Genomic DNA, 57,671 nt, shown 5'->3' on the forward strand with positions numbered 1-57,671 from the left:
GGCGCCGCGTCAATGCGCTGCGCCGCGAAGGCCTGCTGCCGCAATGGAATCTCGCGTACTGGGTTGCGATCGCGGTGGCCGCGCTCGGCGCGTTCGCGCTCGGTTCACTGGTGCTGGATTGATGGGGGAAAGCGGTCGCGACCTGGCGTTCCGGTTATCGGAAGACACTGCGGAATGAGCGCTCCGCTCCCGACGACGCCGCTGCTCTAACGCGCGCGCCGTCGGCCCGTTTAGCTCATCGCCTGCACCTGCGATTCCGCGAGCGCGAGCATCCGCGCGAGCGAATCGGCCTGCGTCCGCGGCGCGTCGATCACGAACAGCGACTCGCGCAGCGCACGTTCGAGATCGAAGCGCCCTTCGAGCCACGCGCGCAACGCCGCCTCCGATGTGATCAGGATATTGCTGCGCTGCGCGTCATCGGTGGCGCTGAGGTCGGGCATCTCCGGCACGATATCCGGGTCGAAGCCCTCGGTCGTGGCGTGAAAGAACCCCCACGTATCGTTCTCGATCAGCAGCACATAGAAGTCCGGCAGCGCCAGCAGCGCCGCCTCGCCGTGCGCGCCTTCGACGCGCGCCTGTAGCAGATTCAGCGCGTCGATGGCCGAGAGGCGCATGCGGGCCGCCGAGAGCGCGCCCCCAGCGGTATCGATGGGCTCGATCAGCCCGGCGTCGATCGCCTGGCGGGCCGCGACGGCGATCGTCAGCGCCAGCGGATGCCCGACGCTGAAATCGAGCTTGAAATTACAGATCGCGCACATGGCATCCCCTCAAGGCGTCACGATGTTGAACCAGAAGTCGAACGTGTCGAGCCACGACACGAATTCGCCCAGTTTCTGGCTGTTGCCGTCGATCTTCGCGTTACCGGCCATCACGAGCTTCTGCATGTTGGTCTTGCCCATCATGATGTCGTTGAGGTCGGCGCGCGTCATCGTGACAGTCGCATCCGCCGACTTCAGGCTCTTGTTCCCGGTGTAATGCAACGCGCTGTTTTCCACGCCGAGCACGTAGTTCTCTTTCGTATCGGTCAGCACGAGATTGAACGACGCAGTCTTGCCCGCTGCACGGTCGCCGTTGAGACGGATGCCCAGATAGTCGAGGAACATGTCGAGCGGCATCGCCTGGATCGTGTCCGGGCTTTGCGGCTGCGGCGCCGGAAGCTGCTGGATGCCGCCGCGCAACTCCTGCGCGCCCGTCAGGTAGAAGTTGCGCCACGACGCCGATTCCGCCTGATAGCCCAGTTGCTCGTAAGCGTCGGCGAGCAGTTGTTTCGCCGAGGTGTTCTGCGGCTCCGCGAACACCACATGATTGACGACTTCCGCGACCCACCGGTAATCGCCCTTGCTGTAATAGCCGTGCGCCTTGCTCAGCACAGCGGCAGAACCGCCCATGAATTCCACATAGCGCTTACCCGCTTCGGTCGGCGGCAGACGATGCAGATTCGCGGGCACGCCGTCGAAGAAACCGAGCCGCAGGTTGTACTGCGCGACGGCATCGTGATAGACCGTGCCGTAATAGCCGCGGCAATACCAGTGTTTCGCGAGACTCTCGGGCAAACGGATCTTCTCGCCGATCTCCAGCGGCGTCATCCCCTGGTTCGCCATGCGCAGCACCTGATCGTGCAGATAGCGATACATGTCGCGCTGCGCACCGAGAAACGCGACCACGCGATCGTTGCCCCACGTCGGCCAGTAGTGCGAAGCGAATACGACCTGCATATCGTCGCCGAACATGTCGAGCGACGATTGCAGATACTTCGACCAGAGCAGCGCGTCGCGCACTTTCGCGCCGCGCAGCGTGTAGAGATTGTGCAGCGTGTGCGTGGCGTCTTCTGCCGCGCAAAACGCCTTGAACTTCGGCAGATAGAACATGAATTCAGAAGGCGCTTCCGACTCGGGCGCCATCAGCACGACCAGTTCCACGCCGTCGAGCGTGAGCTTCTGGCCGGTCTTTTCGGCGAACATCGTCGGCACGGCGAGCGTGATCGTGCCCACCGACGTGGTCTTGCCGAGCCCGCCGTCCACGATGCCCGTGGGACTACGCGGCAGCAGCGAGCCGTACATGTAGCTCGCGCGCCGCCCCATCGCGTTACCGGCGATGATGTTCTCGCCCACCGCCGCTTCGGTGAAACCGGTTGGCGCGACGATCTGCACCTTGCCCGACTTCAGGTCGTCGTCGCTGACGAGACCGCGCACACCGCCGTAGTGATCGACGTGACTGTGCGTGTAGATGACATGCGTGATCGGATGATCGCCAAGATGCGGAATGACGAGTTGCTTCCAGACGGTCGAGGCCACCTCGGTGGTGATGAACGGATCGACGACGATATAGCCGCGGTCGCCGCGAATAATGCTCATGACCGAGAGATCGTAGCCGCGCACCTGCCAGATGCCATCGACGACCTTGAACAAGCCGTGATTCATGTTGAGCTTGGCGTTGCGCCAGAGGCTCGGATTGACGGTGGGCGGCGCGTTGTTTTCCGGGCCGCCCTGCACGAAGGCGAACTGTTGCAGATCCCACGAATGCGTGCCGCCGGGTCCCGGAATCACGACGGGCTCGGGCAGCGTTGCGACAAGCCCGCGCTTCGCATCCTCGAAATCCTGCGCATCGCCGAACTGCAGAAACTCGGCGAATTGCTTGTTGACGGCGAGCGTGGCGGCCGTGGCGGGCTTGGCCGCGCCGGTGGTCGGCGTCGCCGCGTGCGCGACCTGAGTCAGCGTTTCTCCAACCACACCGGACAGCCCGGTTGCCACGCTCGTGACCGCGACGTTCTTGAGGAATGCCCTGCGACCGCCTGACTTCGCTTCGTCGTCCGAATGCGACATGACCACCTCCGGTTATTCAAGGAAATGGCGGACGCACAGCGCCCGCCATCGTTGCTCGATAACTTCTCCGAGGTTTTTCGCACAATCGACCGGCTGAGACTATTGGTAGTTGGGGCAACCAGATTGCCCCAAGGGGCGATGTTGGGAGGCGGCTTATTGCGATCCGTACGGACGCTTACCGATGCGTTTCCATTCTTGAAGCGCAATCGCGCGATTCAATGGCCCAGCAAATGGGAAAGCTGGGGCGCGATAAGGCCATTGGCGTAGTCGGATATGTGATCGGAATAGCTGTAAAGGAAACTGCCATTCACCGTCATCGGACAGGTGTCGTGCCGGATATCGCACAGAAGCGGCGTCGGGTCGTACACGAGCAGATCCGGATTGCGCTTCTGCAACTGCGCGACGAGCGCGCGGTAGGCCCGCGTCGCCTGGAGGTGCGCGTGATAGCTGATCGCGCACCGGTCGTTGGCGCTCACGTCATCGTCGATATGCAGGAAACTGCGGACCGGTTCCCATGCAGCGGGCCTGCGATCCATGCATTGATGAGGCTCGGCCAGCGTCGGCGTATCGATAACGAAAGCGACCCGCTTGCCCGCGCGCATCAACACCTTGACCAGGTTATCGACGCCCGCAAGCGCATCGGACGGCTCCGTTCGTGGTGCGTGCTGATCGGGCGACGGCGGCGCCAGCAGATCCCGCGCCGCCATCGTCAGCACCACCGTCCCGATCTCGCTGTTGTTCACGAGCATGCGCAGCGCTGTGGCAGTCGCCTCCGTGCACCGCGCCTGGCCAATGCCCGCAGTCGGCACGCCTTCGGCGGAGACCGTGGGCGCGCAGCCCGCGCGCGCGATCAGTAACCAGCTCTCGCCGGGCTGCGAATGACGCACGAGCCCCCAGTAGGCCGCGTCCGCTTTACTGTCGCCCCACATGGCGTAGCGCGGCGTCGCGCGTTTGTCGGTCGAGCAGAAGTCGAAGAGTTTCTGATCCTTCGCGCCGACACCACACACGCGGTCGACATATTGACGGCCCGCGCCGAGCGTCGCACTAGCCGGATCAGCAGAGGCGCTGTAGCCCTTCCCCTTCAGGCGGAATTCAAGCCCGTCGCGCGCGTAGGTCATCGCCCCGAGGTAGCCCGCAATCAACAGGAGAACGGCGGGCGCCGCGACGGAAATCCATCGCGAGCGAGCACGTTGAAAGGGCCGCTCGACCAGTTGCAGGGTGAGCCACGCGAGCGCGACACTGGCCAGCAGTATTTCCACTCGCGCGGCCGGAACAAGCTCACTGCCCGCGACGATCACGCCAAACGACAGGAGCGGCCAATGCCAGAGATAAAGCGGGTAGCTGATCTTCCCAATCCCTATCGACACCGGATTGGACAGTATCCACCGGTTGCCCGCAGCCTCGACGCCGGCTGCGATGCACATACACGCGCCGCTCGTCGGCAGGAGTGCCCACCAGCCCGGGAAATTGAGTCGGGAATCGAGTGCGAAGAACGAAACCACACAGGTCGTCAGCCCGAGTATCGAGAGAAGGTTTCGCATCCGCTGGCTGAGGCCGCTCAGTGCGTTGTCGCCCTCGCCGGACTGCGACCAGCGTGCGAGCGCCGCGCCGCAAAGCAGCTCCCAGAAGCGCGAAAACGGCAGGAAGAACGCTGCGGAAGGATGCGCATTCACGAGCCACACGTTCGCCATGAAGGAAAGCACCGCACAGATGACGACGATGGCCCGCGTCCATCCGCGCCGAAAACCGACTGCGAGAAAGAGCGGCCAGAGGATATAGAACTGCTCCTCCACGCCGAGCGACCAGAGATGCAGCAGCGGTTTCGTGGCCGCCGACTGGTCGAAATAGCCTGCTTCGCTCCACAGCGTCCAGTTCGACACAAACGCGATGCCTGCGACGATGTGTTTGCCGAGTTGCTTGAACTCATCGGCGTAAAGGCAAAACCAGCCCATCAGAAAGGTGCTGAACAACACCGTCATCAAAGCCGGGAAAATTCTGCGGATTCGCTTCGCGTAAAAGTTGACGATGCTGAATTGGCCGCGCGTTAATTCCGACGAGATGATTCCGGTGATCAGATACCCGGAGATCACGAAAAACACATCCACGCCCGCAAATCCGCCGGGGAAAATACCGGGGAATGCGTGATACAACACGACGCCCAGAATCGCCATGGCTCGAAGGCCGTCGACATCGGGCCTGTAAGTCAACGCGCTGGTCCGCGCCGCTATTTTTTGCGACGTCTCAATTTCAAATACGACTGCGTTCAATATCGTTCCCCGACTACAGATACGGCCTGCGTCTCTTGTGCAAGGCGCGCGGCTTCCCGAGGCCGCTTACGGCGGCTCAAGTTCTTCTCGATCATCACGGTGTCATTCTGTCCGCGCGTAAGCAGGAATTCGCGCGGATACTTTTCTCGCTACCGCCCCTCCGTTTCGAATTGGCAGCCTGCGCATGAAGATAACGGCAATAAAATTTAAATATTTAATTCATTTTGTAGAAAGTCGCGATCTTCATCCGCGAATGCGATGGGACATCGCCCCATTCAGGCCGATTCAGCCCGATTCAGGACTCTGCACGGCGATGGAAAACGACGCTCCTCCCGCTCATCGTCTACGGGCCGCAATCACCATGCGAGGCGCACCCGCGTAGTCCGCTACGCCGCGCCCGCCTTCTCGCCCAGATACCCCGCAAACCCCTCTACGATCGCGTTCGTCTCGCCCGCGCGCACGAGCCTGAGCACCTGCGATTCGTAAGGATTACTCGCTAATGGACGAAACACCGCACGCGCGCCGCCCATCTTCCCCAACGCGGCGGGCACGAGCGCGATGCCCATGCCAAACTCGACCATCGTCACCACGGTCTGCCAGAGCCGCGCCTCGTGGCGGATCTGCGGACTGAAGCCCGCCTCCACGCAGGTCGCGATGATCTGATCGTGATAATGCGGCGACACCGAACGCGGAAACAGAATGAACGGCTCGCGCGCAAGCGAAGCCAGTTCGATCCGCCGCCGCTTCTCAAACCGGTGCCCCACGGGCAGGCAGCACAGAAACGGCTCGGAAAACAGCGTCTGCGACTGCACCTCGGCCGGAAAACGTCCCCAGTGCGCGAAACCCAGATCGATCTGCAAACGCTGCAACGCGTGCACCTGTTCGATGGTGTTCATCTCGCGCAGCACGACTTCGACGCCGGGATGATCGGCCTCGAAACGCCGGACCGCCTCGGGCAAGCCGCGATACAGCATCGAATTCACGAAGCCGATGCGCAGCCGACCCGCGAGGCCGTGCGCGGAACGCTCGGCGATGCGGCGCACTTCGTCGGCCTGTTCGAGCAGGCGGCGCGCCTCTTCGAGCAGCACGAAGCCCGCGTTCGTCAGCGCGACCGCCTTGTTGCTGCGTTCGAGCAGCTGCACGCCCAGTTGCTCCTCGAACTTGCGGATGTCGAAGCTCAGCGCGGGCTGCGAAATAAAGAGCCGCCGCGCCGCGCGCCCGAAATGCAGTTCTTCGGCCACGGCCACGAAATAGCGCAGTTGCTTGAGTTCCATCGCGGTGTCTCCTCCGCTTGTCTGTCCGTTGTTCGATCCGTCGATCGATAGATAGCGCTTATCGTACAGGACATCGTTTGTATTGGACGGTTATCGTCGGCGCTCCTATTCTTGGACGCACTACGGCGCCCCGAGCGCCCGTCCGAAGAAACGACAGGAGACACCGATGAGCGAATCCCCCGCCGCGCAAGGCAGCGGCGCGTCCAACATTCCCGACAGCCGCGGCATCAACTTCTTCCGCAGCGATCCCGGTCTGGCCCCGCTCCTGCGCGCGTATCTCGGCGACACGGCCTTCACGGACATCGAAGCGCAGCTCGTCGCGCTCGGCCAGCGCGCCTCCGACGAACTCGACGCGCTCGCACTCTCCGCCGATCACCATCCGCCCACGCTGCAACATCGCACGCGGCGCGGCGAAGCGATCCAGCACATCGACAAACACCCCGACTACGTCGCGCTCGAACGTGTCGCGTATGCCGAACTCGGTCTCGCCGCGATGAGCCATCGCGAGCACGCGCCCGCGCCGCTCGTGAAATACGCGCTCACGTATCTGTTCGTGCAGGCGGAGTTCGGCCTCTGCTGTCCCGTGAGCATGACCGATTCGCTCACGCGCACGCTGCGCAAGTTCGGCACGCCCGATCTGATCGCGCGCTATCTGCCGATGCTCGCCTCGCAGGACTTCGACACGCTGTTTCAGGGCGCGATGTTCATGACCGAGCAGGCCGCCGGTTCCGACGTCGCGCGCATCGCTACGCGCGCCGCACGCGAAACCGGCGCGGACGGCACGGAAACCTGGCGTCTCTATGGCGACAAATGGTTCTGCTCGAACGCCGACGCCGATCTCGCGATGGTGCTCGCGCGCGTCGACGGCGCGCCGGCCGGCATCAAGGGACTCGCGCTGTTCCTGCTGCCGAAGACGCTGCCCGACGGCACGCGCAACACGTATCGCATCGTGCGACTCAAGGACAAGCTCGGCAGCCGGTCGATGGCGAGCGGCGAGATCGTGCTCGAAGGCGCGCAGGCGTATTTGATCGGCGAAGTCGGACGCGGCTTTCATCAGATGGCCGACATGATCAACATGTCGCGGCTGTCGAACGGCGTGCGCGCCGCCGGTCTCATGCGCCGCGCGCTCAATGAGGCGCTGCACATCGCGCGCCATCGCGAAGCGTTCGGCCGCAAGCTCATCGACATGCCGCTGATGCAGCGTCAACTACTCAAGATGATGCTGCCCGCCGAGCAGGCGCGCACGCTGTTCATGCGCATCGCCACGCTGCTGCCGCGCGCCGACCGTAGTGACCGTGGCGACCGTGGTGACGAACTCGCCGCGAAATGCGTGCGCATCCTCACGCCGATGATCAAGTTCCGCGCCTGCCGCGACGCGCGCCGCGTGACCGGCGACGCGATGGAAGTGCGCGGCGGCGTGGGCTATATCGAGGAATGGAGCGACGCGCGTCTCGTGCGCGACGCGCATCTGGGCTCGATCTGGGAAGGCACGAGCAACATCGTGGCGCTCGATGTTGCCCGCGCGGCGAAGCGCGAAGGCGCGCTCGATGCGCTGGGCCGCTACCTGCGTGCCGAACTCGCCGAAGCGGGACTTCCCGATGCGAGCGCGGCGCTGCTGCGCGCGGCCTTCGAACGCGCGAGCGCGGCGCTGGAAAGCGTCGCCGAATGCGGCCGCGACGAGTCGGTGCGCCAGGCCGCGAGCGCGCTCTATCACGCGACCACGGCAGCGTTCATGGCGTGCGAAGCCGCCCAGGTGTCACGCGCGGGCACAGAAGATTACCGTCGGCTCGCGCTCGCGCATCTGATCGTGCGCCACAAGCTGCTGCCGCGCGATCCGCTCGCGCTCGACGACCGCGACGCACACGCCACGCAACTGCGCGCGCTCGTCGACGAAACGCCGCTGCCGCTCGCGGATGCCATGCAACTGCTGCCCGCGCAGTGAGGCGATATCATCATGACAATTAATACGGTATCCGAATCAATCCAGGTAAACGGCGCACTGCACGGTCTGCGCGTGATCGACCTGAGCCGCGTGCTGGGCGGCCCGTACTGCACCCAGGCGCTCGCCGACCACGGCGCCGAGGTTATCAAGCTCGAACCGCCCGACGGCGACGAAACGCGCGGCTGGGGCCCGCCTTTCGTCGGCGACACGGCCTCGTACTACGTGGGCGTGAATCGCAACAAGCAAGGCATCGCCGTCGATCTGTCCTGCGACGAAGGCCGCGCGATTCTCTGGCAACTGCTCGAAGGCGCCGACGTGCTGGTCGAGAACTTCAAGCCCGGCACGCTCGCGCGTTGGGGCATGGATTACGCGCGCGATCTTCAGCCGCGTTTTCCGCGCCTGATTCACTGCGCGATCTCGGGCTTCGGCCCCGACGGTCCGCTCGGCGGCCTGCCCGGCTACGACGCCGTGATCCAGGCAATGGCCGGGCTCATGAGCGTGAACGGCGAAAGCGACGGCCCGGCGCTGCGCATCGGACTGCCGATCGTCGACATGGTCACCGGCCTGAACGCACTCGCGGGCATTCTGCTCGCGCTCGCAGAACGCGAAAAGAGCGGCCACGGCCAGTCGGTCGATATCGCGCTGTACGACTGCGGCGTGTCGCTGCTGCATCCGCATCTGCCGAACTGGTTCGGCAACGGCCGCACGCCGCAACGCAGCGGCAACGCGCATCCGAACATCGCGCCTTACGACAGCTACGCCACCGCCAGCGCGCCGATTTTTCTCGCCGTGGGCAACGACCGCCAGTTCGCGAAACTGTGCGCGCATCTGGGCCTGCCCGAACTCGCCGACGACCCGCGTTTCGCCGACAACCGCAGCCGCTGCGCGCATCGCTCCGAGTTGAAGGCGGCGCTCGAAGCGCGGCTCGCGCTGCACGATTGCGCGCCGCTCGCGCGCGATCTGATTCAGGCGGGCGTGCCGTGCGGGCCGGTGCAGACCGTCGATGCGGTGGCGGCGCATCCGCATACGCTGCATCGCCAGATGCTCGTGGAAATGCCCGGCTATCGCGGCACCGGTGCGCCCGTGAAGCTCTCGCGCACGCCCGCGACCTATCGCACGCCGCCGCCCGCGCTCGGCGGCGACACGCGCGCGGTGCTCGACGCGCTCGGCATCGACGTGGACACGCAGCGCAAGCTGTTCGAGGCGGGCGTAGTGAAAGGCTCATAACGCGCTCAAATCAAGCGCAAGCCGAAACGGATCAAGACCGGCCCAAGCCGGCTCACCCCGACTATTGAAACTGGAGAGAGACATGACGAGCATCCCCGCGCGGCAGCCCGCGCGCGCTTCGCTGGCCGCCTTCGTCGGCACCACGATCGAGTGGTACGACTTTTATATCTACGCCACCGCCGCCGCGCTCATCTTCGGCAAGCTGTTCTTCCCGGCGCACGATCCGTTCTACAGCACGCTCGCCTCGTTCGGCACCTTCGCCGTGGGCTTTTTCGCGCGGCCCTTCGGCGGCCTCGTGTTCGGGCATCTGGGCGACCGCATCGGCCGCAAGAAGGCGCTCGTCGCCACGCTCTCGATCATGGGCGTCGGCACCGTGGGCATCGGTTTTCTGCCGACGTATGAAAGCGCGGGCGCGCTCGCGCCTGCCTTGCTGATCGCGCTGCGCATCGCGCAAGGCATCGCCATCGGCGGCGAATGGGGCGGCGCGGTGCTGATGGCGGGCGAACATGCGCCGAAAGACAAGCGCACGTTTCTCGCGTCGTTCGCGCAACTCGGCAGTCCCGCGGGCCTGATTCTCGCGCTGCTGGCGTTTCGCAGCGTCGCGCATCTCGATCACGCGGCGCTGTTCGCGTGGGGCTGGCGTCTGCCGTTTCTCGCGAGCGCGGTGCTGCTCGTGGTGGGCTTGCTGATCCGCTCGGGCGTGAGCGAATCGCCTGAATTCGAGGCGCTGAAAAAGCAGGCGCGCACTGCCGCCATGCCGATCGTCGAAGTGCTGCGCGACAGCTGGCGCGGCGTGCTGCTGTGTCTCGGCGCGAACGTGATCGGCGTGGCGGGCGCGTGGTTCGTCAACACCTTCATGCTCAACTACACGACGCAGACGCTCGGCCTCGACCGCACGCTGATTCTCGACTGCCTGTTCGTGGTCGCGTTCATCCAGTTCTTCACGCAGCTCGCTTCGGCGTGGTTCGCGCAGCGCGTGGGCGCGGGGCGCTTTCTCACACGCGCCGCCGCGCTCGCGATGCTCTCGCCTTATCCGATGTTCGTGCTCGTTTCCACCGGCAAGCCGCTGGCGATCGTGATCGGCATTGCGATTGCGGTGATGTGCATGTCGAGTTCGTATGCGGTGATGGCGGGCTTCATGACGAACGCGTTTCCGGTGCGCACGCGCTATTCGGCCATTTCGATTTCATATCAGTGCTGCGCGGCGCTCGCGGGCGGGCTCACGCCGCTCGTCGGCACCTTGCTCGCGCACGACTATCCGGGCCAGTGGTGGCCGCTCGCGCTGTTTTATAGCGCGCTCGCGGCCGTGTCGCTCGTGTGCATCGCGATGCTGCAACGGCGGCAGTCGTCGGCCGCGCCCGCCGATGTGGCGATCGCGCTGCCGGAGTGAGCATCTGAAGCACGTGCCGCTACGGCCTCAAACCGCGAGCGGCACCGCCGAAATCGCGTTCATCAGACGCGCGAGCGCGGCCTGCCAGGCCTCGCTGTGCCGACCGCCCTTCACAAGCGCATGCAGCATGTCGCGCTGGAGCGTGTCGCGTTCCGCGCCCGCCGGGAGGATATCGCCGAAGCTGATGAGCGCGTCGGCGAGCGCCGTGCGGGCCGCGGCGTCGTCCGTGTCGAGCAGGCCGCGCGCGGCCTCGGGCAGCGTCGCGAGAATGAACGCGCGCTCCTCCCAGACCACGAAGCGCGCGAGCCGCGTGAGCACGCTTTCGCCGGCCGGCGCGAGCGGTGCGCGCGCCGCGCGCTCGATCCAGTCGAGCAACGGATCGGCGGGCATCGGCCGGGCGATTTCGTAGCCCTGCGCGCCATCCACGCCGAGTATCGCGAGCGCCTTGAGCAGATCGGCGGAATCGACGCCTTCGGCCAGCACGAGCTTGCCGAGCGAATGGCCGAGACGCGTGATCTGATACACCACGCGCAGCGCGTCGAGCGCCGTGCCGCCCGCGATATGCGCGATTTCGCGGTCGATCTTGATCCAGTCGAAGGGCAATTCGCGCAGCCGCGCGAGCCCGCTATGGCCCGAGCCCAGATCGTCCTGGGCGAGCAGCACGCCGAGCGCGCGGAACTTCGCGAGAATCGCGCGCTGTCCCTGGCTCAGCGAAATCGATTCGTTCTCCAGAACTTCCAGCGTGAGACGCTCGCTGGGGCACGCGTGCGTCTCCAGCGCCTCGCGGGCCGCATCGAAATAGCGCAGATCGTTGAGCGCGGCAGGCGGCAGATTGACCGAAATTTCCAGATCCTGACCGGCCGCGAGCCAGCGCGCGCGATCGTCGAGTGCCTGGCCGAGACCGCGCGTGAACAGCGCGAGCAAATCGTCGGACGACAAGGCGAACAGGAATTCGTCGGGCGTCAGCAGACGCTCGCCGTCGCGCAGGCGCGCGAGCGCTTCGACCTTGCTCACCTGGCCGTTGGCGAGATTGAGCAGCGGCTGGTAATACATTTCGAGCGCGCCGGTGCGCACGAGCGCGGCCCAATGCTGACGCACGCTGACCGGCACCGCGCCGCCATGCAGCCCGTCCTGGGTCTGCAAACGCGAGGCGACGCAGCCGAGCAGCGTCTGCAACAGTTCGATGAAGGCCACCTGGTCCGGTCCGACGAAACCGCCCGGATACGCGCTGAACAGCATGACGATGGCGATCGGCGCATGGCCCGGCGCGGCGATCGGAATCGCCACCGACGAACGCAGGCCCTCGCGCGCGGCCACGTCGCGCCAGCGCTCGACATGCGTATCGGTCTGGTAGTTGACGACGCGCTCGGCCTTGCCGCTGCGCCAGGCGCGCCCGACGGCGCCCTGTCCGTCCGGGTGATCGGCGCGCACGCTGATCTCATGGCCGTGCGCGGTCAGCACGGCGACCAGGCCGCCCTCGCCGCTGCCGCCCGCGCCCGCTTCGAAATGGAAAATGCCCGCTTCGTCGGGCCGCCCGATCGCGCAGGCGGCCACCTCGTCGTGACCGCCGAGCGCGCCCACGAGCTGATCGATGAAATGCGTGTAGCTGCCCGCCTCCCAGACGATGCGCGTGATGCGCTGAAGCACGTCCTGCTGCGAGTCCTCGACGGACTGGTAGGCCTTGAGCTGCCAGGCGGTGTCGCTGTTGAGGCGGCGCGCGTAGAGCGACAGCGCCTGGCTGCCGACATCACGGCCAATCAGCTTGTCGAGCTGATCCTGGAGGATGCCGCGGCTGCGCACGAGCTCCTCCTTGTCGAGCCCGACGATCGCATGAACGCGGCCGATGCGCATCGCCATCGCGGCGTGCTCCTTCGAGCTGAGGCCGGGATCGGCGAGCGCGAGCAGATTCTGGATCTGCCGGTCCTTGAGGTGCGCGAGTTCTTCCGCCGACAGCATTTCGAGGATGCGCCGGGACTTGGGCAGACGCGCCAGCTCCTCGTAGAAGCGGTTCACCACGAGGGCGGCCGATTTCCGCAACGCCTCGATCAAAGTTTGCATGCGCCCTTCTGCCTGTTGGGTCCCTGCCGGGAAGTCGGCCCTCCGCGCGGCGCGCAAAGCGGCGAGCGAAAACCCTCGCTCCAGGCTGAATCATACGGCATGCATCGCCGTCCGGCCGTGGCCTGGCGTACATAGTGCGTGGCCCGGACGCCGCGCGGGTGGCGGTTGGTGGCGCGAGTTTGGCGGGACGGGGCGTGAATTACGGCGTTGCGAGCGGCATGAGAAGTGGCATCACAGCCTGCATGACGACCGGCATGACGAGCGGCTGACAAGCGGCGCTACGAGCAACGTCGAACACGCCATGGCGCGCACAAAAGCCGCGCGCCATGCCGTGTCCCGCCCGCGCGCGCCTACTTGCCGAAGGTCATGTTCAACCCGGCGAAGATCTGCCACTTCGGCACGCCCGCGCCCGAATGCGCGACCGAATATTGCGGCTCGACGAACACGTTGTAGATCGTGCCGCCCGCCTTCCACGCCTTGCCGCCGCCGAGACCCACGGGAATGTAGTACGCGCCGTGCTGGAGGTCGAACGTCCAGATGCCCGTCGAGCGGATATACCAGCCGTCCGGCAGATTGAAAATGCCGAAAGGCTGCGCCGTGAGCGACTGCACCGTGGGCCGGCTGCTTTGCCCCGCGAACGAATGCTGCCACTGCACCAGCGCGCCGAGCAGCCGCGCGCGCGACGCGTTCACGACCACCGCCGCGAGCCCGGCCTGCCACTTGCCGGTGCCGAGCGAGGGATCGGTGGCCGTGGGCGCGGTCACGAGCGGGCCGATGCCGATCTGCGTCGCGCCCTGGCTCACGAGGAAGATGTCGAACAGGTTGAGGTCGCCGAGACCGGTGTTGTAGCCGCCAGTCGGATCGGGCCGCGTGCTGATGGGCGCGGTCAGCCGCAGGATCTGCGGCACCGGCACGAGTCCGTTCGGCCCGAGCGGCAGCGTGCCGCGCAGCAGCAGATCGTTCGTCACCGCGCTCGATCCGTAGAGCGACGGCGCGAACATGTTCTGCACGTTGAACGACGCCGCGAGATTGAGCGGATTGTTGCTCTTGTTGGCGTTGTCGGCGGCGGAGTTGGCCTGGCTTTGGGCCACGGCCTGCATCGAGACGAGCGCGCCCGCCAGCGCGATCGTCGAAACCAGCGCGGCCTTACACCGCCGCGCCTCGGGTAACGTGCTGCGTTTCATCTGTCGTCCCCCAGAGTCCTGCGCCGCGTCCGTTGCGCGGCGCTTCGAGTCGCTCCCTGCCGTCTCCTGTGCGTTGCGCGATGCGAGCTTCAGCCCGCCGCCGCGATGTCGGGCAGCTTCCAGCTACGGTCGAACCACGGCTGCAGCGGCCCGTACAGGCGGAAAATCGTGAACCACGCCTTGCCCGGAATCGTCTGCACCCAGTTCGATTCGTGGCCTGCGGGCGCGCTCGGCCCGAAGTACACGTCGACCGAACCATCGGCGTTCTTCTGCAACGCCTTCTCGCTCGACAGGCTCGGGAACGGCTGGTCGGTTTGCAGCATCGAGCGCGTCTGCGTGTCGTAGACCACCACCGACCAGAAGTCCTTCACCGGCACGTTGGCGGGCACATGCAGCACGTACGGCTTCGCGCCGTCGAACGGCTTGCCGCTCGCATCGAGATTCGCCGCCGCGTACTGCGAGCCGATGCCCGGCATCGCCACGGCCATTGCGGGCGTGTCGATCGTGGCGGCGTAGAAGAACATCGTGCGGGCGTCGAAGTTGCGCGCGCCCTGGTCGAGCCATTCGTAGCTGCCGCCGATGAACGGCGTATTCCAGTGGCCGTCCGGGTAGATGAGCGCCGCGGGATTGCGGTTGGCGAAGTCGATCGAGCGCGCCGTGGCGTTGCCGACCGCCACGGCGTCGGTGAGGATCGCCTTCGTGCGCGCGTCGGGCGCCCACGGCTTGCCCTTGACCATGCCGATCGACGCGAACAGGCCGGTCATGTCGGGGCCATACGCGCCCGCGGGCTCCTCCTGCACGATCTGGTTGATCTCGTCGTAGAACGCGATATTGTTCGCGTGGACCGTATTCATCACCTTGCCCGACAGGTCGATGAAGCGCGTGGCCGGCGGCGCGGAGGCCTGCGCCAGCGGATACACGCGCAGCCCGGCCTTCAGGCTCGCGACGCCCGGCTTCGGGTCGCCGTTCTTCATGAACGCGCGGCCGAACAGCAGATTGCCGAAGGTCGGCGACTTGATGACGATATAGCCGCTCGCGGGCAGCGCGCCCGTGTAGCCCGGCGGCACGAACAGATATTTGCCGCCGCGTCCCTTGTCCGGTCCCGCGTTGCCCATGTCGGTCACGTAGCGGAACCAGAAGTCGTCCACGACGCCGAGAATGTTCGGCGGCGTTTCCACGACCATCGGCCCGTCCTTCAGGTCCATCCAGTTCCAGAAGTAGACGGTCTCCGAATTGGGCGTGAGAAAGATCGACTTCGAATCCATCAGCGATTCGAACACGCCGACGGTGCTGCCGGTCGCGCCCGCGTCGCGCAGGCCCTGGCGGATCGCCGCCATCGACGCGCCCGGAATGCCGTTGAGGAACGCCTCCACGCCGCGCATGAAGAGCAGGTTGTCGTAGACCTTGTCGGCGGTTGGCGGCGTGGGCACGCCGTCGAAATAATCGAGGCGGCCGATGCGCGTGTCGACCGACGCGGGCGTGGTGATCTGCGGCGGCGTGGGCGTGGTCATCCTGTACGTCGCGGGCGAGGACGTGCCCGCGCAGGCCGAGAGCGCGAGGACGGCCAGAAGGGCCGCGCCCATGCCGGACGCGAGCGACCTGGACACGTTGGGGAAGTCGTCAAACATAAGCTCTCCGAACTTTATGCAAGCGAGGTGCAGCGATGCGGGAACGCAGGATGAACGAAGCGGCGGCGTTTGCGGACGCCGCCTGCGCGCCGTTCAGGACAGCGGCGTGATGTCGTCCGGCTTCCAGCTCTTGTCGAAGAACGGCTTGAGCGGGCCGTAGAAGCGCAGCAGCGTGAACCAGCCCTTGCCCGGCACCGTGCGGATCCAGTTCTTCTCGTGGCCCCTGGGCGCGTCCGGGCCGAAGTAGATGTCGATGGAGCCGTCGTCGTTCTTCGCCGGGCCGGTGTACTGGCTGACCGTCGGGAATGGCTGGCCGTTGTCGAGCATCGAGCGCGTCTGCGCGTCGTACACCACCACCGACCAGAAGTTCTTCACCGGAATGTTCGCGGGCAGATGCAGGCGATAGCTTTTCGCGCCGTCGAGATACTGGCCGTTCGCGTCGCGCGGCGTCATCGCGTATTGCGAGCCCGCGCCGACCACCTGCGCGACCATCGCGGGCGACATGCCGATCGCTTCATACGCGAAGCCCGCACGCCGGTCGGTGTTCAGATAGCCCTGCGAGTCCCACGTGGCGCTGCGGCCCACGAACGCCCATTCCCAGTGGCGGTCGGGATACATGAGCCGTTCCGGGTCGCTCGAGGCGAAGGTGTTCTGACGCGCGATCGCGCCGCCGAGCTTGCCAGCGTTGTCGAGCAGCGCGCGGCGCGCAGCGTCGGGCGCGAACGGCTTGCCCTGCTCGATGCCGATCGACGCCATCTGGAAGCGGTCGATAGTCGGCACGACGTCTTTCGGCTCGCTCGCGATGAGGGTGGCGAGGTCGTCGAAATACTGGAAGTTGTCGGAGAACAGCGTGTCGATCGGATGCGTCGAGCCGTCGATGAAGGTCGTGGCGGGCGGATGCGCGGCCTGCGCCAGCGGATAGACGCGCGTCTGCTTCATGAGCGCCACGGCGGGCGCGGTCTTGCCTTCGACCATGAAGCCGCGCAGCCCGAGCACCACGCGATACGTGCGCGAGCGCTTGACAATATAGCCCGGCGGCACCTTGCCCGTGTAGCCGGGCGGCAGGATCAGGAATTTACCGCCTTGGCCCTTGTCGTCGCCGGTCGGGCCGATGCCGGCCACTTCGCTCTGCCACAGATCGGATGCGCCGCCGAGCAGATGTGGCGGCGCTTCCACGACCACCGGGCCGTCGCGCTTGAGGTCGATTGCGGCGAGCGCATAGACGGTTTCCGTATTGCCCGTGAGCAGCAGCGTGCGCGCGTTCATCAGACTTTCCCAGATCACGATCTGGTTCGGCGTGGCGGCGCCTGCCTCGTTCGTGCCTTTCCAGACGCGATACCACGACACCGCGGGCATCTGCGCGAGATAGACCTCGACGGCGCGGTTCAGCGCGAGCGTGTCGTCGAGCTTGCGGCCCGCGTCGGCGGTGGGATAGCCACCGACGAAATCGAACGAACCGGCTGGCGTGGCGAGCGTGCCGGTGCCGGCCCAGCCGTGCGCATCGGTGGCGGCGCCGGGCGACGATTGTGCGAAGGCGCCGGCGCTCAGCGCAAGCGCCGAAGCGCCGGCAAGCACGGCGCGCATCAGGCATTTTTTAGACGGGACGGCTAACGCAAGCGGACGGTTTTTCATCGTTATGTCTCGTTCCAGGGGCGTTGCGGTGGACAGGCATCACGCGATGCATTAGCGACGCGATGCGGAGGCAGTATGACGGAAAACGCGAGAAGCTATGTCGGAGTATGTCGCCCGAACTGGCGGATGACCATGCGCTCAGTCAAGCGCGCCACAGCCGGACTGGGTGCGCACGCGACCTTATGCGGCACACATGGATCGGCATGCGCGGCGTGGCTGAACCGGTGAACGAAATGCGCGAAGAAAACGCGCGGGGACGCGCGCCGTCAGAGCGGCGTAACAAGCGCTTCGCCCGCAAAGTGGCGCGTGGCGTTGTCGATGAAATTGCGCACGGTGGCCGCGCGCACGTCGGGCGACGTGCCGGCCGTGTGCGGCGTGAGCACGATGTTGTCGAGCGCGACGAGCGCCTGCGGCGGCTCGGGCTCGCCTTCGTAGACGTCGAGGCCCGCGCCCGCGAGACGGCGTTCGCGCAGGGCGTCGGCGAGCGCCGCCGTATCGACCACGCTGCCGCGCGAGACGTTGACGAGAAAGCCTTGCGGACCGAGCGCGTCGAGCACGGCGCGGTCGATCAGATGTTCGGTCGACGCGCCGCCCGGCGTCGCGACCACGAGGCAGTCGCTCCATTGCGCAAGCGCGAGCGTCGACTCGAAATACCGCGCGCTCACGCCCTCGCGCGGCGAGCGATTGTGATAACCGACCGGCATGTCGAAACCCGCCGCGCGCTTCGCGATCTTCGCGCCGATATGCCCATAACCGAGGATGCCGAGCTTGCGTCCCGTGAGCGTGGGCCGCATCGGCAGCGCGTCGCGCCAGACGCCCGCGCGGCAGGCGGCATCGAATTGCGGAATCGCGCGCAGCGCGGCGAGCAGCAGCGCCATCGCGTGGTCGGCGACGCAATCGGCGTTCACGCCCGCGCCATTGCTCAACGCGATGCCCCGAGCGCGCGCGTGATCGAGCGCGAGGTTCTCGTAACCCGCGCCCAGCGCCGCCGCGAATTCGAGCGCGGGCATCGCGTCGATCTCGTCGGCCGTGAGACCGGTCGTGCCGTTCGTGAGCACCGCACGCACCGTCGCGCCCTCGCGCGCCACGGCCTGCGCGCGTTGCGGCGCGTCGGGCGCGTACAGCACCTCGAAGTGCGCGGCGAGCGCGGCGCGGTCGGTGTCGGTGAGCGGGATCAGCACGAGCAGGCGCGGCTTCGAGACGGCGTTCATATCGGCCTTAGGGTTCTTTACGTCGGTTTCGTTACGCTACGTTTTTTCGTTCGACACACTCAAATGATTCGATATCCGAATCAATCGGCGACTTCAAGCGCGCTATCAAAGCGCCGACACATACCGCTGCACCACCTCCACACGCGGCGCGACCGCTTCGGCCGCCACGCGCGCGCGGCGCATCTCGTCGGCGGGCGTGCAGCCGAACAGGCGCTTGAATTCGCGGCTGAACTGCGAGGCGCTTTCGTAACCCACGCGCACGGCCGCCGCGCTCACGTTCATGCCGTCGTGCGTGATCAGCAGACGCGCGTGATGCAGGCGCGTGGTCTTCACGTACTGCATCGGCGAGGTGGACGTGACCGCCTTGAAATGCGCATGAAACACCGCGAGGCTCATGCCCGCTTCGGCGGCGAGCGTCACCACGTCGAGGTCGCCGCGATAGTCGGTGTGAATGCGGCGCAGCGCCTTGGCGATGCGGCCGAAATGCTGCTGATGCGTGAGCGCCGCGCGAATCGCATCGCCCTGCTCGCCCGTGAGCACGCGATAGCAGATCTCGCGCACGATCGACGGCCCGAGAATGCGCGCGTCCGCGGGCTGCGCGAGCGCTTCGAGCAGGCGCAGCACGGCGTTCGAGAGCGGCGCGTCGAGCGGCGTGGCGTAGATGCCCGAGGGCTCGGAGACGGCGCTGCCGCGCGTGTCGTTGAGCGCCATCAGCAGCTCGGCGACCAGCGTCAGATCGACGCGCACCGAGATCGCGAGAATCGGCTTCTCGGGCGAGGCCTCGGTCTCGCATTCGAACGGCAGCGGCACCGAGAGCACGAGATATTGCTGCGCGTCGTAGATGAACACCTGATCGCCGAGAAAGCCGCGCTTGCGGCCCTGGCAAACGATGAAGATGCTCGGCTCGTACATGACCGGCTTGCGCGGATGGCCCTCGCTGCCGCGAAACAGGCGCACGCCGTCGAGCTGCGTCTCATGCGCGCCGTCGCGCTGCGTGAGCTGCATCATCAGCTCGACCACGCGGCGCTGCGTGGCGTCGTCGGCATGCACCACGGGCGCGGCGCTGGCGCGCGAGACCAGCGGCGTCGAAATAAGCGGCGCGAGCGCCGCGCCGTCTGCGTCGACGGCCTCGATGTGTGCTGTTTTCATGACAGTTGCGCCCCTAAATTCATCGGGACGGAAAGAGAATCAGGCTTGCCAATCTATCACCGAATGCGCGCGCGCGTGGTTCGCCAGGAGAATCAGGCAAGTCTTCGATAGATTCAGGTATTCCCTGGGTGGGGCGCGATCCTTACGATGGGAACCCTGCCGCAACACCCCCGAACGCGACGCTACGAGCGTTGCGTTTCGGCGTTTGCGCCTGCCTAGCCACTCAGCCTCAGGAGTCACCTCACTATGTACAAGACTTACGGATACGCCGCTCAGGACGCCGGTTCGCCGCTCGCCCCGTTCGAATTCCAGCGCCGCGACCTGCGCGAACTCGACGTGCGCATCGACGTGCTGTACTGCGGCGTGTGCCACTCCGACCTGCACCAGGCGCGCAACGAATGGCGCAACACGATGTTCCCGGTGGTGCCGGGCCACGAGATCGTGGGCCGCGTCGCCGAAGTAGGTCCGGGCGTCACGAAGTTCAAGACCGGCCAGCTCGTGGGCGTGGGCTGTCTCGTCGATTCGTGCCGCACCTGCGCGAGCTGCGGCGAAGGCCTCGAACAGTATTGCGAAAACGGTTTTGTCGGCACCTATAACGGCAACGACCGCGTGAGCGGCGACGTCACCTACGGCGGCTACTCGACGCAGCTCGTCGTCGACGAAGCCTTCGTGCTGCGCGTGCCGGAGAACCTCGACGCCGCCGCCGCCGCGCCGCTGCTGTGCGCGGGCATCACGACCTACTCGCCGCTGCGCACGTGGGGCGCCGGTCCCGGCAAGAAGGTCGGCATCGTCGGCCTCGGCGGTCTCGGCCACATGGGCGTGAAGCTCGCGCATGCGATGGGCGCGCACGTGGTGCTGTTCACCACGTCGCCTTCGAAGATCGAAGACGGCAAGCGCCTCGGCGCCGACGAAGTCGTGATCTCGAAGGACCCGGAGCAGATGAAGGCGCACCTGAACAGCTTCGACCTGATCGTGAACACGGTCGCCGCGCCGCACGACCTGAATCCGTTCATCGAACTGCTCAAGCGCGACGGCACGCTCACGCTGGTGGGCGCGCCCGAGCACGATCACCCGTCGCCGCAAGTGTTCAACCTGATCTTCAAGCGCCGCCGTCTCGCGGGCTCGCTGATCGGCGGCATCGCTGAAACCCAGGAAATGCTGGACTTCTGCGGTCAGCACGGCATCACGTCCGATATCGAAATGATCAACATGCAGGACATCAACGACGCCTACGAGCGCATGCTCAAGAGCGACGTGAAGTACCGCTTCGTGATCGACCTCGATTCGCTGCGCAAGTAAGTCATCCGCGCAAAGACGTAACGCCTTGCCCCGCCGGGCCGTCCGTTCGGACGGCCCGTCCAGCCCTTCCGCATCGAGGCCCCCGCGCCTCACGCCGTACCCCGCATTCGAGCCGGCGCAGCCGTACGCAGTTCGTGACATTGTCGCGCGCCGCCATTTAACCGTGATCGTCCTGCAACCGCCGCGCGCCTGATCCGCGAGACGCCGGCGCCGCGAAGCGTCGTTCGAGCCGTCTTTATTCGCTCGTGCGCGCCGCGCGGCTCACCCTTTTGCAGCAGCCACGCGGAATTCGCTCTAGCCGTACCCGACTGACTTATCAGGAGCTCGCCGTGATCGACCGCATCCAGGCGATGCGCACGTTCGTCCGCATCGTCGATACCAACAGCTTCACCAAAGCCGCGCAGTCGCTCGACATGCCGCGCGCCAGCGCCACCACGCTGATGCAAAGCCTCGAAGCGCTGCTCGGCACGCAATTGCTCGTGCGCACCACGCGCCGACTTTCCTTGACGCCCGAAGGCGCCGCCTACTACGAGCGCGCCTCGCAGATCCTCGCCGACATCGACGAGGCCGAAGCGAGCGTGCGCCAGCAGCCCGGCGCGATCGGCGGCCGCCTGCGCGTGGAAATGCCGGGGCTGATCGCCAACGCGATCGTGCTGCCCGCGCTCGACGATTTCCACGCGCGCTATCCGCAGATCGACCTCGTGATCGGCGTGAGTCTGCGCAATGTCGACCTCGTCGGCGAAGGCGTGGATTGCAGCATCCAGCTCGGCGAACTGCCCGATTCGAGTCTCGCCGCGCGCCGCCTCGGTCTGCTCGAACATGTCACCTGCGCGAGTCCGGCCTATCTCGCGCGGCGCGGCGCGCCCGCCACGCTCGACGACCTCCCGCAGCATCCGGTCGTGAACTTTCTGTCGCCGCAGACCGGGCGTCCGTACGAGTTCGATTTCGAAGTCGACGGCAGCCCGACCAAGGTGAAGGTGGACGGCTTCGTGCATGTTTCCGACGAATTCGCCTATCTCACCTGCGGTTTGCAGGGCTACGGGCTGATCCAGCCGCCGCTGCTCGCGGCGCAGCCGTATCTCGACAACGGCACGCTCGTGGAGGTGCTGCCGCAATGGAAGCCGCTGCCGACGCCGGTTTCGGTTGCGTTCGTGAAGTCGCGCCAGCTTTCGCTGCGCGTGCGCGTGTTCGTCGACTGGCTCGCGGAGCTGTTCGAGGACGCGGGCGCGCTCAACCGCGATCTGTCGCGCGTGCGGCAGTTGCTGGAGGGACTGCAGCCGGCCTGAAGCCGCTCAAGCGGCTTCAAGCCGGCTGCCAGGGAGGCGAGTCAGCGCCATGCCGCGCCGGGCTTGAAAACGCGCGACGGTGGCGTAAGGCAGCCACGCATCGGCCTGATACGGCGCGACGCCCGACGGATTGTGGAACCAGACGCCGTCGTCGTCGCGGCCGTGCACGAGAATCAGATGGCCGCCCTGCTGGGCGTTGTCGCGCTCGGGATAGCGGATTTCAGGGCTCACCGAGACGATCGCGAGCGTGTCCGGTCCGAGCCGCGCGGCGCTCGCCTCGATACCCTCGTCGGTCATCACCTCGACGCGCACGCCATAGGCCGATTCGGCCCAGTCGGCGAACGGACGGTAGATGAGGCCGTCCACGCCGCCGTCCTCGCGCATGCGGTAGCAGCCGTGGCGCAGCGCGTCGTCGAGCATCGCCGCGCGCGGCGCGTGGGCGATGCCCCAGTAATCGAGCGCCGATTCGAAACAGGTCAGCCCGCACAGGCGCTTGGCCCAGAAGCGGTAGTCGCCCGGCTGCGCGAAGCCGCTCGCGCGCCAGCCCGGGTCGTCGCAGGGATCGGCGTCGTCCTCGACGATGCGCGCCACCCATTCCGGGCTGCCCCACTGGCTGTAATACGGCACGCCATGATGGCGCAGCACGGCGCCACGCCGCGCTTCGAGCTTCGCGCCGGACGGCTCGTCGCGCAGCGCGTCCGTATGGGCTTCGCGTTCCGCACCTTCATTCGCCGCGCCATTCACGCCGGCGTTTACACGTCTTTCGTTCATAGTGGCTCGCTGTAGTGGCCCGCTGTAATGGCCCGCTGCGGTGGTTCGTTGTAGTGACGCGTTCCAGTGGCCCGGAAACGTGCTTGTCGTGCCCCGATCGGCCCGACCGGGCGCGCACACGGACGCAGCCAGGCCACGCACGCAGCCCCGCCCGCCGATTTCGCGTAAAACGGCCATTGTCGCAGACGCTCCCGCGCGTGCATGTGACCTCGCACTTACGTCATCCCTGCTGTGGCCAACATTTGTATACAAAAACCATGAGCCATTTGTTAAATGATGCGTTTAGAATATTGTGCGCCCGCGTGGCGGCTCGACGAGATTCCGGCCGCCATGCCCGGGGCGCACAATAGCTGGCTTCCAAGACTAGCCCCAAGCCCCTTCGATCCTCCCCTTTTTTATCGCCGTATGTCGAACGTTGCACACTCAACCGATTCGGCCACGGTCGCGGAGCGCGTACGCGAGCTGATGAGCCGTCACGGCATCGGCAAACGTCAGCAAACGACCGAGCTGTGCCGGATTCTTGACCTGAGCTTTTCGCAGGGGCACCGCAAGCTGCGCGGCAACAGCCCGTGGACGCTCGCGCAGATCAAGAAAGTGGCCGAAGCATTCGGCGAGCCGGCGGGCCAGCTGTTCGGCGGCCAGCTGCTCGATCCGGGCATGGTCGGCGCGAGCGCCCAGGAAGCGCTGCTGTGCGTGAGCGCGGCGGAATTGCCCTGCACGGCCTGGATCGGCGCGCCCGTGGAGCCGGGCGGCCGCCCGGACTTCGTCGCCTACGAGAAGCAGGGGCAATGGCGCGTGGTGCGCCCCGACGGCGCGCTGTATCAGAACGCGCGCGAAGTGCACAAGATCGAGATCTATCCGCGCCGCGCCGAGGCGGACAAGCCGCTGATCGCCGTCGTCGACGACGATCAGGCCTCCGCCGACAACCTGCGCGACTATCTGGAGCACAGCGGCTACACGGCCCACGCGCTCTACGGCCTCGCGGCGTTCGGCGAAGCGCTCGAGCAGCACGTGTTCGACGGCGTAGTGATCGACTGGCTGTTCGGCAGTCAGACCGCCGCCGACGCGATCCGCCAGGTGCGCGCCTCCGAAAATCCCGAAGCGCCGATCTTCGTGCTGACCGGCGAACTGCTGACCGGCAAGGCGAGCGAATCGGAGATCAGCCAGGTGGTGCGCCATTACAACGTGGCCTGCTACGAAAAGCCGGCGCGCATGGCGATTCTGGTCGCCGACCTCGGCAAGCGCCTGAACCGTTCCTGAGCGCGGCCCGGCTCAACGCCTTCGCGGCTAACTTTGGATCTGCGCCTCGCGCGGCGCGCTGAGCGCGCGCTGTAGCGCCGCGCGCAGGACTTCGTAGTGCAGCGGCTTGGCCAGCGCCTCGAAAAAGCGGCTTTCGCCCTCGGCGGCCAGGCTCGCCAGCGCGGCGACGTCGGCGCTCACGGCGATCACGCGCGGCGCCGCCGTCAGCCCCACGCTCCTGCGCGCCTCCAGACCGGCGAGAAACGCGTAGCCGTCGCGGCCCGGCATGTGCAGATCGAGCAGCACCACGTCGCAGTGCGATTCGCCGAGCAGCGCAAGCGCGCTGTCGGTGTCGCTGGCCGAGCGCGCCGCGTAGCCCATGTGCGCCACCATCTCGCAGAGCGACTCGCGCACCAGCGGGTTGTCGTCCACCACCATCACCTGCGGCGGCGCCCACAGCGCCTGCATCGGCTGCGTCTCGGGACCGGCCACGGGCGGCTCGATCGCGGCGACCGGAATCGTCACCGTGAAGGTCGTGCCCTCGCCCACGCGGCTGTCGGTATCGATACGCCCGCCGAACAGCTCGACCAGCCCGCGCACGATCGCGAGCCCCATCCCCGCGCCTTCGTAGCGCCGCGAGCGCGACGTGTCGAGCTGCGTGAACTCCTTGAAGATCAGCGGAATCTGCGCCGCCGCCACGCCCGGCCCGGTGTCGCTGACGATGATCGACAGCGTCTGCGCGGGCGCCGTGGTGGCGCGCGGCAGCACGCCCGGCGCCGGCCCGCTGAGCGCGAACTCGATGCTCACCGAACCGCGCTCGGTATAGCGGATCGCGTTGGTGACGAGGTTGTTGGCGATCTGGCGGATGCGGTGCGGATCGGCCAGCACGCCGCGCGGCGCGCCGCGCCACGCGTGCGCGAAGCTCAGCCCGCGGGCGTGTGCAGCCTGTTCGTTTTCGTCGACGATCGATTGCAGCAGGTCGCGCGGATCGAACTCTTCCGGGCGCAGTTCGAGCTTGCCCGCGCCGAGCCGCGCGTAGTCGGTGAGGTCCTTCATCTGCGCTTCGAGCTGGCGCGCGGCGGTTTCGAGCCGCCCGATCACCTTGCGGTCTGCCTCCGAATGCGAGTTGAAGCCGAGCAGTTCGATCGACGAGACGATCGCGTGCAGCGGCGTGCGCAACTCGTGGCTGATCATGCCGAGGAACGCGTCCTTCGCCATGCTCGCCTCGCGCGCGGCGCGGGTCGCCTGATGCTCGGCTTCGAGCGCGGCGTGCTGCTGCCGGATCAGGCGCGTGCGCCGGTAGCCGTTCATCACGAGCAGCGCGGCGGCCGCCGCCGACAGCACGAGCAGCACGAGGCCCGCCGCGAACAGCTCGCGGCGCTTGGCGATGAAGTCGCGGCGGATCGCCTCGCGCTCGGTCACGTCGGCGAAACGGCGGTTCAGCGCGAGATCGGTGACGGCGCTCCAGCGCGCGTCGAGCGCCTCCAGCATCGGCACGGCGCGCTCGGGATGCTCGGGCAGCGTGGCGATTTCGCTGTCGAAGGTCGAGATGGTCGCGTCGATCGCGTTGAGATCGTCCTCCTGACGCTTCATCAGCCCCGGCGTGGCCGCGAGCGAGCGCGTCGAGCCCTTCATCACGTTGAGCTTCGATTGCAGGACTTCGTAGCGCAGCCGCACCTTGTCGATATCGCGGTCGATGCCGTCGGCGTAGATCAGCAACTGGCTTTCGAAACGCGAAAAGGCGAGCTGCATCTGCGCGGCGTCCCAGTAGAGGCCGTCGTAGTTGCCGGTGAGACGCTGCACGACTTGCGGATTGAGCAGGTTCGCGTAGAGCAGATAGCCGACCGCCGCCACGGGCGGCGCGAGCGCGACGACCCAGATCAGCACGTGCAGCAGGCGGCGCAGCGGGCGTTGCATGGCGGAACTTAGGACTTGATGGTCATCGAGACGATCTGCCAGGCGAACTTGGCGTCGCCGGCCGCGCCGTCGAGTTCGAGCGGGAACTGGTCGCGCGGATAGATCAGGAACAGCGGGCCGAAGTCGCTCACTTTCAGGCGCTTGCCGTTCATCGCGTAGGCCAGCACCACGCCGTAGCGGCTCGCGTCGGCGACCGGCACGACGCAGGTGTAGTCGTCGATGGTGTGGATTTCGATCTGGCTGCCGTAAGCGCCGACGGTCTTGAGCACGTCGGCGAGCAGCGGGCCCGTGAAGGTCGAGCGCGGCGTCCAGGTCGTGGCCGTGGAGATCGCGTGCACGGGCAGCGCGAGCAACTGCTGCTCGCTGAAGTGATAGGCCGTGTGCGCCGCGTTGTTGGTGACGCGCACCTGGCCGTTCACGTCGAGCGCGAGACCGCCGCCGGATGCGGCGAACGCGGGCCGCAGCGGCAGTGCGGCGGCCGCCAGCGTGGCCGCGAGCCCGGTGGCGAAGCGGCGGCGCGCGCGGTTCGCGGGCCGCGCGGATTCCGGCGCGGCTTGCGGGCCGTCCTCGAAGTCGCTCGGCAACTCGTCTTGCACCGCATCGTGCCGGGACTTCAGCCGGTCATCGGGATACTGCATCTGCTCGGGCCCCCTGGCGCATCGAATCGTCATCTGGTCGTGTGGTGCGCTGGCGCGCGCCGCCGGTCTGCATGGGCCGGCAAGCATAGGCATAATATCGTCAAACATTGACCCGACAATAGTCGGCTTGTTCGGATCGCCCGCCCGCTTTTGCGCCTGCTTTTATGGCTTTACGCGCGCGAGCGCCCCCGTAACGGATCGCAACGTCGCCGAACTGGCCGCAGCGGCCCGCAACGGTTCGCAACAGGCCGCCTCACCTGCCGCTTCAAGCGCCGCTTCGCTCACATGAACAAACCCGTCGTTCCGCTCACCTACGAACAGCTCGACCAGTGGGTCGAATCGCTGCAACCGCTTCTGGTCGAGGAAAATTTCGCCTGTGTCGTGGGCATCCTGCGCGGCGGCGCGCCGCTCGCGCTGATGGTTTCGCACGCAACCGGCGCGGGCGTCGCGTTCCTGCGCTACACGCGCGAGACGCGCGAAGTGCGCTGGGATTCCACGCTGCCGATGCCCGAGCCGGGCTCGAAGGTGCTCGTCTGCGAGGACATCGCCGGACGCGGCCATACGCTCGTCGACTGCATCGCGTTCCTGCGCGAGCACGGCTTGCAGGTGCGCACGCTCACGGGCGCCTACGACGACCTCTCGCGCCTGCGCCCCGACTATTCGATCGACGCGAGCGGCTATTTCGCGCTGTTTCCGTGGGAACGCCAGGCCTACACCGACCGCTATCGCGCCGACTGGGTCCGCGAGGGCGCGAGCGAAGGCTCGCGCATGGCCGACGACCACGAATACGCGGTCTACGCGATCGATCTCGACGGCATCCTGCTGCCCGACATTCCGCTCGCGCGCTACGACGAGGATCTCGACGGCGCGCTCGCCGAACGCGACGCGCTGGTGCCATTCGAGCGCATTCCCGACATCGACCTCAAGCACGCGCGCGCGATCATCACGGGTCGGCCGGAACTCGACCGCGAGCGCACCCAGGCGTGGCTCGACCGCCACGGCTTCGGCCACCTGGAGCTGGTGATGCGCGCGCCCGGCGAGCACGACGAGTCGGCGCAAGGCGCGGCCACGCACAAGGCGGCGGCGGCCGTGCGCTGCGGCGTCACGCACTTCATCGAGAGCGATCCGGTGCAGGCGATCTTCATCGCCCAGCGCGCGCCGCTGCTGCGCGTGATCTGGTGGAACGCCCAGGCGCGCAGCGGCACGCTGATCGGCGCGTCGGCGTGGGGTTGAGCGAGGGTCAGCCTTCCTTGCCCGCCCTGAGCGCGGGCGCGACCGGCTCGTGGCCGAGCAGACGCGCCGCGTGCGGCGACGCCACCACGATCAGCTTCATGGTCGCGCGCGTCGCGCCCACGAACAGCTTGCGCACCGCGCGTTCGTCGAGCGCGTCGAAATCGACGTCGGTGAGAATCACGCACGGCGCCGACTGCCCCTTGAAGCGATAGATCGAATCGAGCAGCAGGTCGCCGTCGCGATACTGCGGCACGCCGAACAGATCGTACTCGCCCGTGAAGCTGCGCAGCCGATGCGGCCCCAGATGATCGAGCGCCGTGAAATGCGAGTGCTCGCGCCCGCGGAACGACAGCACGACGATGTCCTGCTTGCGAAAGCCGAGCGCCAGCGCCTGCGTGACCGCGCGCCGCGTCGCCGCGACCACGGTCGATTCGCCGCCGCCCTCGCCCTCCTGTTCGTCCCACGCGAACACCGTCACCTCCGATCCCCCGAACGGACTGGCCGCCGAGAGCCCGGCGAGCGCGGGCACCGTTGCGCCCGCCACGTCGCGCAGGAACGCGAGGATGTCGCGCGGACTGCGATAGTTCGTGGTCTCGCGCAGCACCGTCCAGCCCGGCAGCGCGACCGGCTCGCGCACGTAGAGATTCTGCAGCGGATCTTCGAGCCACCACCACGCCGCGCCGGGCCGCAGCAGCCGCGCGAGCGCCTCGACCCACGCCTGCTGAAAATCCTGCCCTTCGTCGACGATCACGACGTCGAACTGCCAGCGCGCGTCGATCGGCGTCTGCGCGAAGCGCTGCTCCAGCGCCTCGAACACGTTCGCGCCTTCGAAATCGGGCACGTGGCCGCCGTCGCGCGCGACCCAGTCGCAAAGCTGGTGATAGTTCGCCACCTTCACCTCGGGCGGCGCGACTTTCGCAATGTGATCCGCGAGCGGCCGGTTGAAGCACACATAAAGCGTGCGCTGGCCGCGCGCGAGCGCGTCCTGCATCACCTGCAGCGCGAGCTGCGTCTTGCCCGAGCCCGCCGTGCCGATCACGCGCAGCCGGAACGGCGCGAACTCCAGCCGCCGCGCCCAGGTGGCGAGCCCGCCCGCCAGCCGCGTGACGAGCGTGCCCGCCGCGCCGACGAGCGCGCTCGCGTCGGGCGTGAGCGCGAGTTCGTCGGCGAGAAAATGATGGACCTTGGCGGCGCTCGGCAGACGCGGTTCGTCGGCGGGCAGCGCCTCGCGGATGATCGCCGCGAGTTGCGCCTTGCGCGTGGCATCGACGATGCGCGCGGGATTCACGCCCGCGATCGCCGGATCGCGCACCACGTGATCGGGGCAATAAAAGAGTTCTTCGAGGTGATACGTGCCCGCGCCGAAGGCCGCCGTGAAGCGCCGGTGCAGCCCTTCCATGGTGCGCGCGAGCGCGACCGCGACGTTGCGCTCGGTCTGCATGTACGCTTTCACGAGCCCGTCTTTCGTCTCGCGCAGAAAGCCGGTTTTCTGCTCGACGATCATCACGCGCCCCGACGGGCTGACGATCGCGAAATCGGCTTCGCCGAACACCGAAAAACCCTCGGCGAGGCGCGTCCAGTGCACGCCGTGATAGACGGTGTAGCCCGCCGGCAGGCCGCGTTCGAGAAGCGCGAGCGTCTCGCGTTCGCGCGCGGCGGCGCCAGTGGCTTCGAGATGCTGCCAGTCGTCGGGGACAATCCGGGCCATATGCGATTCTCGTCACGTTGTGCAGCGGCTATTCTACGTAATGCGCTACGTCATGCGCGACGCCACGCGGCCCGCTCGCCGCGCGGCCGGATTCGCGTCGCGCGCGACGTTTTTCACGCTGCAATTCACGCTACAAAAGGAGAGTGATCCAGATGATCAAGATCTGGGGACGCGCCAATTCGGTGAACGTCCAGAAAGTCCTGTGGTGCTGCGACGAACTCGTGCTGCCGTTCGAGCGCGTCGAGGCGGGCGGCAAGTTCGGCCGTCTCGACGAGCCCGCCTATCTGGCGATGAATCCGAACGGCAAGGTGCCGACGCTCGTCGACGGCCATTTCGTGCTGTGGGAATCGAACGCGATCCTGCGCTATCTGGCGATGGAATACGGCCCGTCGAGCCTGCTCTACCCGACCGAGCCGAAAGTGCGCGCCGGCATCGAGCGCTGGCTCGACTGGTCGATCGGCACGCTCGCGCCCGCCGAACGGCCGCTGTTCCTCGCGCTCGTGCGCACGCCCGCCGAGAAGCGCGACGCCGCGCAGATCGCCGCCGACCTGGAGAACGTGGCCGCGCAGTGGACGCTGCTCGACCGCCATCTGCAAGGCCGCTTCTTCCTGGAGAACGACCGCTTCTCGCTCGCCGACATCGTGCTCGGGTCGTTCGCGCGGCGCTGGTTCGGTCTCGAAGGCATCGAGCGGCCCGCGCTGCCGAACCTCGAACGCTGGTATCAGCGGCTCGCGCAGCGTCAGGGCTTCCGCAAGTACATCGACTTGCCGCTGACCTGATGGCCGCGCCGCGCGTGGGTCCGGCGCCAGGCCGGGCGCGCGCGCGGCGCGCCCCGTATAATCGCAGCATGAAGACAGCAAAACCGTCCCCGGAAAGCGCGGCGCCTCACACGCACGAGGCCCACGAGGCCCATGCGCCGCACGATCACGCGCATGCCCACGCAGATGACCACGCCCACGCGGCGCACGCTCATCGTCATGCCCCGGACGGCGCATCGCTCGACACCGCGCTCGAAATGGCCGAAGCCTATTGCCGCGAGCGCGGCGAAAAGCTCACGCCGATCCGCCGCAAGGTGCTCGAACTGCTGCTCGCCTCGGGCCGCGCGACCAAGGCCTATTCGCTGCTCGACGAAATGCGCCAGATCCATCCGGGATCGGCGCCGCCCACGGTGTATCGGGCGCTCGACTTTCTGCTGTCGGCGGGCCTGATTCACCGCATCGAATCGATCAACGCGTTCGCCGTCTGCCACGACCTCACGCAATGCCAGCACGGCATCCTCGTGGTCTGCCAGCAATGCGGCAACGTCACCGAACTGCACGAGCCCAAGCTGCGCCAGGCACTCGTCGCGCAGATCGAGGCAGCGGGCTACCGGCTTTCGGGCGACGGCATCGAACTCAAGGGCGTCTGCGCGCAATGCCAGGCCGCCGAGGCGTCCACGTCGTCGACGGAAACCGCCGCGCATTCCTGAGCGCATTCCTTGGCGCGAGCCGGGGCTTCACGCCGGTGCCGTCACGCATCGGCGCATTCACGCATAGAGGGTTCGAACGCAAGGGCCGCCGCGGGCTGAACCGCCGCGCCTGGCGCGCACGCGGCCGCTCGCGGCGCGTGGGCCGCGTGGCATGTCGCGTGCGAGCGGCGCGCCCGGTCCTCGTCGGCCCGGGCCGCCGCACGATACGCTCAGAAGGACGAATGGCGCGCGTCGATCGCGTCGCTGAGCAACGCGACCAGCGCTTCCGGCTTGGCCGGCTTGGTCATGAAGTGCTGGAAGCCTTCGCCGATGCTGCGCAAACGCCAGCTTTCGTCGGTGTGGCCCGTGAGCGCCACCGCGACGGCCGGCGCGTGATCGCCGCGTATCTCGTGGTCGCGCAGACGCTGAATCAGGTAAAAGCCGTCCATCGCGGGCAAATCGAGATCGCAGACCACTGCGTCGGGAAGCAGCCTGATCGCCGCTTCGACACCGGTTTCGGCGTCCTCCACCGCAACGACGCGGGCTCCTTCGGCCTCCAGCAGCGAGGCGAGCGAGTCCCGGCTTTGCGGGTCGTCTTCGACCAGCACGATGGTCGTCTGGTCGAGTTTGTGTACTGCGTTCATTGTCTTTGCTTGAATGCCGTTCTGTCTGTTTCGCGAAGTGCGCCAGCGGGCGGCCGGCGCGCCTCGCGTTGCGGGCACTGCGCCCCGGAGAGATCCCGAGGCCGCCCATATAGAGCAATATTGATGCCGCGGGTTCACTGCGCCGCGCACAATAGACCCTTGCGAGGTCACGCAGATGACAAGCGCGCCGCGCCGCCTTGCAGGCGCTTACGGCGGGCTTTGCGCGGGCTCGCCAGCGCGCGTAGAGGCGGCGCATGTCCGCGCGTCTGCACGCTCATCGGCGCTCGCTTCTGCCCTCGCAGCGCCCTCATTCCGACGATTCCTGTGCGGCTTTTCCCCTGCCCGGTGCAGCCTTCGCGCCCGATTTCCCGGTCTTCGCGAACGCCTCCAGCGCCCGCGCGCGCGCCACATCATGTTCGACCACGGGCAGCGGATAGTCGGTGCCCAGGCGCACGCCCGCCGCTTCGAGCTGGGCCGCGCTGGCCTTCCAGGGCTGATGGATCGCGTTGTCGGGCAACTTCGCCAGTTCGGGCACCCACTGCCGCACATACGCGCCGCGCGGATCGAACTTCTGGCCCTGCAGCACCGGATTGAAGATGCGGAAATACGGCGCCGCATCCATGCCCGAACCGGCCACCCACTGCCAGTTGGCGGGATTGCTGGCCGAATCGGCATCGACGAGCGTGTCCCAGAACCACTGCTCGCCCTCGCGCCAGTCGAGCAGCAGATGCTTGGCGACGAACGACGCCACCACCATGCGCACGCGATTGTGCATCCAGCCCGTGTGCCACAGCTCGCGCATCCCGGCATCGACGAGCGGATAGCCGGTCAGGCCGCGCTGCCACGCGCGCAGGGCCCTGGCGTCGCGGCGCCACGGCATCGCGTCGAAATGCGTGCGCAGATTGCGCTCGGCGAGATCGGGCCAGTGAAAGCGCTGGTAGTAACAGAACTCCCGCCAGCCCAGTTCGCTCGCGAACTTTTCGGCGCTTTCGGCGCGGCGCGCGGGCGATCCCGTCTTCGAACCCTTTTTCACGCCATGCTCGGCGGCCTTGAGCGCTGCGAACGCCTGGCGCGGCGAGATCGCGCCCACGCGCAGATACGGCGACAAACGGCTCGTGGCCGCGTGGGACGGCGCGTCGCGCTCCTCCGCGTAGGCCTCGAAATCGGTGCCGAGGAACGCGTTCAGACGCTCGATCGCGGCCTCCTCGCCGGCGGGCCACGCCTCGCGCATGCCGCCCGCCCAGTCGGGCTTGCGCGGCGCGAGAGCGAGATCGTCGAGTTTCGATGCGCGCTGGGTAAGACGTGCCGGTAGCGATTGAAAATTCAGCCGATCCGGCTCGGGCGCGGGCGGCGGCGGATCGCCGATGCGGCGGCACGCGCGCCAGTAAGCCGTGAACACCTGGAACGGTTCGCCGGACTGATTGAGCACCGTCCACGGTTCGGCGAGCAGCGCGCCGTTGAAGCTTTCGGCGATCAGGCCGCGCTCGCGCAGACGCGCCTTGAGCGCCGCATCCGATTCGCGCTCGTGGGCGCCGTAGCGGCGGTTCCAGAACACGCCCGTTGCGCCGCTCGCCTCGACGAAGTCTTCGAGCGTGTCGGCCTCGGCGCCTTGCAGGATCACGAGCCGCCCGCCGCGCTCGCGCAGCGAAGCGTCGAGCGCGTGCAGCGACACGTGCAGCCACCAGCGCAGCGCGCCGCCGGGCGCGCGTTCGCCCGCGGCATCGGGATCGTGGATATAGAGGCAGATCAGCGGCTGGCCGGTCTCGGCGGCGGCGGCGAGCGCGGGCTGGTCGGCGAGACGCAGATCGTCGCGAAACCAGGCGATGACGGGCGCGGGGGTGGATTTTTTAGCGGTCAACCGGACCTCGAACGTGTGACGTGCCGCGCCGTCCGGCCGCTTTGCGCACCTGCGTGCGATGTGTTTGGGCCAGGCGGCGCTCGGGTGCCGCAGCGTACCACGCGCGGCGGCGCGCCAAGCGGGCCAAATGTGCGCTGAACATGCGCTGAACGCGCGCCGGACCTGCAATGCGCGCGATCGAAGCCGCGAGGCTAGCGAACTAAGCAGGCCGTATGCCTCGGGTGATGAGCGCAACGGCGTGGCGCGCGATTTCCTCGGCGCCGATGCGGTGCGGCACGGGCGCGTTGCGCCAGACCGGCGCGGTGGCGAGCGGCAGCAGCGTGAGCCCGAGCAGCGACTGGAACAGCAGCGACGGCTCCAGATCGGCGTTGAGCTTGCCCTCGCGCTGCCAGCGCTCGATCGCCGCGTGCGCCGCGCGCTGGTTGTCGTGGCCGAAGCGCTCGTGCATGCGCTGGCGCAGCAGCCCGCCCTCGCTGATCACCTCGCGCACCCACAGCGGCGCGAACCACGGATGCGCCTGCCCCACCTCGACGAAACGCCGCGTCAGTTCGGTGAGCGCGGCGAGCGGATCGTCGGGATGCTGCTCGAACGAGCCGCCGAGCGCGGTGCGCAGCGGCACGAAACGCTCGTCGATCAGCACGTCGATCAGCTGATCGCGCGTCTTGAAGTAGTAGTGCACCATCGCGGGCGTGACGCCCGCCTCGCGCGCGATGGCGGCGAGCGTGGTGTCGAGGATGCCCTGGCGCGCGAACAGCGCGAGCGCCGCGACGATCAGGCGCTCGCGCTGCCCGGCGCCGCCCGCGCCGCCGCTCGGACGGCCCGGCCGCTTCGCGCCCGTCAGTCCCTTCGTCTCCTTCGCGCCTTTTGGCGGCGCCGCTTCCGGCGCAGTGTCAACCGCAGTGTCAACAGTAGTCATGGTGATTCGAAAAATCGGGCCCACGCGAACAATACACGAGCGCGCCGATCGTCTTAAGAGCAGGACGCGAAACCATCGGTAACGCAGCGGTTACGAATCCGGCTTTGACCGGGCTTCAGAATTGCCCTAATATTAATCTTCAAGTTAATTAATTTCAAGATCGATCCCGATCATGAAAACCGCGATGAAGGACGCGAGACCTCCCATGGACTCCACTGCGCAACACCTCGCCGCCGGGCCGGCCGACCAGACCGGCGGCCATCCGCCGATCCGGCTGCTGTTTCCCGCGCTGCTGCTCGTCATGCTGCTCGCGGCGCTCGACCAGACCATCGTGTCGACGGCGCTGCCCACCATCGTCGGCGAACTGGGCGGGCTCGACCGGCTGTCGTGGGTGGTCACGGCCTACCTGCTGACGTCCACGATCGTCGTGCCGCTGTACGGCAAATTCGGCGACCTGTTCGGCCGCAAGCTCGTCTTGCAGATCGCTATCGTCATCTTTCTGGCGGGGTCGGCGCTCTGCGGCATGGCGCAGAACATGCCGCAGCTGATCGCCTTGCGCGCGTTGCAGGGGATCGGCGGCGGCGGCCTGATGGTCGTGACGATGGCCGCGATCGGCGACGTCATCCCGCCCGCGCAACGCGGCAAATATCAGGGCATGTTCGGCGGCGTGTTCGGCCTCGCCACCGTGATCGGCCCGCTGCTCGGCGGCTTTCTCGTCGAGCATCTGTCGTGGCGCTGGATTTTCTACATCAACCTGCCGCTGGGCGCCGTGGCGCTCGCCGTGATCGGCGCCGTGTTCAAGCCGCGCGTCGCGCAGGTCAAGCACGTGATCGACTACATGGGCGCGGGCTGGCTGGCCGCCGCGCTCACCTGCCTGATCCTCTTCACGAGCGAAGGCGGCTCGCTGCTGCCGTGGAATTCGCCGCAGTTGTGGCTCACGCTGGCGCTCGGCGTGGTGGCGGTCGCGGGGTTCATCCACGAGGAAAAGCACGCCGCCGAACCGATCATGCCGCTCGAACTGTTTCGCGAGCGCACCTTCGTGCTGTCGAGCCTGATCGGCTTTATCGTGGGCGTGTCGCTGTTCGGCTCGGTCACGTTCCTGCCGCTGTATCTGCAGGTCGTGAAGGGCTCGACGCCGTCCGAGGCCGGCATGCAGATGCTGCCGATGATGGGCGGCGTGCTCGTGATGTCGGTGATCACGGGACGCGTGATCAGCAAGATCGGCAAGTACCGCATCTTCCCGATCATCGGCACCGCCTGCGTGGCCGCGGCGATGATGCTGCTCGCGCGCCTCGAAATCGACACGCCGCTCACGCGCATGTATCTCTACATGGGCCTGCTTGGCTGCGGGCTCGGCATGGTGATGCAGGTGCTGATCCTCGCGGTGCAGAACACCGTGGAGTTCCGCCACATGGGCGTGGCGACCTCGGGCGCGACGCTGTTCCGCTCGATCGGCGGCTCGGTGGGCGTGGCCGCATTCGGCGCGGTGTTCTCGCACGGCCTGCACGCGCGCCTCGCGACGCTGCTCGCCGCCGACGTGGAACTGCCGCAGCCGCTCACGCCCGACGTCATCCACCATCTGCCGCCCGCGCTGCACGCGCAATACCTCGACGCGTTCTCGGGCGCGCTGCACACGGTCTATCTCTCGGCGGCCTGCGTGGTGGTGTTCGCCTTCGTGCTCGCCTGGCTGCTGCGCGACGTGCCGTTGCGCAAGCATCCCTGATTTTTCCCTTTAGCTTCCCTTCGCGCGGCGCGGTTCTCGCGCCGCGCACGCGTCTTCCGTCCGGCCTTCGCTCTGTCCCTTTCCTCAGCGCCCGATTGCCCGCGCGCCCCGCACCCTGGGGTTTTCCTTACATTTGCACATCGTATATTTACAATTAGATAAAATCCCGAGGCGCAACGCGCATCTGTACGCGGCGATTCGCGGTTCGCCGATCGCCGCGCCTCAAAAAAGCACTACACAGGAAAGAGACCTCCCATGGACGTCAAGACCGAGACCGCCGTGCCCGACGCGCACGACACGCGGCGACGCGTGTTCGCCATTGTCGGCGCCTCGTCGGGCAATCTCGTCGAGTGGTTCGACTTCTACATCTACTCGTTCTGCGCGCTCTACTTCGCGCCCGCGTTCTTCCCGAGCGGCAACACCACGACGCAGCTGCTGAACACCGCCGGCGTGTTCGCGGCAGGCTTCCTGATGCGCCCGATCGGCGGCTGGCTGTTCGGCCGCATCGCCGACCGCCACGGCCGCCGCACCGCGATGATGATCTCCGTGCTGATGATGTGCGGCGGCTCGCTCGTGATCGCCGTGCTGCCGACCTACGCGCAGATCGGCGCGATGGCCCCGTTGCTGCTGCTGATCGCGCGCCTGTTCCAGGGCTTGTCGGTGGGCGGAGAGTACGGCACCAGCGCGACCTACATGAGCGAAGTGGCGCTCAAGGGCCGGCGCGGTTTCTTCGCCTCGTTCCAGTACGTGACGCTGATCGGCGGCCAGTTGTGCGCGCTGCTCGTGCTCGTGATCCTGCAACAGACGCTCTCGACCGAAGAGCTGAAGGCGTGGGGCTGGCGCGTTCCGTTCGTGGTGGGCGCGTGCGCCGCGCTGATCTCGCTCTATCTGCGTAAATCGCTCAACGAAACCTCGACGAACGAATCGCGCCACAAGCAGAACGCGGGCACGATTCGCGGCGTGTGGCAGCACAAGGGCGCGTTCCTCACGGTGGTCGGTTTCACCGCGGGCGGCTCGCTGATTTTCTACACGTTCACCACCTATATGCAGAAGTACCTGGTGAACACGGCGGGCATGCACGCGAAAACCGCCAGCAACGTGATGACGGGCGCGCTGTTCGTCTACATGCTGCTGCAGCCGGTGTTCGGCGCGTTCTCCGACAAGATCGGCCGCCGCAACTCGATGCTGCTGTTCGGCGTGTTCTCGGTGCTCTGCACGGTGCCGCTGATGCACGCGCTCAAGGACGTGACGAACCCGTTCGCCGCGTTCGCGCTGATCGTGATCGCGCTGGCGATCGTGAGTTTCTACACGTCGATCAGCGGTCTCATCAAGGCGGAAATGTTCCCGCCCGAAGTGCGCGCGATGGGCGTGGGCCTTTCGTATGCGGTCGCCAACGCGATCTTCGGCGGCTCGGCGGAATACGTCGCGCTGTGGTTCAAGTCGATCGGCAGCGAAAGCACGTTCTACTGGTACGTGACCGTGCTGTGCGCGATTTCGCTGCTCGTTTCGTGGCGCATGCGCGACCCGAGCAAGGAAGGTTATCTGCGTCACGAGCCGTGATTGTGATGCGATAACGAACGGCGCACGCGCAACGCGTGCGCCGTTCTGGTTTCAGTCCACGCGTTCCCATGCGGATTGCGGGGACGTTTGCAATGCGGCCCGCTCCATCGCGCGCTGCAAGGTCTCGTAGACCTTGGGCCGATTGCACTGCGAAGCATTGAAACGCAGATACTCGCCCGCGCCGCGCGACACGCTGAACACGTTGCCCGGCGCGAGCACCACGCCGTCGGCGAGCGCCTCGCGCGCGACCTGCGCCGCGTCGAGCCCATCGGGCAAACGCGCCCACAACAGCATGCCCGCCTGCGGCCGCGTCCACGCCGTGAGCCCCGCCGCCGCGAGACGGCGCAGCGTGTCGCCCATCGCGTCGGCGAGCCGCGCGCGCAAGCCTTCCAGATAACGCCGATACGTGCCGTCGACGAGCAGACGCTGCACCAGATCGGCCGTCAATTCCCCGTTGCCGAACGACACCGCGAGCTTCAGATCGACGAGCGGTTCGATCCAGTCCGCGCGCGCCGCGATATAGCCGCAGCGCGCGGCGGCCGTCATCGTCTTCGAAAAGCTGCCGATGGCGATCACGCGCGCGAGCCCGTCGAAGGCCGCGAGACGCGGCGCGGGATCGGTCTCGAAGTCGGCGAAGATGTCGTCTTCGATGATGGTCAGGCCGTGCTCCTCGGCGAGCTTGAGCACGCGATGCGCGACCGCGGGCGCGAGCGTCGCGCCAGTGGGATTGTGGATCGCCGAATTCGTGACGTAGAGGCGCGGGCGATGCTCGGCGAGCACGCGCTCGAACGCGGCCGGATCGGGACCGGTAGGCGTGTACGGCACGCCGACGACCTTCGCGCCATGCACGCGCAGCATCGCCTGAAAGTTGAAATAGCACGGGTCGTCGACGAGCACGGTGTCGCCAGGCTGGAGCAGAAAGCGGCACAGCAGGTCGAGCGCCTGGCTGCCGCCGTCGGTGAGCACGATCTGGCCGGGTTCCGCGCCGATGCCGTGCTGCGCGAGCCGCCACGACAGATGCTGGCGCAGCTCGGGCTGGCCGAGCGGCGTGGCGTAGTCGGTCAGTTGCGCGCGCGGATCGCGTGCGATGGCGCGCAGCGCGCGGCGCACCGCGTCCTGCGGCAGCCACGAAGCGGGCAGCCAGCCGCAGCCGGGGCGCAACGCGCGCGCATCGGTTTCGAGCGATTGACGCGTGAGCCAGAGCGGATCGATTTCGCGATCCAGACGCGGCTGCGGTTGCGCGCCCAGCATCGCCATACCGCCCGCGCCCGCCACGAAAAACCCCGAACCGCGCCGCGCGACCAGCGCGCCTTCGGCCACGAGCCGCTCGTAGGCCTCGACCACCGTCGATTTCGACACGCCCGACTGCTCGCTCATCGTGCGGATGGACGGCACGCGCGCACCCGCCGCCAGCGCCCGCGACGCGATCCGCTCGCGCACGATCCGCATGACCTGCTCGACGCGCGTGAGCGCGCCGTCCGCTGTCTGCCGTGTGTCCTCCATCTGTCCTCCGCTGTCCACCCGCCGTCCCCCACTGTCGCCAACTGTACTGATCCGTACTCAGTACAGTTCATCGAAATTGTACTGATGCTTAGCTTACCGGTTCGGGGCCGCGCGCGCATGATCGGCCAGATGGCATAGGCGCTTTGGCCTGGCTCTCCACTCTTCCCCCATGCGCAAAACCCTCGACTCCACCACCGACGGCTGGCTCTGCGGCCTCGCCGGCGTGCTCATCTTCAGCGGCTCGCTGCCCGCCACGCGCGTGGCCGTGCTCGGCCTCGATCCGCTCTTTCTCACCGGCGCGCGCGCCACGCTCGCGGGCCTGCTCGGCGCGCTGCTGCTGATGCTGTTTCGCGCGGCGCGGCCGCAGCGCAGCGAAGTCTGGCCGCTCGTGATCGTCGCGCTCGGTGTGGTGGTCGGCTTTCCGCTGCTCACGGCGCTGGCGCTGCGCCATGTGAGTTCGGCGCACGCGATCGTCTTCGTCGGGCTGCTGCCGCTCTCGACCGCGATCTTCGGCGTGCTGCGCGCGGGCGAGCGCCCGCAGCCCGCGTTCTGGCTGTTCTCGGCGCTCGGCAGCGGCGCGGTGGTCGCGTTCGCGCTGCGTCATGGCGCCGACGCCTCGCCGGTCGGCGACGCGCTGATGCTCGCCGCGATCGTGGTCTGCGGCCTCGGCTATGCGGAAGGCGCGCGGCTCTCGCGGCGGCTCGGCGGCTGGCAGGTGATCTGCTGGGCGCTCGTGATCTCGCTGCCCGTGATGGTGCCGCTCGCGGCGTGGTGCCTGCCCGCCTCGTTCGCGGCGGTGAGCGCGGCCTCGTGGTGGGGGCTCGCTTATGTGTCGCTGTTCAGCATGCTGATCGGCTTCGTGTTCTGGTATCGCGGACTCGCGCTCGGCGGCATCGCGGGCGTCGGCCAGTTGCAGTTGCTGCAGCCGTTCTTCGGCTTCCTGCTCGCGGCCCTGCTGCTGCACGAAGCGGTGCCGACCGCGATGCTTGCCGTCACGGCCGTCGTGATCGGCTGCGTGGCCGGCGCGCGCCGATTCGGACGCAGTCCCGCGCCTAAGCATTCGCAGCAGAACCGCGCGCAGGCGCAGCGCGGTTGAAACGGGCGTCGATGCGAGCGTTGGTGCGTCAGTGGGCGTCCTCGTTGATGCCGCCCCTACGCGATTTTTGACTCGCTTCAATTCAGCGCGCGCACAAGGCATAGTGGACAGACTGGCCGCATCCACGCGGCCTGCCACCCCGCTCCACTCGCACCGCCCGCCCATGAACGCACCGCCTACCGCGCCCCTGATGCGCGACGCCACGCCCGCCGACTTTGCCGCCATCGGCGCCATCTACGCGCATCATGTGCTGCACGGCGCAGCCTCGTTCGAGGAAACGCCGCCCTCGCTCGACGACCTGCTGCGCCGCCACGCCGCCGTGCGCGAACAGGGCTTGCCCTGGCTCGTCGCCGAAATCGACGGCAAGGTGGCCGGTTATTGCTACGCGACGCCTTATCGGCCGCGCGCGGCGTATCGCTACACCGTGGAAGATTCGATCTATATCGACGAGGCGTTTCGCGGACGCGGCCTCGGCCGCGTGCTGCTCGAAGCGTTGATCGCGCGCTGCGAACAAGGCCCGTGGCGGCAGATGATCGCCGTGATCGCCGACCCGAAAGGCGGCTCGCTCGCGCTGCATGCGAGCCTCGGTTTCGAACTCGTCGGCACGCTGCGCGGCGTGGGTTTCAAGCATGGCGAGTGGCGCGACACGACGCTGATGCAGCGCGCGCTCAACGCGGGCGCGCAAACCCCGCCAGCCACGTCAGCCACCTCAGCCACCTCAGCCACATAAGGCGCGCCGCGCGCTAGCGCGCCTTGCCGCCCTGCGCGAGCAGCAGGTCGTAAAGCGTCTGCGCGGCCGGCGACAAATGCGCCGATTTGCGCGTCACCAGCACCAGGGTGCGCGACACCGAAGGCTCCACGAGCTCGACCACGCGCACCATCGGAAACGCCGCTTTCTGCACCGCGAGGCGCGGCACGACCGCCGCACCGAGCCCTTCCGCCACAAGCCCGAGCGCCGTCGAACTGCGCTGCACCTCGTAGAACGCGCGCAGATTCACGCCATTCGTTTCCAGCGCGACGTCGAGCAGCCCGCGATTCGCGCTCACCTCGCCCGCGAAAATCAGCGCGTGCTCGCTCAGCGCCGACCACTTCACGCGCCGCCGTTTCGCCAACGGATGATCCTCGCGGCAGACCAGCACATAAGGATCGGTGGTCAGCGGCACGCTGCTCAACTCGGGATGCTGCCCGCCCGCCACGCTGATGCCGAACTCGGCCTCGCGCCGCAACACCGCAGATAGTACGGATGCCGAAGCATGATCGAGTATGCGCACGCGATCATGCGGACGAATCTCCGAGAACCGCCGCAGCACGCGCGGCAGATATTGCACGCCCACGGTCGGCACGCACGCAATCGACACATCGCCGCGCTGGCTCATGCCGGTTTCGCGGATTTCCGTGAGCGCATCGGCAAGTTCGCTCAGCAGGCGGCGCGCCTGCGGCAGAAACCGTTCGCCGATTTCGGTCAGCGCGCAGTGACGCGTGGTGCGCTCGACCAGCACGACACCGAGATGCGCTTCGAGCTTGCGCAGGCGCTGCGTAACGGCCGTCTGCGTGACATTGAGCGTTTGCGCGGCCTGGCGAAAACTGCCGCCTTCCGCGATCGCGACGAAAGCCTGCACGCCGAGCGTATCTATTTTCATCAATTTTATGAATCAATCATCGAACTTATTTCATTTTACTGATTTCCCGTTCGCGCCCAGAATACGCGCATCCCGCTCCCCACATCCATTCCCCAGGAGACGCCCATGCTGAACAACGCAGCGGACAACACCACCACGCGCGACGGTTACGCGAAGCAATACGTGCAGTTCGAGGACGAACGCACGCGTCCCGTGCGCGACCTGCTCGCGGCCGTGCCGATCGCGCCTGAGCAGACGATCTGCGCGGCGGTCGATATCGGCTGCGGTCCGGGCAATTCCACCGAAATGCTGATGGCGCGCGCGCCGGGCGCGCAGGTGAGCGGCGTGGATGCGTCGGCGGACATGCTCGATGCCGCGCGCGAGCGTCTGCCGCAACTCGATTTCGAACTCGCCGATATCGCGGAATGGAGCGCGCGCGGCAGCGACGCGCCGCGTTACGACCTGATACTCGCGAACGCCGTGCTGCAATGGATGCCCGATCACGACACGCTGTTTCCGCGCCTCGTGCAGCGCCTCGCGCCCGGCGGCCACCTCGCGGTCCAGATGCCCGACAATCTCGACGAGCCCGCGCACCGGCTGCTGCGCGAGATCGCCGCCGAAGCGCCGTGGGCCGAGCGCCTCGCGGGCGTGGCGCGCACCGAGCGTTTCGACGCGCGCCACTACTACGCGCTGCTCGCGCCGCTGTGTGCGCGCGTCGATGTCTGGCGCACGACTTATCATCATCCGCTCGCGGGCGGCCCGGACGCCGTGGTCGAATGGTTCAAGGGCAGCGCCATGCGCCCCTTCCTCGCCGCGCTCGGCAGCGACGAAGAACGCGCCGCGTTCACCGCGCGCTACCGCGAGGCCATCGCGCGCGCGTATCCCGCGTTCGATAACGGCGTCGTGCTGCTGCCGTTTCCGCGTCTGTTCATCGTCGCGACGCGAGGCTGACGCGCACTTTCGCGAACGTTCGCTAACGTAATAACTCGCGCACGCGTCGCGATCAAAGCGCCATCGAAGCACGAAGCAAACCGGTTCGCCCCGTAAAATAGGCCCTCTTTGCGCGGCCGGTCACGCACCGCCGCGCCCGACTTCGAGGACCTCGCCCCCATGCAATCGCTACTCGTGCACGTTCACCCGTCCAACTGGAGTTTCCTGTGGGACGCGCTCACCGCTCTCGCGCTACGTCTGTGCGCCGCCGTCGCCATACTGTGGGCGGGCTGGTGGATCTCGCGGCGCGTCGGCAAATGGCTCTCGGGCCAGGGCAGCATCGACGCCACGCTGCGTCCCATCGTGCGCGATTGCGCGCTGTGGGGCGTGCGCCTCGTCGCGATCGTCGGCGCGCTGTCGCAACTGGGCATCCAGACCGCGAGCATCGTCGCGGTGCTCGGCGCCGCCGGTCTCGCCATCGGCCTCGCGCTGCAAGGCACGCTGCAAAATATCGCGGCGGGCATCATGTTGCTGCTGCTGCGCCCGTTCAAAGTGGGCGACTATATCGACGGCGGTGGCGGCAATGTCGCGGGCACGGTCGAGGAAGTGAACCTCTTCACGACGCGTCTCACGAAGCCCGACGGCATCTGCGAATACGTGCCGAACAGCGCGCTGTGGAGCAATTCGATCCGCAATTTCAGCCGCAATCCCACGCGCCGTCTCGACCTCGAAGTGGAAGTGTCGGTGCGCGACGACGTGAACCGCGCGATCGAGGCGCTGCGCGCGCTGGCCGCCGCCGATCCGCGCGTGCTGGCCGCGCCCGCGCCGCAAGTCATGGTGACGCGTTTCGACGACAGCACGGTCGTGCTCAACATCCGCGCGTGGTCCAACATCGACACCTTCTGGGACATGCGCTGGGCGCTCTCGCGCCAGGTGCGCCAGGCGCTCGCCGACGCGCATTGCGCGCTGCCGGTGCGCACGCGCGAACTGCATATCGTGCAGACGGGCGGCGCGCAAACGGATGCAGACTCCGCACAAGGCGCGACGCACACTCCCGCGCGCTGACGCCACGCGATTTCAGGGAAAAATCAGGGCAAATTCAGGGCGCGGGCAAGCGCCTGAACAGCGTCGGATAGTCGATCACGAGTCCGTCTTCGTCGATGCGCAAATCCGCCGTGAAGTCGCGAAAAATGCCTTCGTAGCGATAGATCCGATCAGGCTCGATGCACACATAGGCCTGCGCGACGCGCCGCGGTTCGAGTTCGGGCGCGGCGAGATACGCGACGTCGATCGGACGCCGTTCGCCGCGCGCGAGACCGAGGCGGCGGATCGGCAAGGTGTTCGTGAACGGCGTGGCCGCGAGATCGATGTCGATGCAGCCTTCGATGGCGTCGAGCGCGCGGCCCGCGTCGTCGCGCCAGTGGCCGAGGCCGTCGCCGTGCATCGCGAACGCCGCGCCGCCCATCACGCGAAACGCCGCGTAGGTCACGCGCCATCGCGCGTCGCACTGCACCGTGTAGCAGAGGCCATAGGCCTTGCCGTAACGCTGCCCGACCACCACGCTTTCCACGCGGATCGCGCTGCCGCTCGCATCGAACGCCAGGTGCTCGATGCCCTCGCCTTCCTCCGAAGCCCAACGCACTTCACGCATCGCTCGTCTCCCGCCGCGCCGGGGTGCGCGGCTGCGGCTATCGTAGCGCGCTCACGCGCGGCCCGCATCGGCGCGCAAATAGCGACTATCAACCCGCGCGCATGCGCAACCCGCACCGCATCGCCTATGCTCGCGATGCGCGCCATGTTCCCTTTCGCATTCACGCTTGCGCGTCTTCACGCTTGCACGCGTCCACATCCCCAAGCCTTGCCGCACGACCGCCATGCCGACCCACGCCCCCGCCCACCTGTATGCCGCCTCCGACCGGCTCGCCGCGCCGCTGCGCACGCTGCTGCGCAGCCTGGGCCAGATCGTGCTGCAGCGTCACGCGGGCACCGGCGCGGGCGTGCTCGCGGCGCTCGCGCTCTGCGACGCGCGGCTCGCCTGCGCGGCGCTGATCGGCGCGACGGCGGCGAACGTCTGCGCGCTGCTAGGCGGCACGGCGCTCGCGCAAATCGACGACGGCCTCGCGGGTTTCAACGGCGCGCTCGCCGCGCTCGCGGCCTTCACGTTCGGCGGCGATCCGGCGACCGCCGTCGCGCTGGCGCTGCTCGCCGCCGCCGCGAGCGCCTGGCTCGGCGCCCCGCTCGCGCGGCGGCTCGGCAAGATCGGGCTGGCCGTGTATTCGTCGCCGTGTCTGGCCGCGACGTGGATCTGGATGGCGTTGCGGACGACGGTTCCGCCAACCGTCATCGATGAAAACTCCGCCCACGCAGCGCCATCGCTCAACCTCGCCGCCCACGCGCTGAACGGCACCCTGAGCGGCCTCGCGCAAACCGCCTTCGCCACCGGCGCGCTGCCGGGCCTCGTGCTGCTCGCGGGCATCGCGCTCTCGTCGCGGCGCGCGGCGGCGTATGCGCTCGGCGGCGCGGCGCTCGCGAGCGGCATCGAATGGCTCGCGGGCGTGCCGGGCGCGAGTTTCGACGCGGGCCTGTGCGGCTTCAACGGCGCGCTCGCGGCGCTCGCCGCCTGCACGCTCGGCGCACGCGCCGCAATCTGTGCGACGATGCTTGCCGCGGCGCTGCATCTCGTCGCCGTGTGCCTGGGCCTGCCCGCCATGACCGCGCCGTTCGCGCTCGCGGGCTGGGCCGTGCATGGCGCGTGGCGAGTGTGCGGATTCACGCGCGCCGCGTCCGCCTCGCACAACATTCGCTAATCGTTCGTCACAGGAAACGCCATGTCCTTCGCCCATCGCCCCACCGGCATTCGCGCCGACACCGCGCCGCTGTCCGATGCCGAACGCACGCTGCGCGTCGATCTCGCCGCCGCGTACCGCCTGATCGCGCTATACGGCTGGGACGATCTGATCTACACGCACGTCTCCGCCGCGATTCCCGATCAGCCCGGCCGCTTTCTGATCAACCCGTTCGGCCTCGCGTTCGACGAAGTGTGCGCATCGAATCTCGTGAAGATCGACACGGATGGCCACATCGTCGGCGACAGCGCGCATCGCGTGAACGCGACCGGCTTCGCGCTGCACGCCGCCGTGCATCTCGCGCGCCCCGACGCCGTCTGCGTGATGCATCTGCACAATACGGCGGGCATTGCGGTCTCGCTGCAACGCGACGGTCTGCTACCCGCTTCGCAACACGCGCTGCGCTTTTACGAGCGGCTCGCGTGGCACGACTACGAAGGCCTCGCGTTCACGCCCGCCGAAGGCACGCGCCTCACCGCGAATCTCGGCGCGAAGTTCGCGATGCTGCTGCGCAATCACGGCACGCTCACCACGGGCCGCACCGTCGCCGAAGCCTTCGTGCTGATGGCCACGCTCATCAAGGCCTGCGAAATTCAATTGCAGGCGCAGGCGGGCGGCGTGCCGCTCGTCGTGCCGCCGCCCGAAGTCTGCGCGCGCACCGCCCTGCAACTCGACGACGGCGGCGCGATCGAAGGCGAACTCGAATGGCCCGCGCTCTTGCGCAAGCTCGATCGCCTCGATGCTTCGTACCGCGAATGAATTCCCCCATCCCCTCTACCCCCCAACAAGGAGCCTCACCATGCCGACATTCCACATCGAAATGTTCGAAGGACGCAGCATCGAGCAGAAGCGCGAACTCGCCGCCGCGCTGACCGAAACCACCTGCAAGGTGCTGGGCGTCGACGCCTCGTCCGTCGACATCATCTTTCAGGACGTGAAGCCCGAAAACTGGGCGACGGCGGGCAAACTCTGGAGCGATCCGCGCTGAACGCGCCGCGCACCTGGGCGAATTGACGCACAGCGCGCGACGCCACTTGAAGCCGATCCAAATTGACGCAAATTGACGCAGCGCACACGCCTTGCGTCATATCAAAGCGCAGCGAATCTTCTCGCTAAATTGATCCTTATCAACGCTTTAGCGCACCCTGTTTTCACTTGACGATTGACTGCTGCGACATGCTGGCGCATGTCGCAGCGCAGCACGACGCGCGGGCTTCCCCTACGCTTACGTCCATTCGCACGCGGCAACGCATGCGTCACGCAAGCAAATACAGCCACGCAAGGCACGCATATGCAATCGTCCATCCCCGCTCTATCCGCATTCGATCTCGCCCGGCTACAGTTCGCCTTCACCGTTTCATTCCACATCGTCTTTCCCGCGCTCTCCATCGGTCTCGCGAGCTTCATCGCGGTGCTCGAAGCGTGCTGGCTCAAGACGCGCAAACCGTTCTACAAAGACCTCTGCCTGTTCTGGTCGAAGATCTTCGCCGTGGCCTTCGGCATGGGCGTGGTCTCGGGCGTCGTGATGAGCTACGAGTTCGGCACCAACTGGGCCGGTTTCTCGTCGTTCGCCGGTCCCATCACCGGTCCGCTGCTCATGTACGAAGTCATGACGGCGTTCTTTCTCGAAGCCGGCTTCCTCGGCATCATGCTGTTCGGCTGGAACCGCGTGAGCGCGCGCGCCCACTTCGGCGCGACGCTGATGGTCGCCATCGGCACGCTCATTTCGACGTTCTGGATTCTCGCGTCGAATAGCTGGATGCAGACGCCGCAAGGCTTCAAGATCGTCGACGGCCACGTGGTCCCGACCGACTGGCTCAAGATCATCTTCAATCCGTCGTTCCCGTACCGGCTCGCGCACATGGCGATCGCCGCCTTCATCGTGGCCGCGCTGGTGGTGGCCGCGACGGGCGCGTGGCATCTGCTCAAGGGCCGCCGCGACCCCGCCGTGAAGAAGATGTTCTCGATGGCGCTCGGCCTGCTGCTCGTGCTCGCGCCGGTGCAGGCTTTCGTCGGCGACGCGCACGGTCTGAACACGCGCGAATATCAGCCCGCGAAGATCGCGGCGATCGAAGGCCTGTGGGACACCGAGCAAGGCGGCACCTCGCTCAACGTGTTCGGCATTCCCGACATGCAGGCGGAAACCACGCGCTACGCCGTGAAGATTCCGCACCTCGGCAGCCTGATCCTCACGCATAGCTGGGACGGCGAGATCAAGGGTCTCAAGTCGTTCCCGCCCGATCAGCGTCCGAACTCGACGCTCATCTTCTGGACCTTCCGCGTAATGGTTGGCTTAGGCATCCTGATGATCGTGCTGGCCGTTGCGGGCTGGTGGCTGCGCAAGCGCGGCACGCTGTACGAATCGCGCCTGTTCCAGCGTTTCGTGCTGGCGATGGGACCGACCGGTTTCATCACGCTGCTCGCGGGCTGGATCACGACCGAAGCGGGCCGCCAGCCGTGGGTCGTCTACGGCGTGATGCGCACCTCGCAGGCCGTGTCGCCGCTCACCGCGCAGCAAGTGGGCATTTCGCTGATGGCGTTCGTCGCCGTGTATTTCCTCGTGTTCGGCACGGGCATCTACTACCTGCTCAAGCTGATGCGCAAGGGTCCGGCGCTGCCGGGCTCCGATGACACGCACGACACGCACGACACACCGGTCCACGGTCGCGCCGATGAAGCGCATCCCGCGCTCGCCGCGAACCAGACCGCGCGCCGCCCGATGTCCGCCGCCGATCAGCTGATCGACGCCTGATACCCGGCCGCACTTTCATCCGCATACGCAACGATACGCAACGAGGCAAGCCAAACATGGATGTCACCGTCATCTGGGCCGCGATCATCGCGCTCGGCCTTCTGCTCTACGTCGTGCTCGACGGCTTCGATCTGGGCATCGGCATCGTGTTTCCGTTCTTCCCCGACGAAGAGGAACGCGATCTCATGATGAACACCGTCGCGCCCGTCTGGGACGGCAACGAAACCTGGCTCGTGCTGGGCGGCGCGGGTCTGTTCGCCGTGTTCCCGATCGTCTATTCGACCGTGCTCTCGGCGCTCTATCTGCCGCTCGTTTTCATGCTCGCGTGCCTGATTTTCCGCGGCGTCTCGTTCGAGATCCGCGCCAAGGCGAACCGCACGAAGCATCTGTGGGATCTCGCCTTCATCGGCGGCTCGACGGGCGCGGCGTTCTTCCAGGGCATCGCGCTGGGCGCTTTCCTGCAAGGCATTCCGATGGCGAACGGCCAGTTCGCCGGCGACGCCTTCGGCTGGCTCACGCCGTTCACGCTGCTGTCGGGCTTCGGCCTCGTGGCGACGTACGCGCTGCTCGGCAGCTGCTGGCTCGTCGCCAAGACCGAGGGCGATCTGCAACGCCGCCTGCACAAGCTGGTCTGGCCGCTCACGGTGATGCTGCTCGCCTTCATCGCGCTCGTGAGCGCCTGGACGCCGATGCAGGACCCGACCATCGCCGACCGCTGGTTCCATTCGGGCCTGTTCTGGCGACTCGCGCCGGTGCCGCTGCTGGTCGTGGCCTGCGCCGTGTGGATGCGCTGGGCCGTGCAGTCGCGCCATCACAAGACGCCGTTCGTCGCCGCGCTCGCGCTCGTGCTGCTCGGCTACGTGGGCCTGCTCGTGAGCCTGTGGCCGTATGCGATTCCGCAGCAGCTCACGCTCTGGCAAGCCGCCGCGCCGCGCGAAAGCCAGACCTTCACGCTGATCGGCGCATCGTTCATCCTGCCCATCATCCTCGCTTACACGGCGCTGGGTTACTGGGTCTTCCGAGGCAAGCTCCGCCATGGCGACACCCATCACTATCACTGAGAAAGCCCCTCAAAACGCCGCGGCGACCCGCGCGGGCAAGCTGCCCGGCTGGCTCTGGTTCGTGCTGCTCTGGTGCGGCGGCGTGGGCGCGGCGGTCTCGCTGGGCTTCGTGTTCAAGGTGTTCATGAACCTGACGCTATTCGCCGTGAAATAACGCGACGACCCGTGCCGCCCGGCGTCGCGTTAGACTGTAGGCCATCTGTCAACTCTTACGATAAGAACCATGCAACAGATGACCTTCATGGAATGCGTCAAGCGCGCGTGGGCGAGCGCGCGCGAAGCCGTCACGCAGATGCCGGGGCTCGTGATCGGCACCTTCCTCATTTACGCCGCGCTCGGCTGGGTGGCGATGGCCGGCCGGCCCGTGCCGGGCGATGGCGACGATCCCTCGTCGGCGCTGATCCTCGCGGCCAATATCGCCACGATCCTCAACGCGCTCGTCTATCTCTGGTTCACGCTCAAGATCTACCGCTTCGTGCTGCTCGGCGAGCAGGCCTCGCCGGTCCTGCCCGGCGGCGCGATGCCGCTGGTGCGCCTGCTCGGCTTCGGCGTCGTGCTGGTGCTCGGCGGCGCGCTGACCATGGCGCTATTCTGGCTCGTGCTGCGCCCGCATCACACGGGCGGCATCCTGTTTCTCTCGCTGGTGGTCGTCACGCTCTGGATGTGCGTGGCCGTGCGGCTGTGCCTGCTGTCGCCCGCGCTCGCGATGGGCGGGCGCTTCGCGTTCGGCGCGGCCTGGCGCGACAGTCGCGGACACTTCTGGAGCCTCGCCGGCGTGTCCTTCATGGCGGCGCTGCCGGTGCTGCTCTGCGGGCTCGTCGTGATGATCGGCCTTGTGTTCGCGGGCATCACGCCCGAGAGCGTGGAGACGCCCGCCGGACTCGCCGCGCTCGCGCTCGGCCAGAGCGCGGCAAATATCGCGTTCGTGCTGGTCACGACCACGGCGCTCGCGTGGCTGCATCGGCGTTATGCGAAGGAACTCGATCCGCAGCAGTCGCCGCGGAATTTCTGATTCGCCGCTTTGCATTCGCAGCGCCTGGATCGTGAAGCGCGCGCCGTCTTGCACGGCGCGCCAGCGATCCACATCACCACACGCCGGGCACGAACCGGTATTTCACCCGCTCCAGATACGCGCGATAGCCGGGCAGTTCCTCGGCCAGCGTGCGCTCCTCGCGCACCGCGCGCCAGCCGATCGCCGCGACCATCGCCGGCACGCACGCCAGTCCCCACCACGAACCGAGCATGAGCGGCGTGCCCGCCAGCAGCAGGATCGCGAACGCGTACATGGGATGGCGCACATACGCATACGGCCCGCTGTCGCTCAGCACATGGCCGCGCTCGCGCTGGATCTTCACCACGGGCGCCGCGTAACGGTTCGCCGCGAACACGCCGCGCGTGGCGTAGAGATCGACGAAGATCGCCACCGCGCCGCACACGGCGAGCCAGACCGGCACCTGCGACCAGCGATAACGCACGGCATCGAGGCCGATCAGGCACAGCCACGCGCACCAGCCCAGCGCGACCGACACCATGAACACGCGGTCCCAGCGCTGCTGCCCGCGCTGCGCGAACGGCGCGAGCCGCTCGGCGAGCAGGCCGGGATCGGTGCGCGCGAGCCACAGGCCGATCCAGAGACCACACCCCGCCCATTCGAGCAACCAGAGCCACGCGGCGGGCCACGCGAGCGTGCCCGCCGAGACGAACAGCATCGCGCCCTGAAACACGAGCCAGATCAGCGTCTGCGTGACGAGTCGCGCGATCAGCGGCTTCATGATGCCCTCCTTGCGCCCTCGCCCTCGCGGGCGTCAGCGCTTTTCGCCTCGTCCCTGCACGCGCGCGAAACTCGCCTGCATGTCGAAGCCCGTCGTGTCGATGCCGAACTGCGTGCTCAGGCAATCGTCGAGTTCGCCCGCGTTCGCGAGCGTGCGATGCGTCGCGTTGCCCGCGACGTCGCGTTCCGTGTAGCGGTCGTTGAAGAGGATCGCGCGGCGGCCGTCGCGCGCGATGCAGGCGATCAGGCAATCCGTGAAGAACGATTGCGGCGACGCCGACGTGTACCAGTTCGCGACTTCGTAATCGCACCATAGCGCAGGCGCGTCTTCGAATCGATAGACATCGCCCCACGCCTCGCCGTCGAAGTGTTCGAGCGTCCATTCGCGCGCGCCCGTCGCGTTCGTTTCATCCCTCGGCGTGAGACGCGCGGGTTCGAGCGGCGTGGCCTGTTCGCCGCGCTGCGCGAACGCGAGCGGCGCACTCAGCGACGCACCGCCGAAGCCCACATCGACGAGCCAGGCTTCGCCTTCCGCCTGCACGCGCAGCAGCATGTGCGTGCGCGGCGTGGCCGCGTCCGACGGCTGACCGAACAGCACGCGCGCCGCCAGCGGTTCCACGTCGAAACCGAGTTGCATCAGCACGTGTGCGAACAGCGTGTTGTGCTCGAAGCAATAGCCGCCGCGGCGCGAGTCGACGAGCTTCGCGACGATGTCCGGCAGCGCGATCGACACGCCGCGCGCCGAGAACGGATTGAGGTTTTCAAAAGGAATCGCACACGGATGCAGACGATGCAGCGTGCGCAGCACGTCGAGCGTCGCGGCGCGCGGTCCGTCGTAACCGATGCGGGCGAAATAGCGGTCGAGATCGAGCTTGAAATCCTGGTCGGACATGGAGACAACCTGAGTGAAAAGTGCGTATGAAAAGACGGCTGAAATGCGTGGGCGTCACGCGATCGACAGGCGTGGTCGACGTGGGTAGCCAACGCTTACGGCGTGATGATAAGCGACTTCTTTCGTCAGACAGAATGCCGTTTTTTAACCAATCTTAATCGCGTCAATACGCTTCGACAGCCATTCGTAAACCCCGCCCTTACATAGTGTAATTACGTTGAGAATCATTCTCATTTGTGTTGACCGTTATAGGGCCGCTGAGTACGATGGCGACGTCTCGGAGACAAGAATTAAGGCGCCCTAAAGCGCATGCGCGACTCGATCCCTCGGCTAAGAAAGAATTAAATAAGTAAGGAATACGATGAATTTCAACCGGACAGACCGTTCGTTCGGACGGCGCTCGCCCGCCTTGCGCGGGCTCGCCCTGTGGGCGGCGTGCGCAGCCTTCGCGTGCGGCACGGCGCAGGCGCAGTCGAGCAGCCCCGACGCCCCCGAGGCCGACCTCGCGATCAAGGCGGAACCGTCCAACTTTTTCACGGGCATCTGGTCGCGCGAGAACCTGCTCGGCGACATGGGCGGGCTGCGTCCGTGGCTCGGCAAATACGGCGTCACGTTCGATCTGACCGAAACCAGCGAATATCTTGCGAACCTGCGCGGCGGCCTCAAACGCGGCGGCGCCTATGACGGCCTCACCACCGCCACCTTGCAGCTCGATACGAGCAAGGCGCTCGGCATTCCGGGCGGTCTGTTCAATATCAGCGCGTTGCAGATTCACGGCACGAATCTGAGCGCGGATAATCTCGGCACGCTGAACACGGCGAGCGGGATCGAGGCGCAGGCGACCACGCGTCTGTGGGAGATGTGGTATCAGCAGTCCTTCCTCGACAAGAAGCTCGACGTCAAGGTCGGTCAGCAAAGCATCGACCAGGAATTCATCACGAGCCAGTACGCGGCGCTGTTCGTCAACACGATGTTCGGCTGGCCCGCGCTGCCCTCGTACGACATGCCTTCGGGCGGCCCCGCGTATCCGCTCGCCGGTCTCGGCGTGCGCGTGCGCGGCCAGATCGCGCCGTCGCTCACGGGCTTGATCGGCGTGTTCTCCGGCGATCCGCTCGGCAACGATCCGAACAATATCAGCGGCACGAACTTCAATCTGCACAACGGCACGCTCGTGATCGGCGAGTTGCAGTATGCGATCAATCAGCCTTCGGAAGGCGAGCTGGTCAGCGCCGATCACCAGGGACTCCCAGGCACTTACAAGATCGGCTTCTGGTACAACAGCAATTCGTTCGACGATCAGCATTACGACAACACCGGTCTCTCGCTCAACAATCCGGCGAGCACGGGCATTGCCGCGCAGCATCACGGCAACTACAGCATTTACGCCGTAGCCGACCAGATGGTGTGGCGTCCCGATCCCGACGAACCGCGCAGCATCGGCGTGTTCGCACGCGTGATGGGCGCGCCGGGCGACCGCAATCCTGTCGATTTTTCGGCCAACGCGGGCATCGTGATGAAGGCGCCGTTCAAGGGCCGCGACAACGACAGCGTCGGTCTCGCCGTCACGTATATCAAGGTGAGCAACGCCCTGCACGATCTCGACATGGATTACCGCAACTTCAACACGGGACCGTACGGCGTGCGCACGCAGGAAACCACGCTCGAAGCGACCTATCAGTACGAGGTCACGCCGTGGTGGCAGATTCAGGCCGACGCGCAATACACCTTCAACGCCGGCGCGGGCCAGAACCCGAACGATCCGACCCAGCCGCTGCGCAACACCTTCGTGCTGGGCGTGCGCACCAACATCACGTTCTGATTCACCGCATCCGCACCATGTCCAACACCAAGTCCTCACGCTCCCACGCCGCGCCCGCCAGCGCGTGCCCGTGCGCGCGCGAGGCACGGAGAAAAACAATGAATCACGCCACGCGCAAGCTTCTGCTGTGCTCGGCTCACGCCACTCGCGCGGCGCTCGCGCTCGCCGCCGCCGCACTGCTCGGCACCCCGTTCGCCGCGCATGCCGGCGAGCCCGGCATGCTGGAGATCGTCAAGCACCAGACCACGCTCATCAACACGGTGCCCGATAACGGCGACCAGAATCCGTACGCGCTCGTCATCGCGCCGGTGAGCGCGGGCGCCGTCAAGCAGGGCGACGTGCTGATCGACAACTTCAATAACGCCGCGAACATGCAGGGCACCGGTTCGACCATCGTCGACTATCACCCGGACACGAAGCAGATGACGCTGTTCGCCACCATTCCGCGCGACCTCAAGGAATGTCCGGGCGGCGTGGGCCTCTCGACCGCGATGACGATGCTGAAGTCGGGCTGGGTAATCGTCGGCAGCACGCCGAGCAACGACGGCACGACCAACACCAAGGGCGCGGGCTGCCTGATCGTGCTCGACAGCAACGGCAAGATCGCGAAAGCCATCAGCAGTCCGAACATCAACGACCCGTGGGGCAACATGGCCGTGATCGACAACGGCGATCACGCGACGCTGTTCGTGAGCAATGCGGGCTTCGGCGTGGGCGGCACGGAACTCGGCCCGGACGGCGAGCCGCCCGTGTTCAAGCAGGCCACCGTGCTGCGCATGGAACTCGACATTCCGAACGGTCAGGCGCCGACGGTCAAGAGCGAAACGGTGATCGCCAGCGGCTTCGGCGCGCGCGCCGACCGCGGCGTGTTCCTTGTCGGCCCGACCGGCCTCGCGCTGTCCGCCGACAACAAGCTGCTCTATGTGTCCGACGCGATCGGCAACCGCATCAACGTGATCGAAGATCCGACCACGCGCGACACGAGCGCGGGCGTGGGCCGTCAACTGACTGCCGACGGCCTGCTGCATCGCCCGCTCGCGATGATCACCACGCCCCAGGGCCATCTGCTCGTGACCAACGCGCTCAACGGCCAGGTCGTCGAGATCGACCCGGTCGCGGCGAAGCAACTCTACGCACGCTGGATCGATACCGACAAGGCGCAGACGCCGCCCGGCAACGGCGACCTGTTCGGCATCGCACTCACACCGGCGGGCGACGGCTTCTACTACGTCGAAGACGACGTGAACACGCTCGTACTGGCGAAATAATCATGGCCTCAGACGATAAACCGAACGCGCCGCCGCGTCCCGCGCGGCGCGGTTTTCTCAAGGCAGGCGGCGCGGCGCTGGCCGCTGGCGCGTCGCTCGGCGCGAGCGGTCTGACGCAGGCCGCCGAAGCGAAGCATCACGCGCCCATGGCCGCCGATCCGATGAACGCGGTCGAGCCGTTCTACGCGGCGCATCAGGGCGGCGTCGTCACGCCGCAGCAGGCGCATACGTACGTGGCCGCGTTCGATCTCACGACCGCCTCGCGCGACGACGTGATCGCGCTGCTGCGTCAGTGGACCGAATCGGCCGCGCGCATGACGCAAGGCCAGGCCGCGGCCTCGCTCGACAACGGCAAGGACGATCAGCCCGCGCCCGATTCCGGCGATGTGCTCGGTCTCGGCCCGGCCGGTCTCACGGTGACGTTCGGCTTCGGTCCCGGCCTCTTCATGTCCGAAGGCAAGGATCGTTACGGACTCGCGCATCTGCGCCCCGCCGCGCTCGTCGATCTGCCGCGTTTCAACGGCGATCAACTGGTGGCCGAAAAAACCGGCGGCGATCTCTACGTGCAGGCCTGCGCGAATGATGCGCAAGTGGCCTTCCACGCGGTGCGCCAGCTCGCGCGCCAGGGCTACGGCAAGCTGCACATGCGCTGGGGGCAGGCGGGCTTTCTCTCCGGCCCGCGCAATCAGACGCCGCGCAATCTGATGGGCTTCAAGGACGGCACGAACAATCCGCCGACCTCGGACCCGACGGCGATGAACGAATTCGTCTGGGCCACGGCCGCCGACGCGCCGTGGATGCAGGGCGGCACCTATACGGTCGTGCGCCGCATCCGCATCACGATCGAGCACTGGGACCAGATGGAACTGGGCTTCCAGGAGCAGGTGTTCGGCCGTCACAAGTACAGCGGCGCGCCCATCGGCCAGACGAAGGAATTCGACGCGGTCGATCTCACCGCGAACGACAAGGACGGCAATCCGCTGATTCCTGAAAACTCGCACGTGCGCCTGTCGAATCGCGCGTCGAACAACGGCGCGCAGATCCTGCGCCGCTCGTACTCGTACAACGACGGCACGAACTTCTATATCGAGCGCTGGCCGCCGTGGCGTCAGGAAACCGAATATGACGCGGGCCTCATCTTTATCGCGCACCAGGCCGACCCGCGCACGGGCTTCATTCCGATCAACGAGAAGCTCGCGAAGTTCGACATGATGAACCAGTTCACCACGCACGTCGGCAGCGCCGTGTTCGCATGTCCGCCGGGCGCGAAACCCGGCTCGTACATCGGCGCGCCGCTGTTCGAGGCGTAACGCAAACCGGCGCGCGCATCTCTGCGCGCGCCGGACCGCAGCACCACGCGAAGCAACGCAGCACGACGGATTCATTCGACAACAAGCAACAACGACAGACGACCAACATGAAGACGACCTTTTTCGGTGCGCCGCTGCGCGCCGCCACCCTCGCACTCGCCGTTGCGGGGATGTTGCCGCTGGGCGCGCACGCCGCCTCGATCACGCTCTACAACGCGCAGCACGAGCAGGTCGTGAACCAGCTCGCGAAGGACTTCGAGCAGCAGACCGGCATCGACGTGAAGATCCGCAGCGGCGAAGGTCCGGCGCTGGCCGCGCAGCTCGTCGCCGAAGGCGAGAAGACGCCCGCCGACGTGTACTTCACCGAGAACTCGCCCGAGCTGATGCTGCTCGAAGAAAAAGGCCTGCTCGCGCCGGTCAAGCCTTCGACGCTCGCCGACGTGCCCGCGCACTACAACTCGCCCGCCGGGCAGTGGGTCGGCGTGACGGCGCGCGAAAACGTGCTGGTGTACAACACGGCGAAGCTGCAAGCCGCGCAACTGCCGCAGTCGATCTTCGATCTCGCGAAGCCCGAGTGGAAAGGCAAGATCGGCATTGCGCCGAGCGACGCCGACTTCCTGCCGCTCGTCGACGCCGTGCTCGCCGCCAAAGGCGAAGCGGCCACGCTCGACTGGCTCAAGGGCCTGAAAACCAACGCGCAGATTTTCGACGACGACGAAGGCGTGGTGGCGGCGGTCAACCGCGGCGGGGTCGCGACCGGCATCATCAACAACTACTACTG

General features: G+C 66.9%; 48 protein-coding genes (1 of these 48 running past the window's edge). 26 read left to right on the forward strand and 22 right to left on the reverse strand.

Going from position 1 to position 57,671, the window contains the following annotated elements; genetic code table 11:
• Positions 1–230 precede the first annotated feature (230 nt).
• From U4Y88_RS35785 to U4Y88_RS35800, 4 genes are all read right to left on the reverse strand, one after another.
• A complete protein-coding gene (locus U4Y88_RS35785) occupies positions 231–758 on the reverse strand; it encodes a hypothetical protein (protein WP_321789653.1) in 528 nt (175 codons plus the stop codon).
• A 9-nt stretch (positions 759–767) separates the two neighbouring features.
• Positions 768–2,822, reverse strand: coding sequence for an alkyl/aryl-sulfatase (locus tag U4Y88_RS35790; RefSeq protein WP_224014586.1), 2,055 nt, complete (start codon positions 2,820–2,822; stop codon positions 768–770).
• Positions 2,823–3,037: 215 nt separating this feature from the next.
• A complete protein-coding gene (locus U4Y88_RS35795; RefSeq protein ID WP_321789655.1) occupies positions 3,038–5,089 on the reverse strand; it encodes an acyltransferase family protein in 2,052 nt (683 codons plus the stop codon).
• A 386-nt stretch (positions 5,090–5,475) separates the two neighbouring features.
• The gene (locus U4Y88_RS35800) at positions 5,476–6,363 is read right to left on the reverse strand and encodes a LysR family transcriptional regulator (RefSeq protein WP_310631199.1); all 888 of its coding nucleotides are present in this window, start codon (positions 6,361–6,363) and stop codon (positions 5,476–5,478) included.
• A gap of 166 nt (positions 6,364–6,529) precedes the next feature.
• Here U4Y88_RS35800 and U4Y88_RS35805 point away from each other — a divergent pair, with 166 nt between their 5' ends.
• The 3 genes from U4Y88_RS35805 (at position 6,530) to U4Y88_RS35815 (ending at position 10,922) form a co-directional block, all read left to right on the forward strand.
• On the forward strand, positions 6,530–8,305 hold the full coding sequence (locus tag U4Y88_RS35805) for an acyl-CoA dehydrogenase family protein (protein WP_321789657.1): 1,776 nt from the start codon (positions 6,530–6,532) through the stop codon (positions 8,303–8,305).
• Between the two features lie 12 nt (positions 8,306–8,317).
• Positions 8,318–9,532, forward strand: a complete 1,215-nt coding sequence (locus tag U4Y88_RS35810; RefSeq protein WP_321789659.1) for a CoA transferase — start codon at positions 8,318–8,320, stop codon at positions 9,530–9,532.
• Between the two features lie 82 nt (positions 9,533–9,614).
• Positions 9,615–10,922 (forward strand): MFS transporter, encoded by a 1,308-nt coding sequence (locus U4Y88_RS35815; RefSeq protein WP_321789661.1) that lies wholly within the window; start codon positions 9,615–9,617, stop codon positions 10,920–10,922.
• 27 nt (positions 10,923–10,949) lie between these two features.
• On the opposite strand, the gene U4Y88_RS35820 is transcribed toward U4Y88_RS35815, so the two are convergent.
• The 6 genes from U4Y88_RS35820 to U4Y88_RS35845 all read right to left on the reverse strand — a co-directional run bounded on the left by U4Y88_RS35820 (position 10,950) and on the right by U4Y88_RS35845 (position 19,784).
• Entirely contained in the window at positions 10,950–12,980 is a 2,031-nt protein-coding gene (locus tag U4Y88_RS35820; protein ID WP_321789662.1) for an EAL domain-containing protein, read from the reverse strand.
• 350 nt (positions 12,981–13,330) lie between these two features.
• Positions 13,331–14,164: a hypothetical protein gene (locus U4Y88_RS35825; protein WP_321789664.1), complete on the reverse strand. Its 834-nt coding sequence runs from the start codon at positions 14,162–14,164 to the stop codon at positions 13,331–13,333.
• 89 nt (positions 14,165–14,253) lie between these two features.
• Positions 14,254–15,792 carry a DUF1254 domain-containing protein gene (locus tag U4Y88_RS35830; RefSeq protein WP_321789665.1) on the reverse strand — a complete coding sequence of 513 codons (1,539 nt, stop codon included), beginning with the start codon at positions 15,790–15,792 and terminating at the stop codon, positions 14,254–14,256.
• A gap of 93 nt (positions 15,793–15,885) precedes the next feature.
• A complete protein-coding gene (locus tag U4Y88_RS35835) occupies positions 15,886–17,376 on the reverse strand; it encodes a DUF1254 domain-containing protein (protein ID WP_321789667.1) in 1,491 nt (496 codons plus the stop codon).
• Positions 17,377–17,690: 314 nt separating this feature from the next.
• Entirely contained in the window at positions 17,691–18,635 is a 945-nt protein-coding gene (locus U4Y88_RS35840; RefSeq protein WP_321789669.1) for a 2-hydroxyacid dehydrogenase, read from the reverse strand.
• A gap of 105 nt (positions 18,636–18,740) precedes the next feature.
• On the reverse strand, positions 18,741–19,784 hold the full coding sequence (locus U4Y88_RS35845; RefSeq protein WP_405045062.1) for an AraC family transcriptional regulator: 1,044 nt from the start codon (positions 19,782–19,784) through the stop codon (positions 18,741–18,743).
• A gap of 246 nt (positions 19,785–20,030) precedes the next feature.
• On the opposite strand from U4Y88_RS35845, the gene U4Y88_RS35850 reads away from it, so the two are divergent.
• A complete protein-coding gene (locus tag U4Y88_RS35850) occupies positions 20,031–21,083 on the forward strand; it encodes an NAD(P)-dependent alcohol dehydrogenase (protein ID WP_310632281.1) in 1,053 nt (350 codons plus the stop codon).
• Positions 21,084–21,412: 329 nt separating this feature from the next.
• The gene (locus U4Y88_RS35855) at positions 21,413–22,369 is read left to right on the forward strand and encodes a LysR family transcriptional regulator (RefSeq protein ID WP_224014564.1); all 957 of its coding nucleotides are present in this window, start codon (positions 21,413–21,415) and stop codon (positions 22,367–22,369) included.
• 6 nt (positions 22,370–22,375) lie between these two features.
• On the opposite strand, the gene U4Y88_RS35860 is transcribed toward U4Y88_RS35855, so the two are convergent.
• Entirely contained in the window at positions 22,376–23,140 is a 765-nt protein-coding gene (locus U4Y88_RS35860) for a C39 family peptidase (protein WP_321789671.1), read from the reverse strand.
• 405 nt (positions 23,141–23,545) lie between these two features.
• Between U4Y88_RS35860 and U4Y88_RS35865 the strand changes: the two genes are divergently transcribed.
• Positions 23,546–24,400, forward strand: coding sequence for a helix-turn-helix domain-containing protein (locus U4Y88_RS35865; RefSeq protein WP_224014562.1), 855 nt, complete (start codon positions 23,546–23,548; stop codon positions 24,398–24,400).
• A 27-nt stretch (positions 24,401–24,427) separates the two neighbouring features.
• Here the strand turns inward: U4Y88_RS35865 and U4Y88_RS35870 are convergent, their stop codons facing one another.
• Positions 24,428–26,296, reverse strand: coding sequence for a hybrid sensor histidine kinase/response regulator (locus tag U4Y88_RS35870; RefSeq protein WP_321789672.1), 1,869 nt, complete (start codon positions 26,294–26,296; stop codon positions 24,428–24,430).
• An 8-nt stretch (positions 26,297–26,304) separates the two neighbouring features.
• Entirely contained in the window at positions 26,305–26,934 is a 630-nt protein-coding gene (locus tag U4Y88_RS35875) for a molybdopterin-dependent oxidoreductase (protein ID WP_321789674.1), read from the reverse strand.
• A 285-nt stretch (positions 26,935–27,219) separates the two neighbouring features.
• On the opposite strand from U4Y88_RS35875, the gene U4Y88_RS35880 reads away from it, so the two are divergent.
• Complete coding sequence (locus U4Y88_RS35880) at positions 27,220–28,167, forward strand: phosphoribosyltransferase (RefSeq protein WP_224014557.1); 948 nt, start codon at positions 27,220–27,222, stop codon at positions 28,165–28,167.
• A 7-nt stretch (positions 28,168–28,174) separates the two neighbouring features.
• On the opposite strand, the gene U4Y88_RS35885 is transcribed toward U4Y88_RS35880, so the two are convergent.
• Positions 28,175–29,875, reverse strand: a complete 1,701-nt coding sequence (locus U4Y88_RS35885; protein WP_321789676.1) for an ATP-binding domain-containing protein — start codon at positions 29,873–29,875, stop codon at positions 28,175–28,177.
• Positions 29,876–30,027: 152 nt separating this feature from the next.
• Between U4Y88_RS35885 and U4Y88_RS35890 the strand changes: the two genes are divergently transcribed.
• Together U4Y88_RS35890 and U4Y88_RS35895 are read left to right on the forward strand one after the other, a co-directional pair.
• Positions 30,028–30,654 (forward strand): glutathione S-transferase family protein, encoded by a 627-nt coding sequence (locus U4Y88_RS35890; protein ID WP_224014553.1) that lies wholly within the window; start codon positions 30,028–30,030, stop codon positions 30,652–30,654.
• A 68-nt stretch (positions 30,655–30,722) separates the two neighbouring features.
• Positions 30,723–31,343, forward strand: a complete 621-nt coding sequence (locus tag U4Y88_RS35895) for a Fur family transcriptional regulator (protein WP_321789678.1) — start codon at positions 30,723–30,725, stop codon at positions 31,341–31,343.
• A gap of 209 nt (positions 31,344–31,552) precedes the next feature.
• On the opposite strand, the gene U4Y88_RS35900 is transcribed toward U4Y88_RS35895, so the two are convergent.
• From U4Y88_RS35900 to U4Y88_RS35910, 3 genes are all read right to left on the reverse strand, one after another.
• Complete coding sequence (locus U4Y88_RS35900; protein WP_224014550.1) at positions 31,553–31,966, reverse strand: response regulator; 414 nt, start codon at positions 31,964–31,966, stop codon at positions 31,553–31,555.
• A gap of 307 nt (positions 31,967–32,273) precedes the next feature.
• Positions 32,274–33,824 (reverse strand): deoxyribodipyrimidine photo-lyase, encoded by a 1,551-nt coding sequence (locus U4Y88_RS35905; protein ID WP_321789680.1) that lies wholly within the window; start codon positions 33,822–33,824, stop codon positions 32,274–32,276.
• Between the two features lie 199 nt (positions 33,825–34,023).
• On the reverse strand, positions 34,024–34,740 hold the full coding sequence (locus U4Y88_RS35910) for a TetR/AcrR family transcriptional regulator (RefSeq protein ID WP_224014546.1): 717 nt from the start codon (positions 34,738–34,740) through the stop codon (positions 34,024–34,026).
• A 205-nt stretch (positions 34,741–34,945) separates the two neighbouring features.
• On the opposite strand from U4Y88_RS35910, the gene U4Y88_RS35915 reads away from it, so the two are divergent.
• A complete protein-coding gene (locus U4Y88_RS35915) occupies positions 34,946–36,463 on the forward strand; it encodes an MDR family MFS transporter (RefSeq protein ID WP_321789681.1) in 1,518 nt (505 codons plus the stop codon).
• A gap of 255 nt (positions 36,464–36,718) precedes the next feature.
• Positions 36,719–38,023, forward strand: coding sequence for an MFS family transporter (locus U4Y88_RS35920; RefSeq protein ID WP_321789683.1), 1,305 nt, complete (start codon positions 36,719–36,721; stop codon positions 38,021–38,023).
• Positions 38,024–38,074: 51 nt separating this feature from the next.
• Here U4Y88_RS35920 and U4Y88_RS35925 read toward each other — a convergent pair whose 3' ends face one another.
• Positions 38,075–39,526, reverse strand: coding sequence for a PLP-dependent aminotransferase family protein (locus U4Y88_RS35925; RefSeq protein ID WP_321789685.1), 1,452 nt, complete (start codon positions 39,524–39,526; stop codon positions 38,075–38,077).
• A gap of 169 nt (positions 39,527–39,695) precedes the next feature.
• Between U4Y88_RS35925 and U4Y88_RS35930 the strand changes: the two genes are divergently transcribed.
• Complete coding sequence (locus U4Y88_RS35930; protein WP_321789687.1) at positions 39,696–40,622, forward strand: DMT family transporter; 927 nt, start codon at positions 39,696–39,698, stop codon at positions 40,620–40,622.
• A gap of 163 nt (positions 40,623–40,785) precedes the next feature.
• Positions 40,786–41,352 (forward strand): N-acetyltransferase family protein, encoded by a 567-nt coding sequence (locus U4Y88_RS35935; protein ID WP_321789689.1) that lies wholly within the window; start codon positions 40,786–40,788, stop codon positions 41,350–41,352.
• A 13-nt stretch (positions 41,353–41,365) separates the two neighbouring features.
• Here U4Y88_RS35935 and U4Y88_RS35940 read toward each other — a convergent pair whose 3' ends face one another.
• Positions 41,366–42,262, reverse strand: a complete 897-nt coding sequence (locus tag U4Y88_RS35940; RefSeq protein WP_224014535.1) for a LysR family transcriptional regulator — start codon at positions 42,260–42,262, stop codon at positions 41,366–41,368.
• A gap of 105 nt (positions 42,263–42,367) precedes the next feature.
• Here U4Y88_RS35940 and tam point away from each other — a divergent pair, with 105 nt between their 5' ends.
• Positions 42,368–43,192, forward strand: a complete 825-nt coding sequence (tam, locus tag U4Y88_RS35945) for a trans-aconitate 2-methyltransferase (protein ID WP_321789691.1) — start codon at positions 42,368–42,370, stop codon at positions 43,190–43,192.
• Positions 43,193–43,351: 159 nt separating this feature from the next.
• Entirely contained in the window at positions 43,352–44,236 is an 885-nt protein-coding gene (locus U4Y88_RS35950; protein WP_321789693.1) for a mechanosensitive ion channel family protein, read from the forward strand.
• Between the two features lie 34 nt (positions 44,237–44,270).
• On the opposite strand, the gene U4Y88_RS35955 is transcribed toward U4Y88_RS35950, so the two are convergent.
• The gene (locus U4Y88_RS35955) at positions 44,271–44,822 is read right to left on the reverse strand and encodes a putative glycolipid-binding domain-containing protein (RefSeq protein ID WP_321789695.1); all 552 of its coding nucleotides are present in this window, start codon (positions 44,820–44,822) and stop codon (positions 44,271–44,273) included.
• A 223-nt stretch (positions 44,823–45,045) separates the two neighbouring features.
• On the opposite strand from U4Y88_RS35955, the gene U4Y88_RS35960 reads away from it, so the two are divergent.
• The 7 genes from U4Y88_RS35960 (at position 45,046) to U4Y88_RS35990 (ending at position 50,842) form a co-directional block, all read left to right on the forward strand.
• On the forward strand, positions 45,046–45,978 hold the full coding sequence (locus U4Y88_RS35960; RefSeq protein WP_321789697.1) for an urea transporter: 933 nt from the start codon (positions 45,046–45,048) through the stop codon (positions 45,976–45,978).
• A gap of 21 nt (positions 45,979–45,999) precedes the next feature.
• A complete protein-coding gene (locus U4Y88_RS35965; protein ID WP_321789699.1) occupies positions 46,000–46,776 on the forward strand; it encodes a class II aldolase/adducin family protein in 777 nt (258 codons plus the stop codon).
• The gene (locus U4Y88_RS35970; protein WP_321789701.1) at positions 46,757–47,005 is read left to right on the forward strand and encodes a 4-oxalocrotonate tautomerase; all 249 of its coding nucleotides are present in this window, start codon (positions 46,757–46,759) and stop codon (positions 47,003–47,005) included. The genes U4Y88_RS35965 and U4Y88_RS35970 overlap by 20 nt, the downstream gene beginning before the upstream one ends.
• Positions 47,006–47,308: 303 nt before the next feature.
• Entirely contained in the window at positions 47,309–48,769 is a 1,461-nt protein-coding gene (locus tag U4Y88_RS35975) for a cytochrome ubiquinol oxidase subunit I (RefSeq protein WP_321789703.1), read from the forward strand.
• A 56-nt stretch (positions 48,770–48,825) separates the two neighbouring features.
• Positions 48,826–49,830 (forward strand): cytochrome d ubiquinol oxidase subunit II, encoded by a 1,005-nt coding sequence (gene cydB, locus U4Y88_RS35980; protein ID WP_224008586.1) that lies wholly within the window; start codon positions 48,826–48,828, stop codon positions 49,828–49,830.
• Complete coding sequence (locus tag U4Y88_RS35985) at positions 49,805–49,984, forward strand: hypothetical protein (RefSeq protein WP_321789704.1); 180 nt, start codon at positions 49,805–49,807, stop codon at positions 49,982–49,984. Before cydB ends, U4Y88_RS35985 begins: the two co-directional genes overlap by 26 nt.
• Before the next feature lie 69 nt (positions 49,985–50,053).
• Positions 50,054–50,842 (forward strand): hypothetical protein, encoded by a 789-nt coding sequence (locus U4Y88_RS35990; protein ID WP_310633079.1) that lies wholly within the window; start codon positions 50,054–50,056, stop codon positions 50,840–50,842.
• A 73-nt stretch (positions 50,843–50,915) separates the two neighbouring features.
• Here the strand turns inward: U4Y88_RS35990 and U4Y88_RS35995 are convergent, their stop codons facing one another.
• Entirely contained in the window at positions 50,916–51,593 is a 678-nt protein-coding gene (locus U4Y88_RS35995; protein WP_321789735.1) for an isoprenylcysteine carboxylmethyltransferase family protein, read from the reverse strand.
• 42 nt (positions 51,594–51,635) lie between these two features.
• Complete coding sequence (locus U4Y88_RS36000; RefSeq protein ID WP_321789706.1) at positions 51,636–52,493, reverse strand: arylamine N-acetyltransferase; 858 nt, start codon at positions 52,491–52,493, stop codon at positions 51,636–51,638.
• A 361-nt stretch (positions 52,494–52,854) separates the two neighbouring features.
• Between U4Y88_RS36000 and U4Y88_RS36005 the strand changes: the two genes are divergently transcribed.
• The 4 genes from U4Y88_RS36005 to U4Y88_RS36020 all read left to right on the forward strand — a co-directional run.
• Positions 52,855–54,312 (forward strand): carbohydrate porin, encoded by a 1,458-nt coding sequence (locus tag U4Y88_RS36005; protein ID WP_224008574.1) that lies wholly within the window; start codon positions 52,855–52,857, stop codon positions 54,310–54,312.
• A gap of 98 nt (positions 54,313–54,410) precedes the next feature.
• Complete coding sequence (locus U4Y88_RS36010; RefSeq protein ID WP_405045106.1) at positions 54,411–55,580, forward strand: hypothetical protein; 1,170 nt, start codon at positions 54,411–54,413, stop codon at positions 55,578–55,580.
• Between the two features lie 2 nt (positions 55,581–55,582).
• A complete protein-coding gene (gene efeB / locus U4Y88_RS36015; protein ID WP_321789708.1) occupies positions 55,583–56,890 on the forward strand; it encodes an iron uptake transporter deferrochelatase/peroxidase subunit in 1,308 nt (435 codons plus the stop codon).
• A gap of 107 nt (positions 56,891–56,997) precedes the next feature.
• Positions 56,998–57,671: the 5' portion of an iron ABC transporter substrate-binding protein gene (locus U4Y88_RS36020; protein ID WP_415774548.1), read on the forward strand. Its footprint extends 346 nt past the window's final position; the window shows 674 of its 1,020 coding nt (coding positions 1–674); the start codon lies at positions 56,998–57,000; its stop codon lies off the right edge, out of view.

Source organism: Paraburkholderia sp. J94 (assembly GCF_905220285.1).
GTDB classification, from domain to species: domain Bacteria; phylum Pseudomonadota; class Gammaproteobacteria; order Burkholderiales; family Burkholderiaceae; genus Paraburkholderia; species Paraburkholderia tropica_A.

Bases quoted from the DNA above. Each gene is read 5' to 3' on its own strand.
- U4Y88_RS35785 (WP_321789653.1), bottom strand. From the start codon at position 758: ATGTGCGCGATCTGTAATTTCAAGCTCGATTTCAGCGTCGGGCATCCG.
- U4Y88_RS35790 (WP_224014586.1), bottom strand. From the start codon at position 2,822: ATGTCGCATTCGGACGACGAAGCGAAGTCAGGCGGTCGCAGGGCATTC.
- U4Y88_RS35800 (WP_310631199.1), bottom strand. From the start codon at position 6,363: ATGGAACTCAAGCAACTGCGCTATTTCGTGGCCGTGGCCGAAGAACTG.
- U4Y88_RS35805 (WP_321789657.1), top strand. From the start codon at position 6,530: ATGAGCGAATCCCCCGCCGCGCAAGGCAGCGGCGCGTCCAACATTCCC.
- U4Y88_RS35810 (WP_321789659.1), top strand. From the start codon at position 8,318: ATGACAATTAATACGGTATCCGAATCAATCCAGGTAAACGGCGCACTG.
- U4Y88_RS35815 (WP_321789661.1), top strand. From the start codon at position 9,615: ATGACGAGCATCCCCGCGCGGCAGCCCGCGCGCGCTTCGCTGGCCGCC.
- U4Y88_RS35820 (WP_321789662.1), bottom strand. From the start codon at position 12,980: ATGCAAACTTTGATCGAGGCGTTGCGGAAATCGGCCGCCCTCGTGGTG.
- U4Y88_RS35825 (WP_321789664.1), bottom strand. From the start codon at position 14,164: ATGAAACGCAGCACGTTACCCGAGGCGCGGCGGTGTAAGGCCGCGCTG.
- U4Y88_RS35830 (WP_321789665.1), bottom strand. From the start codon at position 15,792: ATGTTTGACGACTTCCCCAACGTGTCCAGGTCGCTCGCGTCCGGCATG.
- U4Y88_RS35835 (WP_321789667.1), bottom strand. From the start codon at position 17,376: ATGCGCGCCGTGCTTGCCGGCGCTTCGGCGCTTGCGCTGAGCGCCGGC.
- U4Y88_RS35840 (WP_321789669.1), bottom strand. From the start codon at position 18,635: ATGAACGCCGTCTCGAAGCCGCGCCTGCTCGTGCTGATCCCGCTCACC.
- U4Y88_RS35845 (WP_405045062.1), bottom strand. From the start codon at position 19,784: ATGAAAACAGCACACATCGAGGCCGTCGACGCAGACGGCGCGGCGCTC.
- U4Y88_RS35850 (WP_310632281.1), top strand. From the start codon at position 20,031: ATGTACAAGACTTACGGATACGCCGCTCAGGACGCCGGTTCGCCGCTC.
- U4Y88_RS35860 (WP_321789671.1), bottom strand. From the start codon at position 23,140: ATGAACGAAAGACGTGTAAACGCCGGCGTGAATGGCGCGGCGAATGAA.
- U4Y88_RS35865 (WP_224014562.1), top strand. From the start codon at position 23,546: ATGTCGAACGTTGCACACTCAACCGATTCGGCCACGGTCGCGGAGCGC.
- U4Y88_RS35870 (WP_321789672.1), bottom strand. From the start codon at position 26,296: ATGCAACGCCCGCTGCGCCGCCTGCTGCACGTGCTGATCTGGGTCGTC.
- U4Y88_RS35875 (WP_321789674.1), bottom strand. From the start codon at position 26,934: ATGCAGTATCCCGATGACCGGCTGAAGTCCCGGCACGATGCGGTGCAA.
- U4Y88_RS35880 (WP_224014557.1), top strand. From the start codon at position 27,220: ATGAACAAACCCGTCGTTCCGCTCACCTACGAACAGCTCGACCAGTGG.
- U4Y88_RS35885 (WP_321789676.1), bottom strand. From the start codon at position 29,875: ATGGCCCGGATTGTCCCCGACGACTGGCAGCATCTCGAAGCCACTGGC.
- U4Y88_RS35890 (WP_224014553.1), top strand. From the start codon at position 30,028: ATGATCAAGATCTGGGGACGCGCCAATTCGGTGAACGTCCAGAAAGTC.
- U4Y88_RS35895 (WP_321789678.1), top strand. From the start codon at position 30,723: ATGAAGACAGCAAAACCGTCCCCGGAAAGCGCGGCGCCTCACACGCAC.
- U4Y88_RS35900 (WP_224014550.1), bottom strand. From the start codon at position 31,966: ATGAACGCAGTACACAAACTCGACCAGACGACCATCGTGCTGGTCGAA.
- U4Y88_RS35910 (WP_224014546.1), bottom strand. From the start codon at position 34,740: ATGACTACTGTTGACACTGCGGTTGACACTGCGCCGGAAGCGGCGCCG.
- U4Y88_RS35915 (WP_321789681.1), top strand. From the start codon at position 34,946: ATGGACTCCACTGCGCAACACCTCGCCGCCGGGCCGGCCGACCAGACC.
- U4Y88_RS35920 (WP_321789683.1), top strand. From the start codon at position 36,719: ATGGACGTCAAGACCGAGACCGCCGTGCCCGACGCGCACGACACGCGG.
- U4Y88_RS35925 (WP_321789685.1), bottom strand. From the start codon at position 39,526: ATGGAGGACACACGGCAGACAGCGGACGGCGCGCTCACGCGCGTCGAG.
- U4Y88_RS35930 (WP_321789687.1), top strand. From the start codon at position 39,696: ATGCGCAAAACCCTCGACTCCACCACCGACGGCTGGCTCTGCGGCCTC.
- U4Y88_RS35935 (WP_321789689.1), top strand. From the start codon at position 40,786: ATGAACGCACCGCCTACCGCGCCCCTGATGCGCGACGCCACGCCCGCC.
- U4Y88_RS35940 (WP_224014535.1), bottom strand. From the start codon at position 42,262: ATGAAAATAGATACGCTCGGCGTGCAGGCTTTCGTCGCGATCGCGGAA.
- tam (WP_321789691.1), top strand. From the start codon at position 42,368: ATGCTGAACAACGCAGCGGACAACACCACCACGCGCGACGGTTACGCG.
- U4Y88_RS35950 (WP_321789693.1), top strand. From the start codon at position 43,352: ATGCAATCGCTACTCGTGCACGTTCACCCGTCCAACTGGAGTTTCCTG.
- U4Y88_RS35955 (WP_321789695.1), bottom strand. From the start codon at position 44,822: ATGCGTGAAGTGCGTTGGGCTTCGGAGGAAGGCGAGGGCATCGAGCAC.
- U4Y88_RS35960 (WP_321789697.1), top strand. From the start codon at position 45,046: ATGCCGACCCACGCCCCCGCCCACCTGTATGCCGCCTCCGACCGGCTC.
- U4Y88_RS35965 (WP_321789699.1), top strand. From the start codon at position 46,000: ATGTCCTTCGCCCATCGCCCCACCGGCATTCGCGCCGACACCGCGCCG.
- U4Y88_RS35970 (WP_321789701.1), top strand. From the start codon at position 46,757: ATGCTTCGTACCGCGAATGAATTCCCCCATCCCCTCTACCCCCCAACA.
- U4Y88_RS35975 (WP_321789703.1), top strand. From the start codon at position 47,309: ATGCAATCGTCCATCCCCGCTCTATCCGCATTCGATCTCGCCCGGCTA.
- cydB (WP_224008586.1), top strand. From the start codon at position 48,826: ATGGATGTCACCGTCATCTGGGCCGCGATCATCGCGCTCGGCCTTCTG.
- U4Y88_RS35985 (WP_321789704.1), top strand. From the start codon at position 49,805: ATGGCGACACCCATCACTATCACTGAGAAAGCCCCTCAAAACGCCGCG.
- U4Y88_RS35990 (WP_310633079.1), top strand. From the start codon at position 50,054: ATGCAACAGATGACCTTCATGGAATGCGTCAAGCGCGCGTGGGCGAGC.
- U4Y88_RS36000 (WP_321789706.1), bottom strand. From the start codon at position 52,493: ATGTCCGACCAGGATTTCAAGCTCGATCTCGACCGCTATTTCGCCCGC.
- U4Y88_RS36005 (WP_224008574.1), top strand. From the start codon at position 52,855: ATGAATTTCAACCGGACAGACCGTTCGTTCGGACGGCGCTCGCCCGCC.
- U4Y88_RS36010 (WP_405045106.1), top strand. From the start codon at position 54,411: ATGAATCACGCCACGCGCAAGCTTCTGCTGTGCTCGGCTCACGCCACT.
- efeB (WP_321789708.1), top strand. From the start codon at position 55,583: ATGGCCTCAGACGATAAACCGAACGCGCCGCCGCGTCCCGCGCGGCGC.